The 57460-nt window shown below is 65.3% G+C and carries 54 protein-coding genes (2 of these 54 running past the window's edge); 12 read left to right on the top strand and 42 right to left on the bottom strand.

Annotated features, from left to right (window positions below):
• Nucleotides 1-26, bottom strand: partial view of a GIY-YIG nuclease family protein gene (locus BM430_RS03205; RefSeq protein ID WP_093565216.1) — the beginning only. It extends 724 nt beyond the left edge of the window; only the first 26 of its 750 coding nucleotides appear in the window; the start codon lies at nt 24-26; the stop codon falls past the left edge of the window.
• Between the two features lie 265 nt (nt 27-291).
• Between BM430_RS03205 and BM430_RS33745 the strand changes: the two genes are divergently transcribed.
• Nucleotides 292-1083: a hypothetical protein gene (locus BM430_RS33745; protein ID WP_210188399.1), complete on the top strand. Its 792-nt coding sequence runs from the start codon at nt 292-294 to the stop codon at nt 1081-1083.
• Complete coding sequence (locus BM430_RS33740; RefSeq protein WP_143131943.1) at nt 1080-2330, top strand: hypothetical protein; 1251 nt, start codon at nt 1080-1082, stop codon at nt 2328-2330. Before BM430_RS33745 ends, BM430_RS33740 begins: the two co-directional genes overlap by 4 nt.
• Before the next feature lie 517 nt (nt 2331-2847).
• On the opposite strand, the gene BM430_RS33735 is transcribed toward BM430_RS33740, so the two are convergent.
• Nucleotides 2848-3951: a hypothetical protein gene (locus tag BM430_RS33735; protein WP_143131942.1), complete on the bottom strand. Its 1104-nt coding sequence runs from the start codon at nt 3949-3951 to the stop codon at nt 2848-2850.
• 109 nt (nt 3952-4060) lie between these two features.
• On the opposite strand from BM430_RS33735, the gene BM430_RS03200 reads away from it, so the two are divergent.
• Nucleotides 4061-4408 carry a helix-turn-helix domain-containing protein gene (locus BM430_RS03200; protein WP_177302911.1) on the top strand — a complete coding sequence of 116 codons (348 nt, stop codon included), beginning with the start codon at nt 4061-4063 and terminating at the stop codon, nt 4406-4408.
• A gap of 823 nt (nt 4409-5231) precedes the next feature.
• On the opposite strand, the gene BM430_RS33730 is transcribed toward BM430_RS03200, so the two are convergent.
• On the bottom strand, nt 5232-6437 hold the full coding sequence (locus BM430_RS33730; protein WP_143131941.1) for a hypothetical protein: 1206 nt from the start codon (nt 6435-6437) through the stop codon (nt 5232-5234).
• Between the two features lie 2951 nt (nt 6438-9388).
• Nucleotides 9389-9988, bottom strand: coding sequence for a DUF4142 domain-containing protein (locus tag BM430_RS03195; RefSeq protein WP_093565210.1), 600 nt, complete (start codon nt 9986-9988; stop codon nt 9389-9391).
• A gap of 192 nt (nt 9989-10180) precedes the next feature.
• Between BM430_RS03195 and BM430_RS35160 the strand changes: the two genes are divergently transcribed.
• The gene (locus BM430_RS35160) at nt 10181-10423 is read left to right on the top strand and encodes a hypothetical protein (protein WP_093565208.1); all 243 of its coding nucleotides are present in this window, start codon (nt 10181-10183) and stop codon (nt 10421-10423) included.
• A gap of 1091 nt (nt 10424-11514) precedes the next feature.
• Here the strand turns inward: BM430_RS35160 and BM430_RS33725 are convergent.
• The 12 genes from BM430_RS33725 to BM430_RS03140 form a co-directional block, all read right to left on the bottom strand.
• Complete coding sequence (locus tag BM430_RS33725; protein WP_143131940.1) at nt 11515-11850, bottom strand: hypothetical protein; 336 nt, start codon at nt 11848-11850, stop codon at nt 11515-11517.
• Nucleotides 11851-12171: 321 nt separating this feature from the next.
• Nucleotides 12172-14577, bottom strand: coding sequence for a DEAD/DEAH box helicase family protein (locus BM430_RS03185; RefSeq protein ID WP_093565458.1), 2406 nt, complete (start codon nt 14575-14577; stop codon nt 12172-12174).
• 111 nt (nt 14578-14688) lie between these two features.
• Nucleotides 14689-15030, bottom strand: coding sequence for a hypothetical protein (locus BM430_RS33720; protein ID WP_143131939.1), 342 nt, complete (start codon nt 15028-15030; stop codon nt 14689-14691).
• Between the two features lie 623 nt (nt 15031-15653).
• Nucleotides 15654-17093, bottom strand: a complete 1440-nt coding sequence (lpdA, locus tag BM430_RS03180) for a dihydrolipoyl dehydrogenase (RefSeq protein ID WP_093565205.1) — start codon at nt 17091-17093, stop codon at nt 15654-15656.
• Nucleotides 17094-17139: 46 nt separating this feature from the next.
• Nucleotides 17140-18597, bottom strand: a complete 1458-nt coding sequence (locus BM430_RS03175; RefSeq protein ID WP_093565202.1) for a pyruvate dehydrogenase complex dihydrolipoamide acetyltransferase — start codon at nt 18595-18597, stop codon at nt 17140-17142.
• 4 nt (nt 18598-18601) lie between these two features.
• The gene (locus BM430_RS03170; protein WP_093565200.1) at nt 18602-19195 is read right to left on the bottom strand and encodes a Uma2 family endonuclease; all 594 of its coding nucleotides are present in this window, start codon (nt 19193-19195) and stop codon (nt 18602-18604) included.
• Between the two features lie 8 nt (nt 19196-19203).
• Entirely contained in the window at nt 19204-19488 is a 285-nt protein-coding gene (locus tag BM430_RS03165; RefSeq protein WP_093565196.1) for a DUF5076 domain-containing protein, read from the bottom strand.
• Between the two features lie 5 nt (nt 19489-19493).
• Nucleotides 19494-20948 carry a pyruvate dehydrogenase complex E1 component subunit beta gene (locus BM430_RS03160; protein ID WP_093565194.1) on the bottom strand — a complete coding sequence of 485 codons (1455 nt, stop codon included), beginning with the start codon at nt 20946-20948 and terminating at the stop codon, nt 19494-19496.
• A gap of 84 nt (nt 20949-21032) precedes the next feature.
• Nucleotides 21033-22076: a pyruvate dehydrogenase (acetyl-transferring) E1 component subunit alpha gene (pdhA, locus tag BM430_RS03155; protein ID WP_093565191.1), complete on the bottom strand. Its 1044-nt coding sequence runs from the start codon at nt 22074-22076 to the stop codon at nt 21033-21035.
• 129 nt (nt 22077-22205) lie between these two features.
• Nucleotides 22206-22517: an FtsB family cell division protein gene (locus BM430_RS03150; RefSeq protein ID WP_093565189.1), complete on the bottom strand. Its 312-nt coding sequence runs from the start codon at nt 22515-22517 to the stop codon at nt 22206-22208.
• Between the two features lie 93 nt (nt 22518-22610).
• Nucleotides 22611-23672 (bottom strand): glycosyltransferase, encoded by a 1062-nt coding sequence (locus tag BM430_RS03145; protein WP_177302910.1) that lies wholly within the window; start codon nt 23670-23672, stop codon nt 22611-22613.
• A gap of 258 nt (nt 23673-23930) precedes the next feature.
• A complete protein-coding gene (locus tag BM430_RS03140) occupies nt 23931-24809 on the bottom strand; it encodes a helix-turn-helix transcriptional regulator (RefSeq protein WP_177302909.1) in 879 nt (292 codons plus the stop codon).
• Between the two features lie 235 nt (nt 24810-25044).
• On the opposite strand from BM430_RS03140, the gene BM430_RS03135 reads away from it, so the two are divergent.
• Nucleotides 25045-25962: a DMT family transporter gene (locus BM430_RS03135; protein WP_093565180.1), complete on the top strand. Its 918-nt coding sequence runs from the start codon at nt 25045-25047 to the stop codon at nt 25960-25962.
• Between the two features lie 47 nt (nt 25963-26009).
• Here BM430_RS03135 and eno read toward each other — a convergent pair whose 3' ends face one another.
• Nucleotides 26010-27290 (bottom strand): phosphopyruvate hydratase, encoded by a 1281-nt coding sequence (eno, locus tag BM430_RS03130; RefSeq protein WP_093565178.1) that lies wholly within the window; start codon nt 27288-27290, stop codon nt 26010-26012.
• A gap of 171 nt (nt 27291-27461) precedes the next feature.
• Here eno and queF point away from each other — a divergent pair, with 171 nt between their 5' ends.
• Nucleotides 27462-27956: a preQ(1) synthase gene (queF, locus tag BM430_RS03125; protein ID WP_093565176.1), complete on the top strand. Its 495-nt coding sequence runs from the start codon at nt 27462-27464 to the stop codon at nt 27954-27956.
• Between the two features lie 85 nt (nt 27957-28041).
• Here queF and BM430_RS03120 read toward each other — a convergent pair whose 3' ends face one another.
• The 10 genes from BM430_RS03120 to BM430_RS34500 form a co-directional block, all read right to left on the bottom strand.
• The gene (locus BM430_RS03120; RefSeq protein ID WP_093565173.1) at nt 28042-28374 is read right to left on the bottom strand and encodes a hypothetical protein; all 333 of its coding nucleotides are present in this window, start codon (nt 28372-28374) and stop codon (nt 28042-28044) included.
• A 215-nt stretch (nt 28375-28589) separates the two neighbouring features.
• Nucleotides 28590-29765 carry an MFS transporter gene (locus BM430_RS03115; RefSeq protein WP_093565171.1) on the bottom strand — a complete coding sequence of 392 codons (1176 nt, stop codon included), beginning with the start codon at nt 29763-29765 and terminating at the stop codon, nt 28590-28592.
• A 13-nt stretch (nt 29766-29778) separates the two neighbouring features.
• Nucleotides 29779-30675, bottom strand: coding sequence for a 3-deoxy-8-phosphooctulonate synthase (gene kdsA, locus BM430_RS03110; RefSeq protein ID WP_093565168.1), 897 nt, complete (start codon nt 30673-30675; stop codon nt 29779-29781).
• A 335-nt stretch (nt 30676-31010) separates the two neighbouring features.
• Entirely contained in the window at nt 31011-32657 is a 1647-nt protein-coding gene (locus tag BM430_RS03105) for a lipase family protein (protein WP_093565165.1), read from the bottom strand.
• A gap of 55 nt (nt 32658-32712) precedes the next feature.
• On the bottom strand, nt 32713-33612 hold the full coding sequence (locus BM430_RS03100) for an alpha/beta hydrolase (protein ID WP_093565162.1): 900 nt from the start codon (nt 33610-33612) through the stop codon (nt 32713-32715).
• A gap of 586 nt (nt 33613-34198) precedes the next feature.
• Nucleotides 34199-35323 (bottom strand): metallophosphoesterase, encoded by a 1125-nt coding sequence (locus tag BM430_RS03095; protein ID WP_093565452.1) that lies wholly within the window; start codon nt 35321-35323, stop codon nt 34199-34201.
• Between the two features lie 125 nt (nt 35324-35448).
• A complete protein-coding gene (locus BM430_RS03090; protein ID WP_093565160.1) occupies nt 35449-36510 on the bottom strand; it encodes an LLM class flavin-dependent oxidoreductase in 1062 nt (353 codons plus the stop codon).
• A 363-nt stretch (nt 36511-36873) separates the two neighbouring features.
• Nucleotides 36874-37158, bottom strand: a complete 285-nt coding sequence (locus tag BM430_RS03085) for a hypothetical protein (protein WP_093565157.1) — start codon at nt 37156-37158, stop codon at nt 36874-36876.
• 143 nt (nt 37159-37301) lie between these two features.
• Entirely contained in the window at nt 37302-37799 is a 498-nt protein-coding gene (locus tag BM430_RS03080; protein ID WP_093565154.1) for a peptide deformylase, read from the bottom strand.
• A gap of 9 nt (nt 37800-37808) precedes the next feature.
• Nucleotides 37809-37979: a hypothetical protein gene (locus BM430_RS34500; RefSeq protein ID WP_164712239.1), complete on the bottom strand. Its 171-nt coding sequence runs from the start codon at nt 37977-37979 to the stop codon at nt 37809-37811.
• A gap of 148 nt (nt 37980-38127) precedes the next feature.
• On the opposite strand from BM430_RS34500, the gene BM430_RS03075 reads away from it, so the two are divergent.
• The gene (locus tag BM430_RS03075) at nt 38128-39687 is read left to right on the top strand and encodes a Do family serine endopeptidase (protein ID WP_093565151.1); all 1560 of its coding nucleotides are present in this window, start codon (nt 38128-38130) and stop codon (nt 39685-39687) included.
• Between the two features lie 169 nt (nt 39688-39856).
• Here BM430_RS03075 and BM430_RS03070 read toward each other — a convergent pair whose 3' ends face one another.
• The 3 genes from BM430_RS03070 to BM430_RS03060 all read right to left on the bottom strand — a co-directional run bounded on the left by BM430_RS03070 (nt 39857) and on the right by BM430_RS03060 (nt 41957).
• Nucleotides 39857-40477, bottom strand: a complete 621-nt coding sequence (locus BM430_RS03070) for a TetR/AcrR family transcriptional regulator (RefSeq protein ID WP_093565448.1) — start codon at nt 40475-40477, stop codon at nt 39857-39859.
• Nucleotides 40474-40947 carry a nuclear transport factor 2 family protein gene (locus BM430_RS03065; protein WP_093565148.1) on the bottom strand — a complete coding sequence of 158 codons (474 nt, stop codon included), beginning with the start codon at nt 40945-40947 and terminating at the stop codon, nt 40474-40476. The genes BM430_RS03070 and BM430_RS03065 overlap by 4 nt, the downstream gene beginning before the upstream one ends.
• A gap of 131 nt (nt 40948-41078) precedes the next feature.
• Nucleotides 41079-41957, bottom strand: coding sequence for a hypothetical protein (locus BM430_RS03060; protein ID WP_093565145.1), 879 nt, complete (start codon nt 41955-41957; stop codon nt 41079-41081).
• Between the two features lie 181 nt (nt 41958-42138).
• Between BM430_RS03060 and BM430_RS03055 the strand changes: the two genes are divergently transcribed.
• Nucleotides 42139-42723, top strand: a complete 585-nt coding sequence (locus BM430_RS03055) for a helix-turn-helix domain-containing protein (RefSeq protein WP_093565142.1) — start codon at nt 42139-42141, stop codon at nt 42721-42723.
• A 22-nt stretch (nt 42724-42745) separates the two neighbouring features.
• Here the strand turns inward: BM430_RS03055 and BM430_RS03050 are convergent, their stop codons facing one another.
• On the bottom strand, nt 42746-43042 hold the full coding sequence (locus tag BM430_RS03050) for a hypothetical protein (protein ID WP_093565140.1): 297 nt from the start codon (nt 43040-43042) through the stop codon (nt 42746-42748).
• 359 nt (nt 43043-43401) lie between these two features.
• Here BM430_RS03050 and BM430_RS03045 point away from each other — a divergent pair, with 359 nt between their 5' ends.
• Both BM430_RS03045 and BM430_RS03040 read left to right on the top strand, forming a co-directional pair.
• Nucleotides 43402-43713: a hypothetical protein gene (locus BM430_RS03045; protein ID WP_143131937.1), complete on the top strand. Its 312-nt coding sequence runs from the start codon at nt 43402-43404 to the stop codon at nt 43711-43713.
• A gap of 210 nt (nt 43714-43923) precedes the next feature.
• Entirely contained in the window at nt 43924-44139 is a 216-nt protein-coding gene (locus tag BM430_RS03040) for a hypothetical protein (protein ID WP_244539290.1), read from the top strand.
• A 110-nt stretch (nt 44140-44249) separates the two neighbouring features.
• Here the strand turns inward: BM430_RS03040 and BM430_RS35155 are convergent, their stop codons facing one another.
• From BM430_RS35155 to BM430_RS02995, 9 genes are all read right to left on the bottom strand, one after another.
• Nucleotides 44250-44939: a response regulator transcription factor gene (locus tag BM430_RS35155; RefSeq protein WP_093565132.1), complete on the bottom strand. Its 690-nt coding sequence runs from the start codon at nt 44937-44939 to the stop codon at nt 44250-44252.
• Nucleotides 44936-47629 carry a sensor histidine kinase gene (locus tag BM430_RS03030; protein ID WP_093565129.1) on the bottom strand — a complete coding sequence of 898 codons (2694 nt, stop codon included), beginning with the start codon at nt 47627-47629 and terminating at the stop codon, nt 44936-44938. Before BM430_RS03030 ends, BM430_RS35155 begins: the two co-directional genes overlap by 4 nt.
• Nucleotides 47626-48231: a K(+)-transporting ATPase subunit C gene (locus BM430_RS03025; RefSeq protein ID WP_093565126.1), complete on the bottom strand. Its 606-nt coding sequence runs from the start codon at nt 48229-48231 to the stop codon at nt 47626-47628. The genes BM430_RS03030 and BM430_RS03025 overlap by 4 nt, the downstream gene beginning before the upstream one ends.
• 28 nt (nt 48232-48259) lie before the next feature.
• Nucleotides 48260-50374: a potassium-transporting ATPase subunit KdpB gene (kdpB, locus tag BM430_RS03020; RefSeq protein WP_093565123.1), complete on the bottom strand. Its 2115-nt coding sequence runs from the start codon at nt 50372-50374 to the stop codon at nt 48260-48262.
• Nucleotides 50375-50640: 266 nt separating this feature from the next.
• Nucleotides 50641-50829 carry a hypothetical protein gene (locus tag BM430_RS03015; RefSeq protein ID WP_093565121.1) on the bottom strand — a complete coding sequence of 63 codons (189 nt, stop codon included), beginning with the start codon at nt 50827-50829 and terminating at the stop codon, nt 50641-50643.
• A 2-nt stretch (nt 50830-50831) separates the two neighbouring features.
• Nucleotides 50832-52550: a potassium-transporting ATPase subunit KdpA gene (gene kdpA, locus BM430_RS03010; protein WP_093565117.1), complete on the bottom strand. Its 1719-nt coding sequence runs from the start codon at nt 52548-52550 to the stop codon at nt 50832-50834.
• A 14-nt stretch (nt 52551-52564) separates the two neighbouring features.
• A complete protein-coding gene (locus BM430_RS03005; RefSeq protein WP_099905332.1) occupies nt 52565-52654 on the bottom strand; it encodes a K(+)-transporting ATPase subunit F in 90 nt (29 codons plus the stop codon).
• A gap of 252 nt (nt 52655-52906) precedes the next feature.
• Nucleotides 52907-53182, bottom strand: a complete 276-nt coding sequence (locus tag BM430_RS03000; protein WP_093565115.1) for a hypothetical protein — start codon at nt 53180-53182, stop codon at nt 52907-52909.
• A 135-nt stretch (nt 53183-53317) separates the two neighbouring features.
• Nucleotides 53318-53629, bottom strand: coding sequence for a polyhydroxyalkanoic acid system family protein (locus tag BM430_RS02995; protein ID WP_093565112.1), 312 nt, complete (start codon nt 53627-53629; stop codon nt 53318-53320).
• A 306-nt stretch (nt 53630-53935) separates the two neighbouring features.
• Here BM430_RS02995 and BM430_RS34495 point away from each other — a divergent pair, with 306 nt between their 5' ends.
• Nucleotides 53936-54112 (top strand): hypothetical protein, encoded by a 177-nt coding sequence (locus BM430_RS34495; RefSeq protein ID WP_177302894.1) that lies wholly within the window; start codon nt 53936-53938, stop codon nt 54110-54112.
• Nucleotides 54113-54343: 231 nt separating this feature from the next.
• On the opposite strand, the gene BM430_RS02990 is transcribed toward BM430_RS34495, so the two are convergent.
• On the bottom strand, nt 54344-55663 hold the full coding sequence (locus BM430_RS02990; RefSeq protein WP_093565109.1) for an O-antigen ligase family protein: 1320 nt from the start codon (nt 55661-55663) through the stop codon (nt 54344-54346).
• A gap of 210 nt (nt 55664-55873) precedes the next feature.
• Here BM430_RS02990 and BM430_RS02985 point away from each other — a divergent pair, with 210 nt between their 5' ends.
• Nucleotides 55874-56296, top strand: coding sequence for a hypothetical protein (locus tag BM430_RS02985; protein WP_093565107.1), 423 nt, complete (start codon nt 55874-55876; stop codon nt 56294-56296).
• Nucleotides 56297-56458: 162 nt separating this feature from the next.
• Here the strand turns inward: BM430_RS02985 and BM430_RS02980 are convergent, their stop codons facing one another.
• A protein-coding gene (locus BM430_RS02980) for an ABC transporter permease (RefSeq protein ID WP_093565105.1) crosses the window boundary here: on the bottom strand, nt 56459-57460 show its 3' portion. It continues 198 nt past the right edge of the window; only the last 1002 of its 1200 coding nucleotides appear in the window; the start codon falls outside the window, past its right edge — the gene reads right to left on this strand; its stop codon occupies nt 56459-56461.

Raw genomic sequence — 57460 nt, 5'->3', positions numbered from 1 at the left:
GTGGGTTGGTCAGGATCGTCGCCCACAAGGAAGTAGACACCCGTGCGGCTGACCTTATTAGGGCAGCGACGATGTAGCGAACCATTTCAAGGATAATAGAGCCGCAACGGACTTGACACGGCATCACTCCATGTAATCATCTAAGATATGGCACGGTCTGAGTGGGCGATGGAACACCGGGACCGGATCAAAGGTAGACACCATACCACCACAGCCCATACCATATCTAATTGTTGCGCGAGATGGTAGTCATGCTGACCACATGCGGTTCTTCGAAAGTTGGGGCGTAGCGTGAAAATAAAACCCATCCGACTCAATGAGTTCCTCATCAAATCAAATACTCCTTCTGACAGCAACCTTCCCTTAGTTCATTCCGCTATGGCTGCAAGATTGCTCGATATACTGAATGACGAAAGACTTTTGGCAACTCCATGTAATGTTTTTATGGGTGATAATCTCTGCTACCTGTTTGTTGGACGCCCGTCATACAAAGTTCCGGCTTCAGAAAATCCATCAGAATGGCAGCTGCCAGTGGTCTTTGTACTGAGATTCGCTCATGAGCTTCCAATCAAACGCATCTTCCCCTTTGACAGCGGTGCGTTTGTCGGGAAAAGATTACCTAACTATATAACTTGCTTTGATATCAATAATTACGATGTATCGGTAAACAAAAATAATATCGGTCGGTTAGTTTCTGTATTTTTTGGAGATGACGCGAGATATATAAAAAGAAGATCGTTTGATATATTCGATATCAAAGAACGCTATGAAATCGATGCGCGGCATCAGGAAATCGCTGCCCTTGCTCGGTTATATAGAGAAGATTCAAATGCTAATTTCGACGATAGGGCAGCTGCAATTGAGCTGCAAATCACGGAAGATATATATCTTACTAGTCAAAACGTTCTAGGTATTGTGATGCCGTCCGAGTACGCTCGCATTCCAGGATTTCGGGATTCGATTTTTCATATAACGGACGCTATAGAAACATACGACTTACATCCGCTCAACAGCGCCAGTCATTATGGACTAATATACGAAGCCGTGAATAACATATATAGGCGATACGGATTATATAAATGAATAGGCGATCGACTCTTAATATGATTGGTGCCGTACAACTTATAAAATCCCTTGACACTATTGGAATTGCGGTATTTTCAGCCAGAGATACAAACCAAATGTTTGTCGCTGAGACTGATTTCGACCTCAGAATTACGAGATTTATAACGTTTTATAATACGGAAAACTATTATATAAACTATGCAACCCCCGACAGCCATAATAATAAACGATATAATTTAGGCGACCCTGGGCCTATTCCATTTTGGATAAATGAATTAATGGAGGTTATTGATGGAGATGCAGAATCTTTGACACCTGCCTTATTGTTTGGCGAAGCTGCAGTCAAAGAATCATCAGTACTGGCAGACATGACGCGGATCCTCGGAAACGCCCGGGATGGCTTCTATAAGCGTCGCGACAGAGTTTGGGCTACAGAGTCAATCGGACAGCAGTTTGACGATGTCATAGAAGCTCCTCCGGTACACTCCCGGTATTGGGTTTCGCGATATAGAGTTGCTGTCGCTACGGTGAGGAAGCTAGCTGACCCACCTTGCCCCATCGATAACGAACTACGCCTTTCAGCGACTAAATGGCTGCGTAGGTTCGGCTCTAAAACGGAGTTGATGCAACTCAGTGCGGTGCTCGGGAAGGAAGAAGATGGCGTATTTCGAGCAAATCAGACGCGTGATCATATCTTTGCCTACCTGACAAACAAGATCGCGCTTGGTGATTATAGGGATGTTGAAAAATCCCACAAACTTAATCTAATATTGTCACATTTCCCAGACGGAATTTATAATGCGTGGATCAATCAAGGATGGCCCAAGGTATCTTTTAAATATCTCAAGCCGAAAGATTTTCGTGTCATCATGAAAAGAGAACTTCACGAGGCACACCTTACTGGAAATTTTGGAAAGGCATTTAATTTATCAATATTATTATTTGGTGATACGAATGCCCCTAAAGACGTTATGGAAATTGGAGATCCAATACTCACTGAACGTGTAAAATTGTTTCGCATTCGCAAAGATAACGCTTTCAAAAACATATTTCCAAGACGGGCCCAGGCAGCCAATTGGCCTATGCACGCTAAGCAACTTCAGGAGGAACACAAAAGACTGATAATGCTTGATGCCATGATCCACGGAGGTGGAAGATTTGACCTTCGACATGTCGAAGGTCGGTTTGGCATGTATCAATCAGATGTTACAGATTTAAAGCGATACGCGGGCCAATTTGTATCCCGTTCCTCTCGGCGCAGCTAATTTTATTTCTACATATCCGGTTACTCAACTCTGCAGATCAAAACAACATCGGCAACTTGATAAATTTTACAGGTCCGATTCGAGCCCAATCTGCTGCTTCGCTCGCGATCCTGTCCACTCTCCCGTTCGGCCCGTGCCCCGCGTGCCCCTCTACCCACTCTCGAGTCACACTCCAAAACCCCGCGACGGCCACCTCGATTTACTGCCATAGTCCTCGACCGCGACCGGATTCCCACAGGCTGCCTTCTATAGCTTGGCTCTTCCGGCATGGGTCCCTTAGTAGCGCCCTGGAGCACGCGCCGGGTGTCTTCGAACATGGTTCTGGTTCCCACGGCCAGTTACGATCCGACCATGGCAGCCCGACGAATGACTTCGATTCTGAAAGCTTACGGGTTGACGCAATATCCAACCGGAAGGGCACTGACCGACACGTCCCAAGGAGGAAGCACGTACGGACATCTGAACGCCGGCCAATAAGACATGTCAGTCCAGAAAGTCGTCTATGCTTGTCGAACGATCATACGCGAACCATACCATCGTCACGGCCGGTCCCACTATCGGCTCGGGCTTCCATCACTCTTGGACCATTGACAAACTTCGATGCAAGCCAGATCGCGAACCCAATTAGCAGTAGTTTGGTGATGGTAATTCGACGTGGACCGCGATCATCCTCGACATAGAACGAACCAATCCATACGATTACCAACATCAATGCTGCGGACAGCTTCATACAGGCGATTAATGATCCAGCGATTGGGCCGTTGAAATATATAGAACTTACGATCGTTCCGAAGAAACTCCATAACCACACTAGAAATCCTACCACAAGGACCAGACCCAACATCGGATTGGATTTTGAAATTGCAACTATCTCGGTCACGGGTCTCGTTTCATGGCTCGAAAATGCAATTATAGACAATGAAGCGGCTATGACCACTGCGATGGGAATAAGGAATATTGAGGCTGTCATGCCGGCATCAACTATCGAATTGAACACAACGTATTTCGAACCGCAACCCAACACAAACAGTACGAAGGCACTTCCGGCCATCAATGATAACGCGACTGATATATAATATCTCAGATCATCGTCAGTCATCTCCTTCGATCCGAGATTACTATTGATATATGATCGCGCCTCGTTGTCGGCTTTCGAGCTAATTGTGGGTGATTGAGGCTGCTTTTTGCTGTCGTTATTATTGATAGTAGAAGTAGGAGAGGGGAGGGCGCTGACGGATGCCGGTGGCGTCGTTGCGACCCGATCATTGACCGCCAATCGCGCCTTCACGGCCCTCGGAAGGTCGCTCAGGTAGGGCCCTCTCACGAACTCCGAACCACTACCTCCGCCATACACGCTGTCATATCGAGCCTCGAGGTCGGATATGGCCTCGCTGCATAGGCGCGTTTCGATAACAGTATTGATCGCTGCCCGAAGCTCAGGCTGGGACGGTGAGGCGGATAGGCGGTTCCTTACAGCTGAGGCCACACAGTCAGTTGCCGACCGGACGTATGGCATCACCAAGCGTCGATCCGTGTCGCTCTGCCGTTCCTGTGCTCTCGCTGAACCTGCCACGGCGCCGATTGCGATTACCAGTAATGCTAGCCGCCTGATGATGGTCATCGCCATACCCTTAAGACGGAGAGAACTCCGCTTCTAGGGCACTGTATCGTATCATGATCCGTGGGCAAACGGAGAAGCCGTAGTCACACTCCGTCTCATGAAGCCTGAGTTGAACTACGCCATAGGGACGAGGGTCCGCCGAGCCCGTGAAGCTGCCGGTCTGACTCAAGAGGCACTAGCAGGTGCCATCGATCGCAGCAAAGAAGCGATCAGTAATATAGAACGGGGCGTGAATCTACCTACTATAGATACTCTTCAAAGAATTTGCGATGTGACCGGCATTCCCATTGGGTATATGTTTGATGATGCACCGCAAACTACCGACGCATTGAACCTTAAAACTGAGATTGATATGATAATTATGAAAATGAACGTTAGCGATTTGAAGTTTATATCGGAATTCCTTAGGTTATATATCGATAAACAAAAGCAAGCCGATTGCCGCTCATCGCCGTAATGTATTTACTAGTAATGTACATTCATAGACACCTTCGAGACTTTACCAACACCCTTCCTTCTCGAGGTGGAGGGTGGAAGTAAATACCTATCTTATTAAATATTAAATATCATGTATAAGAAGAAAGATATGTTCTCACCTCCACCATCCACCTCTTAGAAGCAAGTACTACGAGTAGTATATTGCATGTCAGGATGCTCGTCGGTGATCCCCTGGCGGCAGTAGGAGTAGGAAACGCAGCCTATAGTGCGTTGACGCGGTATGAAGGCGGGTTCACCGAAAAACTATCGATGGACGAGCATTTGGCTCTAGACGCGGCTGAAGGGGCCGGGTTCTGTGCTGCCGCGTTACTACTGGACAACGAGTGCAGGGACGTAAGGGGTTTCTCCTTGGATACCGCCTGTTTGCGCTTGCTGCCGCCCTACTAACAGATAAGCAAGTTAGACAGCTGTGATGTTAATCTACGGCCGGCATCATCACGGCTTATAGCTCCACCCAGCTAGGCCGTGGAGCGACCAGAGCTTGTACCGGTCAGTTCATCATGATCTCAGCTGTGAGGATGCGCCCGGGAGAGCTATCCACGAGATACGGACGCATGCTTAGAACTTGTACCACCGCACCCGCTAAGTAATAGTGATGGACCTATCATAGTTCCGAGAGGGGACAAGCGTGTAGCTCTAGGAACTCAATAGAATAATCACATCCAGTTAGCATGAAAGAACAAGTAGAAGATAGAATGACTTGGGCAAAATAATAGCGCGATACGTCAAGGATGTTGCATCGAATCTATTTGTACATATAGCACTAATAAATCAATATTATATTATTTACAGACTAAAACTGGATTTATATCAGCTGATTTTCTAAATATTTTTTTTCCTCGGCCCAGGACGTTATAAACGCGGTGGTCTTTACCTACATCCCCGGACCAAGTTATCGGCGGGTTGACACCTTCTCCAATCGCCCAATAATATATAAATCGTCCGGCCGTAACTACTTCCGCATTGGAGTCGTCTTTTATTTTGACTGATTGTTTGTAATTGATAGTTTCGCCGATCTCACTCGCGATTACAAAGTTGCTAGCTCCATTTTGGTGCAAAACATATACATCAATATCCGTTTTACTGCAATCGTTTTTTACAATGATATTACTGGATTTTTTTTGGATGTCCTCACCCAACGAACATGATGTCATTTTATCGATCGCGGCTTCTGTGAGAATCGCGTTGCTGGTTACATAACCTCCATATGACTCAACGGTCATGCGCATTCTTAATTCTGGGTACAAAGAAGGAGTTATCACTCGAATGGCTATGTTATTCTTGATCATAAGGCGCGCCAAGGTCTTGATGGCTCTTAGTGGAACATCAGGAGTACATGTAATAGCATTAGATTTAGTTGACTCGCTGGACTGTCTAGTGGAAAACGCAATGTTACTTGCTTGCAAGAGCTTCATTATCGCGCCGTCGTCCGCGGATCGGTCGAAATATACCAGATCCACTCCATTCATATCATTAAGGGCATCTAACTTTTCCCGAGTTTCCCTAGTATCGTATTCGCCTTTGCTTCTTGCTTTGGAAGCTATATTTGCTTTGGCCTGATCCTGTTCAGCCTGCAGTTCGGCAGAATCACGTTCGTATTTAAAGAACAGGCCTGTTTTATAACAAGAACCAGATCCACTTTCATACCGCAAACCCCAGCTTGCCCCTCCGGTCTCCAAGAAAGCGATGTCATACACACAGCGGCTTTTGGTGTTTTCGAAGGCAAAGTTGCCACCTCCATCTATTTCACCTGATCTTACTACGCCGAAGACTGGCCCTCCCTGCGAAAACACACGTCCATCAGCTTCGATAATCACTGTAGTAGCCGAATTAATCTCACGCCATTTTCCTACTAGCCGGTTGAATAAGCTGTTCTGAGCTCGAACGGGTGACGACACAATCGAGACCATTAGCAAACATAATAAAACAATTGCCAAGGTGCGAGTGATAGTTTGAATATTTCGCACATCCAATGCAGAAACCGACATCTCGTAGAATCCTACGCTCCGCCGATACTTCATGAGACTCGTGAATAAATCCCATCAGGACAGCCGCGCCAGGAATTTCTGGTGATTCTAAAAAGAACATTTTGTCCGCCACGAATAAAATTAACGAAATATGCGCATCGGTAGTTTTGGTTATCTATAGTGCCTGAAAAGCAGAAATTCGCTCCACCGTCTATGCACCGGCCGGCCGACCCAGATAAGTTGACATCTGAATTTGAGAAAACTGAACCAAATTGGTCGATCATGATCTGTGTTCCATCGTTGGTACTGACCCATGTTCCTACAAGTTCGTTGAACCTGTTCCTTTGTGCAGACGCCTCTGAAACAAACATAACAACAAGCATTGCTGGGATGAGCTTCCATACTTTCATTTCAACCTCCATATTCTGAGGACACGATAGCCAAAACTCAGATAGACCCTTTCAGTGATTAGCCCGACGACCGCAGATTCGCAGCCTCAGTCTACCTAACAAAAGATACAGATATCCAACATGCTCTCCGTAGGCAATGAGATATGATGTCCGTCATTGATACTACTGAAAGCAGGATAGCTTTATCAAGCTGGAGCTCGCCCAGACGTGCGAATGCCCAAGCTTATGCGAATTTAGCCCTGAAAATAATAGTACCTTGTTTCTTATCCGTGTCAACTCGCGCGCGCAGTGGAGTGCTGCCGATGAGGCTTGAACTGGTGGTAGAGCCCAACGGTGACAGCATGCCGTTAGCTGTATCAGTTGATAAAGTGCTTGCCTGGCGGCAGTTGACCACTCGCCACTAGAAGCCGCATCCTCGCAGATGTGTACAGGGGTGGCAGCCCGGGAGCCCGGAGGTGGCACGAAGGAAGTTGGCGGTAGCTCGTCTTCTGCAGACAGCAGAACGACCGCCTGAGAGATATGCGGTCACCCAGGTTCTATTATCGCAGCGTGGAGGAGGTTCGGCGATCGTCAGCGAGGACGTCACTCAAGGCTTGGACCATGCCTTACCACCGCCGGATGAGGCACAAACCCCGGACCGCCTTCAACAGCTTATGGCTCTCCTGATCGAGCGGGATGCACTCGGCAGAGCGGTTGAGCCAGATGGTGCGAGACCCGTCGATCCGACCCGACTCGTTCTCGTGCCGGACGACGATCCGGTCATGCGTGAGTTGGCCGTAGCCCTACTCGAAGAGACCGTTTTGGATGTGGTCGTCTGTGAAACGGGCGACCATGCAGTGCCCCCCCTCCAAGGAACGAGCCGGTGACGTAGCTATGGTGTTCACCGACATCAGCCTTATTGGCACTATGGATTGGGGTCGACCTCACGCGAGCAATTGGAGCCTTGTGGCCTACCGTGAGACAACGCATCCGCTAGCTGGACATGGTGGGAGGAACGGAAGCGAGGGTTGCAAGGATGTCCCATGCCTACCCTCCGAAACTCATTCGAGACGTAACCCGTTCCTCGTACCCGTCGTTTCCTAGTACCCAAGGCCCGGACTGGATGACGATCAAGGTGCTGGGAAGGAAGGGTTGAGAATGGCACTCAGGAATATCCATGGAGAAATCAAACGGGCTTTGAACTCTTCGCCAATACCCGCGTTGTGGTCACGGAAGTAAGCGTAGCAATCGGGAGAGCAGGATGCCTCAGCTTCGGAAGCCCGCGATTGTCCTGGGCATGGCTTGGGCTCTCATGATCGGTGTAACTGCCATTGCCAAGACGACCGCGACAGACTCAGCGGACATGCAAATCCTCTCTAGGATTAATTCAAGCTTCAACAACTTCAGTGAGAAAAGAAGAACTACAACCCAGAGACGAAATCTGTCCGTCCTCAGAGCTGGACTTACTCGGATAGCGTCTGATACGACGAATTAATCTATCAAAAATCTCGATTATTAGACAATGATTGATTAGTTTGTTGCATCCTTGACCTGCAGTGCTTCGGCTTCGAAGGCAAACCTATCACTCGACGGACCTCGTGATGAAGTGACGGCCTGGATCAGTTCCCCAGCCATCACTCAAAGCAACTTATCCACGAATATTGGTTCGGAACAGGAAAGCTAGATCAGTCTTGGCGTGTTCGAGTTGAGCTTTAGCTTGCGGGCCATCGAGCCTGAAAGGAGACCAACAATCTCTAGCAGCGCCGCTTCACACCCCAAGGCCAGTGATACCGCGTCGCGGGCGCCCGCTGGTGTCGGGGTCAAAACTGCAAACACAGATGGCCGCTCACCCGGTCCAAGTGCGCTGACCATGAACGCCTTGCGCGTACCACGTCCCTTCATCGAACCCCCCTCGAATCAGAGGAAGCCTAGCAACATCCTGTAAGGTTGACATCGCTCGTATTGATGATCCGTAAATCCAGACACGCCGTAGATTGCGTCCAGTGCTGCCTTTCCAGTTCCCCGGGCGCATGCCACCTGACGAGGAGTGCCAGCCGGCCAGCGTAGGACAGAGGAGGGAAGATGGTCGTGAGCTGGCCTCCTGCTTGCTCTCGCCACTGACGGCAACGGAGCAATTCCACAGCACCTACGCGCGTTTCGTAGCCTGCTCAGTTTCAGGGGATGCAGGCTCTTGCCGCCCGGCCTAAGCTACGATGCCCCGCAAGTCGGACACCATCATATCCGTCTACGCGTCTAGATCCCCTTCGGACTGGTTGGCGGGACCACGGAGCCGCATGAGTACCAGAGCTGCCACCGCGGCGTAGAGGCTCCCGCCTATTGGAGCACTGAGGAGCGCGACCAGGGGGCCATACGGGACCACCATAGCTGCGGCCATCAGAAAACCTCCGGCGATCGCTACGAACACATACAGCAGCATGGTTACCACCCCCCCGAAAACTGCGTGGCGGCAGAGTGGTTACAGTCGCGTTAAATTCCCGAACAAGCAGGACGATTTTGAGATAGAGCATTAGACACATGATTCGGCCCGCTCAAAGCCTCTCAGCGGGCCGAGAAGGTTTCTACTCAGTCCTTCAAATTCTTATTAATATCAGCAAGCAATACTAAGTGTTCCTTGATCTGACCGCGGGCGAGCTTGGCAACGCTCAGGTTCTCACGATCCTTGCCAGTAGCCAGATACGCCTCCTGGATTTTCAGCAGCTCCTGGTGTCCCTCAATCTGTCCCTTGATATACTCAGGGTCAAACGCAGACCCCGCCTTTGCACTCTCCAGCTTCTCAAGCATCGCCTTGCCCTTGGCATCGAGCTGGCCGGTGACTTCCGCATCTGACGGGGGCTTCACCTGACCGTTGGCTGCGACCGTCTGGTCACGCATCCCCTTCAGGATATCAGCGATGGTCTCCTGCTCTGCGACCTCGAATTGTGCGAACTGCTTGACGTCGTCATCCTGGGCCTTCTTGAGAGCCACTCGACTGGCCGCCAGTGACATCGATCCGGCCGCCAGGGTGTCAGCGGCATGCTTGGCTTCCGCCTCTCCCATCTTGGCGCCGGTGTTTCCAGATGCGGACGAAGCCGAGCTGGTCGGGTTCTGCGCGAAGGCCACGTTGATGAAAGAGGGGATCGCGATGGTCGATGCGAGCGCGGTGATGGCGATACGCCGGTTCATGGGTATTCCTCGTTGGCACTGAAGGACGGTTATGTTCGGGCACCAACTCCGGGGGAGTATCGATGTTTCGCTGCAGTGGAAAAGAATGGCAGCCCTTAAGCGCCTGAGTGATTCCGAGCCCACCTTGACCGAACCAACCAGCCCGTGCCGTGTTCTCTCTTCGTTCTCAACGATTCGGACAGAGGGCACACGATGCAGGCGAGAGACACCGGACCCGCTGAAAGCCCCTCCGCTGCCTCCTCATGCCCCGTCGAAGCCATCGCAGCGGCTTACCTTACGCAAACCTCAGGCGACCTCACACTTGCCCTGCGGTGTGCCATCACAGACGCCTTAGCGGACCTTCTAGAAGCCGAACGCCAGACCCGCGAACGTAGCCGGCTCATTTCCCGAGGCTTCGTCCGTGGGCGCCTAGACGACACTGGTGATGCCCTATGACGGGCCACCTTCGCACAGGCCCAGGAACCTCGCGAGCGACCCCTACGTGGTAGTGAGGGTGGAGTGTCTAATCTGACCAGATCGACTGGCGGAGCTACAGGCTCGCGATCATGTCCACGGGCTCGTTCAACTCTCACCTCCGTGTCCCATCTTCCCACTCCCGCGTCCGCGGCCGCGACCAGGGACAATCTGGCACCGACCCGAGTCGAGGCTGGCCGGAGGTGTGCTGGCAGACTAGCAGCGGGCAGGGCTTCAGGGGTGCGCGAAGGCGCGCGGAAGCTGGCATTTTAGGTAGAGTGGTGGGCCAGGCATGTTCGGGGGAATGCCTGGCCCACCGACCGCGCCAACGGGGGAGTGCAGCGCGGAGTCATCTCTATCGCATCCAATTGCATTGATCTCAATCATATTACTATCTGTGAGTTTTCTAAAAATTGGGTTAGACGGCGCCTGACAGCTCAGCACAAGCTTCGCGACCTAACGTGAATGCGACGATAGCGGGCACCCTCTAGCGTGAGTTTCAAATGGCGCTATGATGCCGTAGAGACACGAGTTGCCAGCACAAGCGTTTTGCAGCCGAGGGACAATGCCACACTACCGCTTCAGCCTGAAACTTGGAAGTCGCCTCGTTGACGGGGGCGCTGGCATCGAACTTAACGACAAGAGCGCCGCCTTTTCGCAAGCGTGGCATATCGGGCGCGTGCTCCTGGCTTTGCCTGAACGCGGTGACGACTGGTCCGATGGCATAATTATCATCGAAGCCGACGATGGAAGAGATTGCTTTGCTCTCTCCCTATCGGACGTTGCAGCTAAGAACCGAGGCGCCTTACTTCAATAAGCGACGCGCTGGGTGGTTTCTATAAAGTGGAGCGCCGGTTTAGGGGATAAGACCTCGGCGTGCGGCTGACGTTCTGTTGTAGATATATCAAGCTATGCACCATCCCATTATGCCGATCAGCCAAGGCATGATTGAAGCAGCACAGAAAGAGGTGGACAGTTCAGCGAGAAGCATGCTGGAAAACGGGAAGCACTCACCCACCACCCGTTTTCATCTAATTATATATATTTAATTATCAAGCCTAGCAATTTCTATGCTATTGTGGCTTGAAATTCTTGAGCTCATTTAGATATGCTTTTACGTCGAATGCGAGTAGGGGATAACATTTTGTCAGCTGTTCGTGATAAGCTTCAGCTGTAGCATAAATGGCATCATAATACTCATGACATATGAATCTGTTATTATAAATATAATTATCAATATTCATCAAACCAATCTTACATTCGATCACGAGCATGCCATATCCATATTCTTGCCCGTCAACTAGATTGTTAAATTCTTCCATATATTCATAGAACTGCGCGGCCTGCTTGAGAATCCGAATAGTCTCTATCTTCAAGTCTATATTAACAATATTAATCTGATTGGTCATTTATATTTTCCTATTTTTTTGTTAAATTTAATCCCTTGATTGGTTATCTAAGAGATAGTGACTCATATTAGTTGATTAGTATACCTAGATCGATACCCGATCTCTAATATCATCGCAGACAAGACTCAGACCGAATGATATGTCGTCGGCGACCTTGTGTATTAAACACTATTGAGGATTATTTGTCAACAATATTTGATCGATTTGTTTATTTAATTTCTCAACATATTACAACGCCGATCCTAGCTTCTTATCACTCGATCTGTCAGAGGCAGAGCGCAACATCTATCCTATTTGCAGGAACAGCCGATATTCAAAGCCTCAAGAGAACATGCCGGTAGCATATTGCCGCATGAAGCGTCGGACATCCTTCATCCGATCCAAGGGAGAGTTGGCGGTCTGCGCAGATTGCCTGAGAATAGTTTCAAGACGCCACGCGCTGATTCCAGTACGACGTAACCGATGACCGAGATTGAAGATGCCGGCATTACCATTACCCGGTTTCGATCCCACAGCGTCCCATTCTCTTAGTGCGTCAGCCACCTTCGATTCCTGATCGGGTGTGAGGTCGTCTGAGTCCGATAGGGAAGGGGGCTCTGACACGTAGGAAGCTTCCTCCTCACTGAAACCGTTAATGATCCAATCCTTGACCTTAAGAGGCTTGCGATCTGCCTTGAAATCCTGGAAATACGCACCTCCGGGGTCCTGCGGTTGACACGGAAGATAGAACAAGTCGGATCCATTAGGCTTATTATCGATACCATGAACCCTTCGGGTCGACTTCGTCGTCGCCTTGCTCTTAGAAACGTATCCTTCCGACTCAACCTTTCTCACTATATTATTAAAAATCATTTTATATGCGTCGTTAGTCATTGCCATATCAGTCGGTATATAGACTCTGTAACGCAAGTCATCTCCTGTGCTACTATAAGTATTGAAACATACCATTCTGATATGCGGGAACATCTCACTGAAATCTCTTGGGCTCATATCTCCACCATCGACGTCGATCCACACTCCTTTCACAAACACAATATTTTCTATACCACGCTCTGTATCTGCCGCTTTATGTGGATCGAAATAGGCTGGACTGATCAACGTGTTGTGTTCTTTTGACTCGTATCTGACCCTGCTTCTATTCCTAAGATCTCTGACGAACTTTTCGTCCGTGTCAATAATGAGGGAGTCGTGCTTCCCATGAAATCTATCAATGAATATAGAACCTCGGAAATGAACGACGAAATGTCTATTAAGCTCTATAGATGAAACGTCGCTTTTTTTGTTTCCTTGGCTTGCGACTTGAAGATCATTATCACGGACGAAAAATGAGTCTTTGTCCAATCCAGCAATCATCATCAGTTTCTTTTCCTTACTTGCTTTCTTTCTCTCATATGAATTCTCGTGTAACCGCGGGCGTCCCGGACGCGCGCATGCCGAAGGCATTAACAATTTGAAACTATTAATTGTAGATCCTGGATAGACGCTGGCAATATATTCGGCCGTCGCTTTATCAGCTATGACCCAATGTTTGATATTATTGTTGTCAGGATCCCGTATGGATGTGCGGCTGAGAGCCTGATAAATCGTATGCCCCGTCATTTCAATCTTCTGATCTAATTCAGAAATGCCAAGAACCTCAATGAAAAACTTCTGAAAGTAACTCTTATTGTTCAGTGCTGGAATTATTATCGCATGATCGATGTGCTGATAATCATTCAAGCCATGAGATTTCCCTGGTAGTTCTGTCCCCTTAGCAATTTGACCAAGAATACTTGTTTTCTTGACGTCGTTGTTCTCATTCCACACGTATGGCTCGCCTTGTATTATCCCTAAAGAGGCAGCTATTATCTTTTCGTGCAACTCTGGATGTTTAGTGTCGCGCACATACTTTGACCAATTATCCTCAAAACCATAATGCAAGTGAACAAGATTACCATTATTATGTTCTGTATATCGCAGGCGGTTCTCTAGACTGAGATCCCTACAGAATGATACACCTAAATCAGACCAATATTTAAACAGTGCAGTTTCCTCCAATCTCGCCCCCAGTATCGTCACTGATCTGAAATCGGTGAAAATCGTGGGCTGCATAACGCTGTATACTACTAAATGACCGTCCTCCTGCTTTCCCTTGATAAGATTATTGTATTGCTGGAGATTGACATACGAAATATAATGATCTGACAATATAAGCTTTGCGAGTTTAGCGAATAACTTGCTTACCGTATCTCTTTTACGGTTCTCGGCTAACGATGTAAGTTCCTTTATGTTCTTTGGCTTCAAGATCCCGTATGAAGGACCTTGTGCTTCGAGTGTTAGGTGATCGGTGATCAAGTGATGATGATCCGGTAGTTTTTCGTCAAACGGATCAACCAACACGTGAGATTCATCTAAAACTAGATCATAATTTCGTTTGTTTGCTATGAAAGGCAGATTGAAGAACGTGGAGTTGGTTGTTATTAGTACATGATTACCTGGATATGGATTCCGAAAATGCTTCACGAGCGCCCCTGCGACCGATTTATCGGTAATAATCTCACTATGAAATCTCTCGACGTGGCTTGATGGGCTTCGATGTTTGATTTCATTATAGGTATTATCAATAAGCTGAACCGTAGGCTGAACAAGCAGGAGATTGCCATCATACCGGCCCTCGACGATACTATTAATAATGGCGTGGGTCTTACCCGAACCGCATGGTGCCGACACATATTTAATCTGTGACATTATAAATATTCGATCCTCGAATGAGTTAAATTATTGGAGACAAAAAAATATTATCTTGGACAGCATTCAAGCCATCCAAGTCTTCTTCTTACAGTATTAACGGTATTGTGTTTACGCCTGACCGCTGTAAGCCGCGAAACCCCTGATCAAATCAATGATCTTATCTCTCTCAAAGTATTCATCAGCATCTAATTGTTTCAGAGCGACCGATAGACCAATCTGAATCATTTCCGTGCTTTGTTCAAACTTTGGATTTCTATCTCTCTTATACTGCGATAGAACACCAAGAGATGCAACCAATTTCCAGAAATCGCATTGATCATCGAAGAATTGATTTTCTCTATATTCTACATCATCGATTTCCAAGATCATCTTGCTAAACAACCGCTCAGCTCGTTGGTTGAGCACGTCATGGGCATCAACTCGTAGATCAATAATATTAATTCTATTCATGGATCGGAATTCTTTCCTTATGTGAAATATCAATAGCTGCCGCCGGGCCTGTATCAGCAGCCGTCAATAATGTTAATTAAGTGAAACGGTTTCGGGGTGGATTGCTCACAACCCCTAGCCCATGCTGATGTAACAAACTTATCGTATGATACTGGACAGCTACCGCATTAGTATGGCCGCAAAGGATGCTAGTTCCTAAGCCGCATAGTCGTTATGCTAAAAAAATAACCCTACGTCAACCGTTAATTTTTATTGACATTATAATGCGCTGCTGCTATAATCGCAGATTACTGCCTGAGAGAGCGTCGCTATGATGGTTACGGATCAGGCCAGCGTCGCGATTGGAAATTTTGTGACTTCGTTATGTGAACAATATGCACAGGTGATTACGTAATATCAAGATCGCTTTTACGCTTCCAAGTGCCCCGGGAGCATAAGGATTACATCGAAGACTAAGGTGTCGTTCGATACTTCCGCACACCGCTTCATGCCACAATTTTGTCACAGCGGGGCCTACGTGACCACTATGAATTCGTCAGCGGAGGGTTGACTGCCGTTGGCGGGCCTCGCTAGAGTCACCGAGCTAAGCCGATGTTCTAGCGAGGTTTTTTCGTCCTTCCGCCCTACGCGTGGATCACCCGCCCATACGCGTCGAGCACGCTCTCGTGCATCATCTCCGAGAGCGTCGGGTGCGGGAAGACCGTGTGCATCAGTTCTTCCTCGGTGGTCTCGAGAGTCATTGCCACGACGTAGCCCTGGATCAGCTCCGTGACCTCGGCCCCGACCATGTGGGCACCGAGCAATTGCCCGGTCTTGCGGTCGAAGATCGTCTTCACCAGGCCGTCGGGCTCGCCGAGCGCGATCGCCTTGCCGTTGCCCGCGAAGGGGAAGCGGCCGACCCGCACGTCGAAGCCCTGCTCCTTGGCCTTGGCCTCGGTGAGGCCGACCGAGGCGATCTGCGGCTGGCAGTAGGTGCAGCCCGGGATCTTGCCCTTGTCCATCGGGTGGGTGTGCAGGCCCTTGATGGTCTCGACGCAGATCACGCCCTCGTGCTCGGCCTTGTGGGCCAGCATCGGCGGGCCGGCGACGTCGCCGATGGCGTAGATTCCCGGCACGGTGGTGCGGCCGAGCCCGTCGGTGGCGACGATGCCGCGCTCGATCGTGACGCCGAGCTTTTCCAGCCCGAGACCCTCGATGTTGCCGACGACGCCGACCGCCGAGATCATCGTCTCCGCCGCGATCTCCTGCGTCTTGCCGCCCTCGGTCTCGACCGTGGCGGTGACCGTGTCGCCGCCCTTCACGACCTTGGTCACCTTGGCGCCGGTGAGGATCCTGATGCCCTGCTTCTCGAAGCGCTTGCGGGCGTGGGCGGCGATCTCGGGATCCTCCACCGGCAGGATCTGCGGCAGCAATTCCACCACCGTCACCTCGGCCCCCATGGTGCGGTAGAACGAGGCGAACTCGATGCCGATCGCACCCGAGCCCATCACCAGGAGGCTCTTGGGCATCTTGTCCGGCACCATGGCCTCGTAATAGGTCCAGATCTGTTTCTTGTCGGGCTCGATGCCGGGAATCGACCGCGGGCGGGCGCCGGTCGCCACGATGATGTGCTTGGCCTGATAGGTGCCCGCCGCCTTGGCGCCCTTCGGCGCCTCGGCGCGCTTCGTCTCCCGCACCTTGACCCGGCCGGCCTCGTTGCCTTTCGGGGCCGCCTCGATCGCGGCTTCGCCCCAGATCACGTCGACCTTGTTCTTCTTGAGCAGCATGCCGACGCCGCCGTTGAGCCGGCTGGATACGCCGCGCGAGCGCTTGACGATGGCGCCCACGTCGAACCGGACGTTGTCCGCCGAGAGGCCGTAATCCTTGGCGTGCTGCATGTAATGGTAGATCTCGGCCGAGCGCAGCAGCGCCTTGGTGGGGATGCAGCCCCAGTTGAGGCAGATGCCGCCTAAGTGCTCGCGGTCCACCACCGCCGTCTTGAAGCCGAGCTGCGCGGCCCGGATCGCCGCCACGTAGCCGCCGGGACCGGCGCCGATGATGAGGACGTCGTAGGTGTCGGACATTCAGGTCTCCGGCAGTCGATCCGAGGGTGGCGCGGGGCGGCGGTCCTCAGACCAGCATGCCCATCGGGCTCTCGATCAGCCCCTTGAAGGCGGCGAGCAGTTCGGCGCCCAGCGCCCCGTCGACCACCCGGTGGTCGCAGGACAGCGTCACCGTCATCGCCTGGACCAGAGCGGGGGCGCCGTTCTTCGCCACCACCCGGGCCTCGCCGGCGCCGACCGCCAGGATGGTGCCGTGGGGCGGGTTGATGACCGCGCCGAACGACTTGATGCCGAACATGCCGAGATTCGACACCGCGGTGGTGCCGCCCTGGTACTCCTCGGGCTTGAGCTTCTTGGTGCGGGCGCGGGCGGCGAGGTCCTTCATCTCGGCCGAGATGGTCGAGAGGGTTTTTTGCTCCGCGCGGCGGATCACCGGCGTGAACAGCCCGCCGTCGATCGCCACGGCGACGCCGACGTCGGAGTGGCGGAAGCGCAGGATCCGGTCCTCGGCCCAGACGGCATTCGCCGCCGGCACCCGCTGCAGGGCGAGCGCCAGCGCCTTGATGACGAAGTCGTTGACAGAGAGCTTGAAGGCCGGCTTGCCGTCCTTGTCCTTCGTCGCCCCGGCATTGACCTGCTCGCGCAGGCTCAAGAGCGCGTCGAGCTCGACGTCGAGGGAGAGATAGAAATGCGGGACGGTCTGCTTCGATTCGACCAGGCGCTTGGCGATGGTCTTGCGCATGCCGTCGAGGGGCACCTCCTCGTAGGAGCCCGGCTCGAACATCCCCATCACCTGCTTAGCCGAGAGGCCGGAGGGCGGGGCGGCGGCAGCGGCGGCCTTCTGGGACGGGGCCTGATCGGGCTTCGCGGCCGGGGCGGCGGCGTCCTTGGCGGGTTGGGGCGCGGGCTTGGCCGTTCCGCCCTCGAGGGCGGCGCGGACATCGCGCTCGATGATCCGCCCGTGCGGGCCCGAGCCCTGCACCGCGGCGAGGTCGACGCCTTCCTGCTTGGCGATGCGGCGGGCCAGCGGCGAGGCGAACAGGCGGCCGCCGGGGGCCGGCGCCGCGCCGTTCGGCTTGGCCCCCGAAGGCTGGCTCCCCGAGGGTCTGGCGCCCTCCGGCGCGGTGTCGACCCGCTCGTAGGACATCGTGCCGCCGCCGGGCGTCTCGTTGCCGGCCGACGCGTGGGGCCTCCCCCCTTCCGCCTTGCCGGCCTCGGGCGTCCCGGCCTTGGCGGGCGCCTCCTTCGGCCCGCCGCCGGCCTGCACGCTGCCCGGGTCCTCCCCCTCCTCGGCGATCAGGGCGATGAGGTCGTTGACCGGCACGTCGGCGGTGCCCTCCGGCACCACGATCTTGGCGAGCACGCCCTCGTCGACCGCCTCGACCTCCATCGTCGCCTTGTCGGTCTCGATCTCGGCGAGCACGTCACCCGACTTGACTGTGTCGCCCTCCTTCTTGAGCCACTTGGCGAGGTTGCCCTTCTCCATGGTCGGCGAGAGGGCGGGCATCAGCACGTTGATCGGCATGGATTCAGGTCTCGGCGGGAGGAGGGGCGGCCGGATCGTCGAAGGGGAAAAGGTCGTCGAGCGGGAAGGAGACGGAATCGAAGGGCGGCAGGGACACCGTCTCGCCGCGCGCGACGGTGCCGAGCAGCAGCCAGCGACCGCCGGTGAGGGCGAAACCTTCGAGCACGCCGCTGGCCGGATCGAGCAGCCAGAGATGGTTCACGCCGGCCTCGGCGTAGATCCGCCGCTTCGACCCGCGGTCGAGCCGGGCGGTGGAGGGAGACAGGATCTCGCAGACCCAGTCCGGCGGGATTTCGATGAAGGCTGTCGCCGGCAAGGCCGGCAATCTCTCGCGGCGCCAACCGGCAAGATCCGGCACGACGACATGCGGCCCGAGATGCAGCTCGGGCTCGGTCATGAAGATCCAGCCGCCAGGGCCGCCGCGACCGCGGCCGAAGGGCGGACCCAGTTCGGTCGAGAGTTCATGCGCCACGGTCGTATGGAGCGGCCGCGGCCTCGGATGCGTCTCCAGCCTGCCGTCGACAATCTCGGCCACGAGGTGGTCCGGCACCGCCTCGAGGTCGGCATAGGTGGCCCAAAGCGGCGCGGCCTCGGCCATGGCGAGCCTCAGTTGAAGCGCTCGGGATCGAGGCTCTCGGCCTCCATCCCGGCGCGGATGCGCGCGAAGGCCTCCTCCTCGGACAGCTCGGTCTCGCGGGCATAGACCAGCGCCGCCTGGCGGGCGAGGTCGACGAGGAGCCGGCCCCAGGTCGCCGGGTCCTCGAAGGAACGGCGCAGCGCGACGCTCACCGCGCCGTCGACCACGGCGGCGCGCAGCACCTCGATGCCGCCCTGCTCCAGGGCGTCGGGGGGTACGTCGAGGGCCTCGAAGCGGGGCTCGTCGTCGGTCATGGGGGTCACCGGTAGCAGACGGCCTTGGCCGCCTCGATCACCTCGGCGACGTTCGGCAGGGCGAGCTTCTCCAGGTTCGCCGCATACGGCATCGGCACGTCCTTGCCGGTGATGCGCAGGACCGGGGCGTCGAGGTAGTCGAAGGCGTCGACCATCAGGCGCGCGGCGATCTCGGCGCCGATGCCGGATTGCGGGAAGCCCTCCTCGACGGTGACGCAGCGGCCGGTCTTCTTCACCGATTCGACCACCGTCTGCGAATCCATCGGCCGGATGGTGCGCAGGTCGATCACCTCGGCGTCGATCCCGGCCTCGGCGAGCTCGTGGGCGGCCTTGAGGGCGTAGGTCATGCCGATGCCGAACGAGACGATCGTCACGTCCTTGCCTTCGCGATGCACCTTCGCCTTGCCGATCGGCACCGTGAAGTCGTCGAGCTTCGGCACCGGGAAGGACTGGCCGTAGAGGATCTCGTTCTCGAGGAACACCACCGGGTTCGGATCGCGGATAGCGCTCTTCAAGAGGCCCTTCGCGTCGGAGGCGGTGTAGGGCATGACCACCTTCAGGCCCGGGACGTTGGAGTACCAGGCGGCGTAATCGTGGCTGTGCTGGGCGCCGACCCGGGCCGCCGCGCCGTTGGGGCCGCGGAACACGATCGGGCAGCCGAGCTGGCCGCCGGACATGTAGAGGGTCTTGGCCGCCGAGTTGATGATCTGGTCGATCGCCTGCATGGCGAAGTTGAAGGTCATGAACTCGACGATGGGCCGCAGGCCCGTGAACGCCGCGCCGACGCCGACGCCGGCAAATCCATGCTCGGTGATCGGGGTGTCGACGACGCGCTTGGCGCCGAATTCCTGAAGCAAGCCCTGCGTGATCTTGTAGGCGCCCTGGTACTCGGCGACCTCCTCGCCCATCACGAAGACCTTGTCGTCGCGGCGCATCTCCTCGGCCATCGCGTCGCGCAGGGCCTCGCGGACGGTCTGGGTGACCATCTCGGTGCCCTCGGGGATCTCGGCCATCGCCGGGTCCTGGCCGCGATTGGTAATCACCGCGGGCGCCGCCGGCTTGCCCACCGGCTTGTCGTCCTCGGTCTTCGCCGCGGGAGCGGGACGCTCGGCCTGGCCCTCGGCGTGCATGTCGGTGGCGGGCGCCTTCTGGCCCGCCTCGTCCTGACCCTTGCCGTTCGCCTGTCCGCCGCCGGCCTGGACGCCCTTCGGGTCCTCGCCCTCCTCGGCGAGCACCGCGATCGGGGTGTTGACCGCGACGTTGTCGGTGCCGTCGGCGACCAGGATCTTGGCGAGCACGCCCTCGTCGACCGCCTCGACCTCCATGGTGGCCTTGTCGGTCTCGATCTCGGCCAGGATGTCGCCGGCCTTGACCGGGTCGCCCTCCTTCTTGAGCCACTTCGCGAGCTTGCCCTGCTCCATCGTCGGCGAGAGGGCGGGCATCAGGATGTCGGTCGCCATGGGGTACTCTGTCGATCCGGGAGAGGGGCGGGCGCGGGATCGCCGTCCGCGACGCGGACGGCCGGGGGCGTCAGGGCCGCGCGGTCAGAGCAGGATGTCGGTCCAGAGCTCGGACGGATCGGGCTCCGGATCGCTGGTGGCGAACTCGGCCGATTCGTTCACGATCTCCCGCACCTTGGCGTCGACCGCCTTGATCTCGTCCTCCGCCACCTTGTGGGGCCCGAGCAGGCGCTTGCGGACCTGCTCGATCGGATCGGATTCCTCGCGCATGCGGGCGACCTCGTCCTTGGTCCGGTACTTGGCCGGGTCGGACATCGAGTGGCCGCGGTAGCGGTAGGTCTGCATCTCGAGGATGTAGGGGCCCTCGCCGTCGCGGGCATGCGCGATGGCGCGCGTCGCCGCCTCGCGCACGGCGCGGACGTCCATGCCGTCGACCTGCTCGCCCGGGATGCCGAAGGAGACGCCGCGCTTGGAAAAATCGGTCTGGGCCGAGGCCCGCGAGACCGAGGTGCCCATGGCGTAGCGGTTGTTCTCGATCACGTAGACCACGGGCAGCTTCCACAGCTGCGCCATGTTGAAGCTCTCGTAGACCTGGCCCTGGTTGGCCGCGCCGTCGCCCATGTAGGTCAGGCTCACCGCACCGTCGCCACGGTACTTGTTGGCGAAGCCGATGCCGGTGCCGAGGGAGACCTGGGCGCCGACGATGCCGTGGCCGCCATAAAAATTCTTTTCGCGGGAGAACATGTGCATCGAGCCGCCCTTGCCGCGGGAATAGCCTCCCTTGCGGCCGGTGAGCTCGGCCATCACGCCCTTCGGCTCCATGCCGCAGGCCAGCATGTGGCCGTGGTCGCGGTAGCCGGTGATGACCTGGTCGCCGTCCTTCGAGGCCATCTGGACCCCGATCACCACGGCCTCCTGGCCGATATAGAGGTGGCAGAAGCCGCCGATCAGGCCCATGCCGTAGAGCTGGCCGGCCTTCTCCTCGAAGCGGCGGATCAGCAGCATCTCGCGATAGGCGTGCAGGTCCTCGTCGCGGCTGAAGGCCGGCACGTTCGAGGCCGCGGGCGGCGGGGCCGCCTTCTCGCGGGTCTTGTCGCTCCCGCGGCGCGCCTCTTTCGCGGCATCCATCGGCACCCTCCCGGCTGCTACCTTTGTGGGAGCGTTTCTAGGGCAGGTGGCCGCGCAAATCGAGCGGTTCGGGACCGAAAGCCGCTGCCGGGATGAATGGCGGGGTGAGAATCGGGGGTAGGGCGAGGATCAGGGAGTGATGATGACGACGTCGTTGGGGTGGACGCGGCCGAGCACGACCCGGGCCCGCTCCTCCAGCAGGTCGCGGTCGATCTGATCGCTGCGCAACAGGGCCACGCGCCGCTCCCACTCGGTCCGGTCGGCCTTGGTGGCGTCGAGCTCCTGCTGCAGGCCGTAGGCCTGGATCTTCAGGGCTCTCTTCGCCTCGAGGCCGCGGCTTCCGCTCTCGGCCTCGTGCAGGAAGTAGCCGACCACGAGGATCGACACGGCGTAGAGGCCGAGCGGCAACAGGACGGCACGGGCGCGACGACGGACTACCATGCGGGGGAGGATGGGCCTGCACGGTTAAGAAAGGCTCAAAGCCGACGGGGGGCGGATCTCAGCCACCGCTTCGGCGTTCGGCCCGCCGAGGGATCATCCGAGCGAGCACGACAGGTGTTCGAGATAGTGTCTCGCGGAGGATTCGAGGGAGAAATTGTCGACGACGTAGGGCCGCGGCTGGTACTCACCGTGACCGCATCGCCGGATGAACGCCCTGGCCTTCGCCTCGAACGACGCGGCCGTGGCGAAACTGTCGCCGCATTCCGGGGAAAAGTACGGGATCGCGCTGGCCGGTATCGGGCAGACAGGGGTGGAGTGCAGCACGCTCTCCTCCAGGACCCGCCCCGGATTCCAGGCGAGGATCGGAAGGTTGCAGCTCATCGCCTCCATGAGCGCCACGCCCTGCGTCTCGTGCTGGCTCAGGAACACCACGGCATGCGCCTCCGCCAGACGGCGGATGTACTCGTCCTCGAGATAGGCCCCGTACCTGATGACCGTGTACGGCACATCGAGGGCGCCGAGCACCGCGCAGACATGCTCCGTCAGCCCGACGACCTCGGGAACCTTGTCGAGATAGAGGTGCACCTTGTCGTAGACGAGCACGGAGAACGGTGTCGTCTTCCGCTCCGGGACGAAGCGGTCGGTCTCGATCCCGAGGGGCCAGATCCCGATGTCGCCGCCGAGATGGGCGCGGCAGAGATCGGCCATCCACGCCGAGGCCGCGAGGTGGCGCCGGATCCGCGTCGTCGCGAACAGCTCCGGACACTCCATCGGCCAGGAGAGCAGGCCGGGACCCGTCACGCTCGGCCGGACCTGCAACGGATTGCGCAGGAGTTCGAGCGGCCCGTTGACGATGCCCCAGCCCCCGTCGCGCGGTGGCCGGCGAACCGCCGTCACCCAATCCACGGACACGCCGATCCTCGACAGGCCCAGCCTCAGGTTCCGGCCGACCTTCTTCAGGCCGGTCGCGCGCGCCGGTCTCACCCGATCCAGCACGGCCCTGATCGGACGCCGCACGATCGGATCGTATCGAAACCACCTCGGGCAATGGCGGAAATCGATATCCCAAATCGTCACATCCATTGCGGGCCTCGATAGTCTATCCGCCTCTCCCACATCGTCCGACGACGCGGAGACCGGTCCGTGGCGGAACATGCGGCAAGATCGAAGACCCGGAGCACCGGCCGATGACGCGGTGATCGGGCAGCGCTCTCGATGTCTGATCGAGAACGGGCACCGAAGCATCCCGGATCATTCCGCTGACGCTACGACGCCGGATGCAGATATCAGACTCGACGACGCAGAGGAAGGATCGTCCGCCCGGTCCTCCGCCGTCGCGGCGGGCAGGGGAAACCTCGGCGCGTCACGACGACGGCCCGGAGGGGCCCGCAGCCGGACGCCGTCAGCGCCGTCTCACGCGGCGCCCCGCCACGCCGCGGGCGTGAGCCCGGTCGCCTGGGCGAAGCGGCGGGTGAAGTGGCTCTGCGAGGCGAAGCCGCAGGCGAGCGCGACCTCGGCGAGGCTCACCCACCGCCCAGACAGATCCCTGGCGAGGAGGTCCTTGGCCCGCGCGATCCGCCGCTCGGTCACGTAGCGGTGCGGCGCCAGGCCGAAACTGGCCTTGAACATCTTGGCGAAGTGGAAGGTGCTGAGGCCCGCCGCCTCGGACAGCACCTCCAGGGTCAGCGCCTCGGCGAGCCGCGCCTCGATCATCTCCGCGACGCGGCGGCGGACCGCCGGCGCGAGGCCGCCCTTCACCGCCCGCTCTCCGCCCGGGCCGGCATGGCGGCGCAGGAGGGCGTGGAGCAGGAGGTGGCAGGCGGCGCCGAGCGCCATCCGGTCGGCGCCCGCCTCCCAGTCGAGGGGCAGCACGGCGCCGCGCACCAGCATCGCGGTGGCGGGATCCTCCGCGAAGGTCAGCTCGCGCAGGGAGATCGTGCGGGGATCGACGTCGAGGGCGCTCACCGCCTGGTAGGCCAGGGTCTCGGGCGCGACGTAGAGGTGGACCATCCGCAACGGACCGCCGATCAGCCACCGGCTCTCGTGGCCGGCGGGCAGCAGGCAGAGCTTGTCGGGCCCGCCGCCCGACACGGCGCCGTCCTCGCGCACCACGCCCTCGCCGCCTTCGAGGTAGAGGCTCAGGGTGTGATGGTCCGGGCCGTCGTAGCGGGCGCGGTTGTCGCGGTTGTGCCACTCGGCCAGCGACAGCCCGCGCCCGATCTCGGCGCTGCGCAGGAGCGCCGCGCCGGTGCGGGAGAGGGCATCGCGGACATCGGGATTCGGCTCGGTCACGGTCTCGCGCCAGACATCTGCGCCAGGAGGAAGGCGCGGCATGACCCTAGGGGCTGCACGTGGCTCCCTGCAACCGATCGAGGCCGTGACCGCACGACCGGACCCGGGACAGGACCCGGGAAAGACCCGAGAAAGCCCCAAGAATGGACAACGCCGCCGCCGGAACCGGGAAGCCGGCCGGTCCGGGTTCGCCTATCCGGGACCCTCGCACCAGCCGGATCGGAACCCGACCACCGTGACCGCCTTCCTCTACGCCCTGACCGTGCTCATCTGGGGCACGACCTGGATCGCCATCAAGCACCAGCTCGGCACCGTCGCCTTCGAGGCGTCGATCGCCTACCGCTTCGCCCTCGCCGGCGCGGTCCTGGCCGTCGGCCTCGCCCTCACCGGGCGGCTGAAGGCCATCCCCTGGCGGCACCAGCCCTTCGTGCTGCTCCAGGCGCTGTGCCTGTTCTCGTGCAACTTCGCCTGCTTCTATCTCGCCACGCGCTCGGTCCCGAGCGGGATCGTCTCGGTGGTCTTTTCCGCCGCGACGATCTTCAACGTCGCCAACGCCACCCTGTTTCACCGCCGCCGGCCGGCGCAGCGGGTGCTCGCCGGGGCGATGATCGGGCTCCTCGGCATCGCCTGCCTGTTCCGGGACACGCTCCTTGGCACCGCCCTCGACCGGGACACGGCGATCGGCCTCGGCCTGGCGCTGCTCGGCACCTGGTTCTTCTCGGCCGGGAACCTCGTCTCGGCCCGCAACCAGCGCCACGGCCTGCCCGTCGCCACGGTGAACGCCTACGGCATGCTCTATGGCGCGGCTCTCGTGGCAGGAGTCGCCTCCTTACGCGGCGTGCCGTTCGGCTTCGACCCGTCGCCGGCTTACGTCGGCGCGCTCCTCTATCTGGCGATCCCCGGCTCGGTGATCGGCTTCACCGCCTACCTGACGGTGGTGCATCGGATCGGGCCCGAGAAGGCGGCCTACATGACCGTGCTGTTCCCGGTCGTGGCGCTGTCGATCTCGGTCTTCGCGGAAGGGTACCGGGTGACACCGCTCGCCGCCCTCGGCTTCGCCCTGGTGCTCGCCGGCAACGTCGTGGTGTTCGCGCCGCTCCAGGCCCTGCGCGCCTACAGAAAAGGCCGCCCGGAGGCGGCCTGCGACGCGTGATCGTTTCGAAGTTCGGGAGGGGCCGGACGGCCCCTCCGCGAAGAGAATCAGCCGACCTTCAGGGCGCCGCGGCCGAGATAGCGGGCCTGCGAGCCGAGGCCCTCCTCGATGCGGATGAGCTGGTTGTACTTGGCCAGTCTGTCCGAGCGGGCGAGCGAGCCGGTCTTGATCTGCCCGCAATTGGTCGCGACCGCGAGGTCGGCGATGGTCGCATCCTCGGTCTCGCCGGAGCGGTGCGACATCACCGCGGTGTAGCCGGCGCGGTGGGCCATGTCGACGGCGGCCAGGGTCTCGGTGAGCGAGCCGATCTGGTTGACCTTCACCAGGATCGAGTTGGCCGTGCCCTTCGAGATGCCCTCTGACAGGCGCGTCACGTTCGTCACGAACAGGTCGTCGCCGACGAGCTGGCAGCGGTCGCCGACCTTGTCGGTCAGCGCCTTCCAGCCGGCCCAGTCGTCCTCCGACATGCCGTCCTCGATCGACAGGATCGGGTAGGCGTCGACCAGCTTGGCGAGGTAGGCGGCCTGGGCCTCGGGGTCGCGGGTCTGGCCCTCGCCCTCGTAGACGTAGGACCCGTTCTTGAAGAACTCGGTGGCGGCGCAGTCGAGGGCGATGACGATGTCGCGGCCCGGCTCGAAGCCGGCGGCACGGATCGAGTCCATCACGAAGTCGAGGGCCGCCTCGGCCGAGGGCAGGTTGGGGGCGAAGCCGCCCTCGTCGCCGACGTTGGTGTTGTGGCCGGCCTTCTTCAGGGCGCCCTTGAGGGTGTGGAACACCTCGGCGCCCCAGCGCACCGCCTCGGCGAGCGAGTCGGCGCCCACCGGCATGATCATGAATTCCTGGAAGTCGATCGGGTTGTCGGCATGGGCCCCGCCGTTGATGATGTTCATCATCGGCACCGGCAGGATCCGGGCCTGGGTGCCGCCGACATAGCGGTAGAGCGGCAGGCCGGAGGCCTCGGCGGCGGCCTTGGCGACGGCGAGCGAGACGCCCAGGATCGCGTTGGCGCCCAGCCGCGCCTTGTTCGGCGTGCCGTCGAGCTCGATCATCGCCTCGTCGATGGCGGCCTGCTCCTCGGCGTCCATGCCGCCGATGGCGTCCAGGATCTCGCCGTTGACCGCCTCGACGGCCTTCAGCACGCCCTTGCCGCCGTAGCGGGACTTGTCGCCGTCGCGCAGCTCCACCGCCTCGTGCGCGCCGGTCGAGGCGCCCGACGGCACCGCGGCGCGGCCGAAGGAGCCGTCCTCCAGGAGGACGTCGACCTCGACGGTGGGATTGCCCCGGCTGTCGAGGATCTGGCGGGCGGCGATGTTGGTGATCGCGGTCATTGAGAGGATCTCTCGGGCAGGCTTGCAGGCGTTCGCGCGGCTTATCGGCCAAGATGCCGCCTGCGGCAAGCCGCCCAAGGGTGCGGTGCTGGGGAAGAGCGTCGAGGCCGGAATCGTCCCGCATCGGGGCGGGCGGTTTCACGCGGGCCCGCGCGGGTCTATAGGGCGGGCATGACCCAAGACATCACGACCCAAGACATCACAGACCAAGACATCGCGCGCCACGCCCGGCAGCTCGGTCAGCCTACCGCCCAGCCGCGCTCGCCCGACGAGGCCCAGCTCGACCGGGTGCCGAACCCGCATCCGGACACCGATTACTGCGCCCGCTTCACCGCGCCGGAATTCACCTCTCTCTGCCCGGTGACCGGACAGCCCGACTTCGCCATCCTGGTGATCGACTACGTGCCGGACCAGTGGCTGGTCGAGTCGAAGTCGCTGAAGCTCTACCTGCACAGCTTCCGCGATCACGGCGCCTTCCACGAGGATTGCACCGTTGGCATCGGCCGCCGGCTGACCGCGCTGCTCGAGCCGCGATACCTGCGCATCGGCGGCTACTGGTACCCGCGCGGCGGCATCCCGATCGACGTGTTCTGGCAGACCGGCACGCCGCCGGCCTCGGTCTGGCTGCCCGACCAGGGCGTGCCGCCCTATCGGGCAAGAGGCTGACGACCAGCGAGGCTGACGCCGAAACAGAGAAGGGCGGCCGGGTCACCCCGGCCGCCCCCCCCCGCACTCAGATGCGGCTCAGATCTCAGTAGCCGTAGCCATACCCGTAGGCCGGGGCCGGGGCGCCGTAATAGCCGTAGCCGTTGCGGCGGGCCGCATCGGCCGCGGCCGCGGCGCCGATCGCGCCGACGGCCGCACCCGCGATGCCGAGGCCGACCGCGGCGCCCGGCGAGATGCCGCGGCGACGCCCGCCATAGGCGTAGGGCCGGCCCGCGTAGCCGCGACCGTAGCCGTGGCCGTATCCGCCATGGCCGTAGCCGTGACCGCGCCAGCCCTGGGCCTGGGCCGGGGAGGGGGCGATGGTGGACATCGCGCCGAGGGCGACGGCGAGGGCCGGGATGATCGCCAGCTTGCGCATCGTTGATCTCCTGCTTTCGTTCAAGCCATATGACCCGGATAACCAGCTCGGCCGGGAAGGGTTCCCGCAATCCTGCGGTCCGGGACCGCCCGCATCCGCCGCGCCGGACCGGGTTTCCGGTCCTCGCGGCGGGGGCGTGACTGAGGCTGATCCTGGCGCCGGCCGCCTGAACTCGGGCTGAACTGGCGGCGGCCGGCGATCGTCAGCCGGAATCGTCAGCCGGCTCGGGCGAGACGGCGGGCGGTGACGAGCCCGAGGACCAGGATCGCGGCGGCGCACAGCGCCAGCGCCGGCAGCTGCCCGAGGGCCGTGAGGCCGAATCCCAGCACCGCGACGCCGAGGGCCTGGCCGCAGAAGAACGAGAAGGCGTGGAGCGCCACCGCCGAGGCCCGGGCCTCCGGCACCACCTCGGTCACCTGCACCTGGAAGGTGTTGTGCAGCATGTAGAAGCCGAGGCCGAGCGCCACGAGCGCCGCCGCGTCGGTCTGCCAGGCGCCGGCGAAGCCGACGACCGTCAGGGCGGCGCCCGAGACCGCGCCGCCGGCCATCAGCATCCGGGTCTGGCCGAGGAAGCGCAGCAGCAGCCCGACGGCGAGCGAGTAGATCAGCCCCCCGGCGGCGAAGCCCGCGAGCACCAGCCCGGCCTCCTTCGGCCCGCCCTCGCCCCGCGCCTCGATCAGGTGGGCGAGGTGGGGGAAGATGCCGAACACCGCGATCGCCTCGACGAAGACGGCGCAGAACAGCACCCGGGCGCGGGGGTTGCGCAGGATGGTGCGGTAGCGCGCGAGCGCCGGGGCCAGCGCGAAGCGCCCACCCGGCGCGCGCAGGCGCCGGGCGAAGCCGAGGGCGACGCCCATGAGCCCCGTAGCCCCGACCCCGGCGGCGAGCCAGAACACCCCGCGCCAGCCGATCGCGCCCTCGATCAGCCCGGCGATGGTGGAGCCCGAGAGCTGGCCGAGGATCACCGCGACGAGGAAGCGGCCGATCGCGACCTGGCGCCGCTCCATCGGGATGCGGTCGCCCATCATGGCGAGCGAGAGCGGGATCACCCCGCCGGCCGCGGCGCCCGCGAGCATGCGCAGGCCGAACAGGGTGCCGATGTCGCCGGTGAACGCGCAGGCCGCGAGCGCCAGGGTCAGCACGCACAGGCAGGCCACCACCACCCGCTCCTTGCCGAGCGCGTCGCCGACCGGCCCGAGGATCGGCTGGATCAGCGCGTAGGGCAGCGCGAAGGCGGTCGAGAGCAGCGCCACGGTGGCGGGCGGGCTCGACAGGTCGCGGGCGAGCACGCCGACCAGCGGCTCGACCACCCGGCCGGCGAAGGTGCTGGCGAAGCCCCCGGCGGCCAGGACCGCGATCAGGCGGGAGGGCGAGTCGGATGCGGCCTGCATCGCCGCCGCCCCGTCAGCCGCCGGCCCCGTCCGCGTGTCGGGCTTTGGCGAGGGACTCCTTGGCGAGCCGGTCGAAGGCCTGGAGCTCGGCCAGCAGCGCCGGCATCTTGCGCAACGGCACCATGTTGGGCCCGTCGGAGGGCGCCGTGTCGGGATCGGGATGGGTCTCGATGAACACGCCCGCGACCCCCACCGCCACCGCGGCGCGGGCCAGCACCGGCACGAATTCGCGCTGCCCGCCGGAGGTGGCGCCCTGGCCGCCGGGCTGCTGCACCGAGTGGGTGGCGTCGAACACCACGGGCAGGCCGCCGCTCACCTGCGCCATGATCGGCAGGGCGCGCATGTCCGAGACGAGCGTGTTGTAGCCGAAGGAGGCGCCGCGCTCGGTGAGCAGCACGTTGGGGTTGCCCGCCCCGGTGATCTTGGCCGCGACGTGGGCCATGTCCCAGGGGGCGAGGAACTGCCCCTTCTTGACGTTGACCACCCGGCCGGTGGCCGCCGCCGCCAGCAGCAGGTCGGTCTGCCGGCACAGGAAGGCCGGGATCTGCAGCACGTCGACGGCCTCGGCGGCGGCCGCGCAATGGGCGGCCTCGTGCACGTCGGTGACGACCGGCAACCCCAGGGCCTCGCGGATCTCGGCGAAGATCGGCAGCGCCTGAGGCAGCCCGATGCCGCGGCTCGACCCGGCCGAGGTGCGGTTGGCCTTGTCGAACGAGGACTTGAAGACGAGGCCGATCCCGAGGGCGGCCGTCATCTCCTTGAGGGCGGCGGCGACCTCAAGGGCGTGGGCGCGGCTCTCCAGGGCGCAGGGGCCGGCGATCAGGCTCAGCGGCAGGTGGTTGCCGAAGCGGACGGAGCCGGCCGCGACGGCGACGGGCGAGGGGGCGGTCGGGGAGGATGGGGTCGACATGATGGTCGAGGCGTAGCGGGTTTCGGCAGGCGCGGGAAGGTGCGGCCTGAGAGCCTGTTTGAGCGGTTGCGCCGATCGATCTGCGTACGGGCTCACATCTCTCTGCGTCATTCCGGGGCTCGGCGCAGCCGGGAAACCGGGATCCATGACCGCTGACGCAGCCTGAAAGGGCGGGCAGCGTTCCGCTTCATCCTGCACCGTCAGCGGTGATGGATCCCGGGTTCCGCTGCGCGGCCCCGGGATGACATCGAGGGTTTCAAGACGGTCGGTCCACTCGAACAAGCTCTGAGGAACCCTCGCGCCGGATCACGCCGTCCGGCGCATCGGACGGGCCCTCAGCTGAACGCCCCGTCCGTCGGGGCCGCGCGGCCCTCGTAGATCCCGTAGGACAGGTAGTGGAGCAGGGGATCGATGCCCGCCCGCGCCACGTCGGGATTCTGCGCCAGGTAGAGCTTGGTGTCGAAGGCCTTCGACGGGTCGCGGCCCTCCCGCCAGCCGTCCTTGGCGTAGTGTGCCAGGGGATCGACCCCCGCGGCCTTCACGTCGGCATAGGCCGCCAGGTAGCCCTCCGTGTCGAAGAGCGCGTTGCCGTCGCGCCCCTCGCGCCAGCCATAGGTGTCGTAGTGGGTCTTCGCGTAGGCGAGGGGATCCCCCGTCGTCAGGGCCGCCGCCGCGACGTCGGCATTGGCGAGCAGGTAGTATTCCGCGTCGAAGCCGCGGGCGGCGGCGAGGTCCGCGACCTCGCCGATCGCCGCATACGTCGCCCGGCCCTCGTAGCGCCCATAGTCGAGGTAATGCGCCAGCGGGTCGATGCCGGCCGCCCGCACGTCGGGATTGCGCTCGAGGTAGAGCCGCGTGTCGAAATTCGCCCCCGGATCGCGGCCCGTCCGCCACCCCTCCGCGTCGTACTGGGCGAGCGGGTCGGTCGTGACGGCCGGATTGGCGGCGCGATAGCCGAGGGTGGAGAAGAACGGGTTGGGGTCGCGGCCCTCCCGCCAGCCGTCGCGGGCGTAATGCGCCTCGGGATCGACCCCCGCCGCCCGCACGTCACTGTTGCGGATCGTGTAGAAGGCGTCGCTGACCAGCCCGCTGCGGTCGAGGAGGTCGCCGTAGAGGCTCAGATACTCCGTGCCGGCGACGATCCGGCTCGCATCGACCTGGACCGGCGGGCCGGCATTGAGGGACGGCGAGAACTGGTCGCCGTAGAAGGTCAGCGGATGGAAGATCGCCGCGAGGCCGCCGACCTCCAGGAAGCCGAGGGAGGGATCGTAGCTGCGGGAGGAGGGGTCGAACCGCTCGGTCGCCGCGATCAGCAGCCGGCGCTCCGCCGGCCCGAGCAGGCCGTCGAAGTAGTCGATGTAGGTCGGGTCGCCGACGCGGCGGATATTCGGGTCGTAGAGGAACGCACCCTCGTAGTTCCGCGGCGTCGCGCTGTAATTGCCGACCGGATCGCCGTAGGTGACGTAGTTGGTCAGGTTGCCGCCCGGGAAGATGAAGGTGTCCTCGTCGAGGCCGGGCGCGGCGAAGGTCGTGCCGCCGAGGCCGAGCCGGGTCGACACGTAGGCGGCCGCCGCGGCGCCGAGCGAGTGGCCGGTGACGACGACGCTGGCCTGGGGGTCCTTCGCCTTCGCGGCCGCGACCACCGTCCCGGCGAACGCGACCGCCTGGTCGAGGGCCTCCGGCACATGGCCGAAGAAGAGCGCGAGATCCGCCTGGACCTGGGCCTCCAGGAAGGCCGGGCGCTGGAGGAGGCCGCTCGAATCGGTACCCTCGAAGCCGATGATGATGGTGGGGTCGTCGCCCCCGGTGACGAAGGCGGCGCCGTGGAACCCGGTCGCGTCGTCCAGGCCGGTGTCGTACGTCCCGGGCGCGTAGTCGAACGGCGTGAGGCCGTTCGGGGTGGGGGGCAGGGCGTTGCTGTCGGGGTAGCCGTACATCCAGCTCGACACGTCGAAGAAGTTGTTCAACGTCGGTGCGGTCATGGCAGGGACTCCGGTCGATGTGCGGCGGGGTTCGGCGGATGGTTGGTCCTCGCGGTCATGGCGGCCCCGCGCCGTCGAGGCGGGACCGGATGAACGCTCCCGCCTCGGCCAGGGCCGCGCGGCCCTCTTCCAGCTCCGGGTGGAACAGGTGCCAGGCGTGGATCATGTGCGGCCAGATCCGCAGGTTCACCGGCACGTCCGCCGCCCCGGCCGCCCCCGCCAGCCGGAGGGCGTCGTCGAGCAGGATTTCGGCGGATCCGACCTGGATCAGCATCGGCGGCAGGCCGGCGAGGTCCCCGGCGAGGGGCGAGACGAGGGCCGCGCGCGGATCGGCGCCGGCGAGGTAGGCGTCCGCGAGTTCCGCCAGGTAGGCCCGGCCGAGGAGCGGGTCGATGGCGGCCTTGCTGTCGAGGGTGGCGCCCGAGAGCGTCAGGTCGACCCAGGGCGAGGAGAGCCAGAGGCAGCGCGGCGGCGGCAGGCCGGCCGCGCGCAGCGACAGCACCGTCGCGAGGGCGAGTCCGCCGCCCGCGCTCTCCCCGGCGAGGGCGATGCGCTCCGGCGCGATCCCCCGGTCGAGGAGGAAGCGGTATCCGGCGAGTGCGTCCTCGAGCGCCGCCGGGAAGGGGTGCTCGGGGGCGAGCCGGTAGGCGAGGGCGAGGGTGCGCGCCCCGGCCTCCCGCCCGGCCTGCGCCACGACGTGGCGGTGGCTGGCGAGGGAGCCGGCCATGTAGCCGCCCCCGTGCAGGAACAGGATCACCCGCGCCGGATCCGCCGCCCGCGTACCGGTCCACTCGGCGGGCACGCCCCCGGCGCTCACGGGCTCCACCGTCACGTCCGGCGGCAGCGCGTAGTCGGCGCCGAGCCCGTCGAGGCGCGCGCGCCGGGCCGCGAGGTCGGCGGGGCGCGGCCGCGCGGCGAGGCGGGCGCGGATGCGGTCGAGTTCGGCGATCGACATCGGGGCTCCTCGGGGGATTTTTTTCGGGCGAGGGCGGGATGCCGTCAGGGGGCCGGCGCGCCCCGGGCTTCGCATCCGCGTCGCGGGCGCTCCCGGGCCACGCGATGGTACGGGCGCGAACCGAGGTCATGGAAAAGACCGCCTCCCGCCCGCAATGCAGAAGACGCGCCGGGCGTGCGAGCATTGCTGCGGATCATCGCGGCCCCTCCCGATGACTGTCTCGCGACTGCTGTGATCGACAACTCGACAGTCGCGCCGGCACTGCGGCCGAGATTGATATTTCCAGAAAATTTCTAAGATACAAGTTGCAAAATTACATCGTCACGATCGAGGACCTGGACTGCATTTGCCGTTATTTTTAGAGGTAGCTCCCGTCATACGGATGGTAGGGTGCCTCGGACGCGGCTACGCCCAAATCGTTATGTCCACATCACCGATCGGTGGAGGAAACTCGGCACGACGGCGCGCGGGTGATGCCGGGCTTGGGTCCGCGTCGGCCGCAGGGCCGTCCGGGGAGCCGTGCCTCACCGCAACGGAAGGGGGATCCGGCGCGCGGATCCCCCCGAGCCTCTCGCGATGGGCGGGCTCAGGCGCCGGGCGCGGCCCGCAGGGTGAAGCGGGTCATCTCGGAGGGCCGGCCGAGCCGGAGCGCGAAGCCCGGCCAGATCCCGGTGCCGTTGCCGACATAGAGGACCATGCCGGCGACGTCGTAGCGGCCTGAGACGAAGCCGTTGTTGCCCCGCGCCACCAGCCGGTCGAGGCCGAGGATCATGCCGCCATGGGTGTGGCCGGAGAGCTGGAGCGCGACGCCCCGGGCCGCCGCCCGCTTCGCGGCGCGGGGCTGGTGGTCGAGGAGCAAAACCGGCGCGCCGGGCGGAGCGCCCGCGAGCGCCGCCGCGAGATCGGGGCCGGCCTCGCCGGCGGCCGGGGCCGAGGCATCGGTGACGCCGGCGAGCACGAGGCGGGCCTCGCCCCGGGCGAGCACCGCGTGGGCGTTCGGCAGCAGGGTCAGGCCGAGGCCGGCGAGGTGGCGCATCCAGGCCGGGTAGTCGAAGAAGTACTCGTGGTTGCCCGGAATGGCGAAGACCCCGTCCGGCGCCCGCAGGTCGCGCAAGGGGGCGACGTCGTCCCGGCGCATCGCCACCGAGCCGTCGATGAAGTCGCCGGTCACCACGATCGCGTCGGCATTCGCCCCGTTGGCGCGCTCCACGACCGCGCGGGCCCAGGGGGCCGGGAAGAGGCGGCTCAGGTGCAGGTCGGTGAGCTGGAGCAGCCGGTAGCCCTCGAAGGCCGGCGGCAGGCCGGGGATCGCCACCGCCACGTCCCGGACCGGCGGCACCCGCACCGCGTTGGCGACGCCGAGAGCCGCGAGGCCGGCCGCGAGCGCGGCCGCCGCGAGCCGCACCCCGTCCGGGACGGCGACCGGGCTCCAGCGCAGGAGGGCGGTCGCCAGGGCGCCGAGATCGACGAGGATCTGCAGCACGGCGAGCAGCAGGATCGCGCCGAACGCCCAGTTGAGCGCGAGCACGATCCCGCGCGGGAATTCGGGCGCGAAGACCGAGCCGGAGGAGAGCCGGTTCCAGAGGTGGAACTGCGAGGCGGCGAGCAGCAGCAGGGCGAGGACGCCCTTGGCGGCGAGCGGCAGCCCGAGGGGCGCGAGCCAGCGCACGACCACGTAGGCGCAGGGCGCCGCGAAGATGAGGTGGAAGATGGCGGGTCTCCTGTCGTCGCCCGATCCCGGTATCCGGCCCTCCCGTACCGGCCCCGGGGCGCGGCGGGGAGGGGTTTCTGCGGACCGAGAGAGGGCGCCGCACCGGCGCCCTGCCCGCGGCGACGCTATCCCGGCATCTTGCCCGGCATCTCGCCCGGCCTCTCGCCGAGCATCTCGCGCACCAGCGGCGCCACCTTCGTGCCGTAGAGCTCGATCGAGCGCATCAGCCGGTCGTGCGGCAGCGGGCCGGCGCTGTACTTGAGCTGGAACCGGCCGAGGCCGAGCCCCTTCACCGTCGCGGCGATCTTCCGCGCCACCGTCTCCGGACCGCCGAGATAGAGCGAGCCGTGATCGGCCTCGCGGTCGAATTCCTGCCGGGTCATCGGCGGCCAGCCGCGCTCGGCGCCGATGCGGTCGCGCATGCGCTTGTAGTCGGCGAAGAACTCGTCGCGGGCGCCCGCGTCGGTCTCGCCGACATAGCCCGGGGAATGGACGCCGATCGGCCGGACCGTGCGGCCGAGCTGGGCGCAGGCCCGGTGGTAGAGGTCGACGTAGGGGCGGAAGCGCTGCGGCTCGCCGCCGATGATGGCGAGCATCAGGGGCAGGTCGTGATGCACCGCCCGCACCACCGAGTTCGGGCTGCCGCCGACGCCGATCCAGGTCTTGGGCGGCGTCTCCGGAATCGGGAAGACCGACTGGTTGTCGAGCGGCGCCCTCGTGGTGCCCTGCCAGGTCACCGGCCCGCCGGCGAGCAAAGCGGCGAACAGCTCCAGCTTCTCCTCGAACAGGGTCTCGTACTGGTCGAGCGGGTAGCCGAAGAGCGGGAACGACTCGGTGAACGAGCCGCGGCCGAGGATGACCTCGGCGCGCCCGTTCGAGAGGCCCTGCAGGGTCGAGAAGCGCTGGTAGACCCGGACCGGATCGTCGGAGCTGAGCACCGTCACGGCCGAGCCGAGGCGGATGCGCTCCGTGCGTCCGGCGATCGCCGCGAGCACCATCTCGGGCGAGGACACCGAAAAGTCCTCGCGGTGGTGCTCGCCGATGCCGAAGAAGTCGAGCCCGACCGCGTCGGCCAAAATCCCTTCCGCGACCACGTCGCGGATGACTTGGCCGTGGGACAGGAGCTCGCCGTCGCGGGCGGTGACATCCCCGAACGTGTCGAGGCCGAATTGCAGGGCGTGTGTCATGACGGGGAAGATGGACGCGGTCGTTCGCGTTTGAAATGCGCAGCGTTGCAAGGACGGGCTTGCAGCGGCGCATGGGAGGACCGGGCTCTGGACCGCGCGGAGAGGCGCGCGCCCGACCTCAGACCCCGTTCGATGATCTCGACGGCCTCGACACCCTCCGGGTCATTCCGGGGCCGCGGAAGCGGAGCCCGGAATCCAGAACCGCGGATGGTTCAGGATGAAGCAGAAATCATTCCGCTTCGTTCTGGATCACCTGTGTTTCTGGATTCCGGGCTCCGCTGCGCGGCCCCGGAATGACGCGGAGCGTGGTCATTCCGTCGAGGTCGATCAGACGGGTTTTCAGAAACCAGCCCGCGACGACCTTCAGCGCGGGAAGATGTGCAGCCCGTCATCCGGCAGCAGGTTGCGCGCCGGGCCGCCGGTCTGCTGGCCGCCGCCCTGCTGGTAGGCGGGCCGCTCGGGGTGGCGGTCGTTGTCGCCGCCGGTATCGTACACCCAGGGGGCGGACCACGGGGCGCGGCCGCCGATGGTGCCGGTGGCGTCGATGTCGCGCGGGCCGTAGCGGTAGGCCGGGCCCGGCTGGGCGGAGGCCGCGAGCGTCGTCGCCAGCAGGGCAACCGGGATCAGGAGGGTGCGGAGGTGGCGCATGGGCGTCCTCGTCGAAGAGTGGAGCGGCCGCCGGAAGCGGCCGGATTGCCGATATAACGGCCACGCCGGGCCTGCCGTTCCGGCATCGACGGACAGCCTGCCCGGCCGGGGCTTCCCGTCCGGTTAAGGCGGCCCGGGGGATGTCACCCCCGCCGCAGCTTGGCGTAGCGCTTGAGCACCCGCTCGCGCTTGAGGCGCGACAATCGCTCGATCCAGAACAGGCCGTCGAGCTGGTCGATCTCGTGCTGGAGGCAGGCGGCGGAGAACCCCTCCTCCTCGGCCTCGTGCGCGGTGCCGTCGAGGTCGTGCCAGCGCACCCGCACCCGGGCCGGCCGCTCGACCTCCTCGTCGACGCCCGGCATCGAGACGCTGCCCTCGCGGTGGCGGGCGGTCTCGGGCGAGGCCCAGACCAGCTCCGGGTTGACGTAAGTGCGCGGCGCGAGGTCGAGCCCGGCCCGGATGATCGTCAGCCGCAAAGGCGCGCCGACATGCGGGCCGGTCAGGCCGAGCGCCGAGACCGCGAGCAGGGTGTCGAGCAGGTCGCCCGCGGCTGTGCGCAGGGCCTCGTCGAAGGCGGTGACCGGGGGTGCGGCCAGGCGCAGGCGCGGATCGGGGTAGAGCACCAGGGGGAGGGCGGGCATCGGATCCTGCTATCGGGTATGGAAGGATTCGGGCCACAGGCCGGCCCGCTCGATTCCGACGACCAGCACCACCACGGCGAGCGCCACCGCGAGCACGACCAGCAGGTTGCGGCCCGGCACGCCCCGGGCGATCAGCACGAGGACGAGCAGCAGGGAGATGACCGAGACGACGACGTCCATGGGGATCCTCGGGGTGCGGGGAATCGGGCCGGAGGCGCCTGACCAAACCGTAATCTTCACGCCACGGGCCCGTCAGGGCCGCCGACCATAATGGCTCCATCGACCGGCCGCGAGCGCGGCCCTCGCCAGACGGAGCCTTGAGACCCCGATGACCCAGACCACCCGGACCACCTCCCACGAGTCCCGCCACGAGTCCCGCCGCTTCCACCGCAAGGCCCTCGCCTCCGTGGCGGCCGTCACCCTGGTGGCCACCGGCGCGCTCGGCACCGCCTTCCTGCCCCCGAGCAGCCCGGCCTACGCCCAGGCCCTGCCGCAGACCCCGATCACCACCGCCGAGCACCCGCCGGGCAGCTTCGCGCCGATCGTCAACCGGGTGAAGCCGGGCGTCGTCTCGGTGAAGGTGAAGCTGAAGGACGACGCCTCGGACGACGAGGAGGGCGGCGGCCAGCCGAACCTGCAGAACGTGCCGCCGCAGCTGCGCGAGTTCTTCCGCCGCTTCGGCGAGGGCGGACCCGGCGGTAACATGGGGCGCCCGCAGCAGCGCCACGGCGGCGGCGCGGCGCAAGGGTCGGGCTTCTTCATCTCGGCCGACGGCTACGTGGTGACCAACAACCACGTGGTGAACAACGCCAAGTCGGTCGAGGTCACGCTCGACGACGGTCGCACCCTGCCGGCCAAGGTCATCGGCACCGACCCGAAGACCGACCTCGCCCTGCTCAAGGTCACCGACGGCGCGCCGTTCCCCTACGTGAAGCTCGCCCACGGCGCGCCGCAGGTCGGCGACTGGGTGGTGGCGATCGGCAACCCGTTCGGTCTCGGCGGCACGGTCACCGCCGGCATCGTCTCGGCCCGCGGCCGCGACATCGGCGCCGGCCCCTACGACGACTTCCTGCAGATCGACGCGCCGATCAACAAGGGCAATTCGGGCGGGCCGACCTTCAACGTCTCCGGCGAGGTGGTGGGCGTCAACACCGCGATCGCCTCGCCCTCGGGCGGCAATGTGGGCCTCGCCTTCGCGATTCCCTCGGAGACCGTGCAGGCGGTGGTCGACCAGCTGCGCACCGACGGCAAGGTCGCCCGCGGCTATCTCGGCCTCCAGATCCAGCCGGTGACGAAGGACATCGCCGACAGCCTCGGCCTCGACAAGGCCAAGGGCGCGCTGGTGACCAGCGCCCAGGACGGCACGCCCGCCGCCAAGGCGGGGCTGAAGTCCGGCGACGTGGTCCAGGCGGTGAACGGCGATCCGGTGACCGATGCCCGCGAGCTGTCGCGCAAGATCGCCTCGCTGAAGCCCGGCACCAAGGTCGACCTCGCCTATCTGCGCGGGGGCAAGGCCGAGACCGCCCAGGTGACCCTCGGCTCGCTGCCGAACGACACCAAGGTGGCGAGCGCCAACGACAATGGCGGGCGCCGCGGCGACAGCCAGCCGCGGCTGGGCCTCGGCCTCGCTCCGGCCGACCAGGTCGGCGCCGGCCGCGAGGGCGTCGCGGTGGTGAGCGTCGATCCGGACGGCCCGGCGGCGGCCAAGGGCATCCAGGAGGGCGACATCATCCTCGACGTCGGCGGCCAGCCGGTCTCGACCCTCTCCGACGTCGCCGCCCGCATCCGCGCCGCGGAGACCGACGGCCGCAAGGCGGTGCTGATGCGGGTCAAGAACGACAAGGGCACCCGCTTCGTGGCGATCGGCCTGCAATCCAAGAACGGCTGATCCCAAGAACGGCTGACCGAGAACGGCTGATCCTCCGAACGGACAGTCCGGCGCCGGCCCCGCGAGGGGCCGGCGCTCTTTATGTCATACCAACGGCCTAAGATGCTGACGCATCAGGCCGTTGACCCATCTCGAATTTTCGACGCCAGGCCAGAGGCTTGGCGAAAATTCAAGACCGGAACCAAAGGTCGTTTTCAACGACCGTTGGTATCGGGCGGCCCGCGCCCTCGCCGAGCGCCGCCGCGAGCCGGAGCGCGAGCCGCGCGATTGTCCGCCCGAACAGGCCGGGATCCTGCAGCGCGCTCGCCGTCACCAGCGCGCCCTGGATCGCCGTGACGGTCTCCTCGGCGAGGTCGAGCGCGCGGGCCTCGGCCACCCCGCCCCGGGCGAGGGCGGCGGCGACCGCGTCGCGCCAGGCGGCGAAATAGGCGTCGATGCGCCGGGCGAAGGCGTCGCGGGTCGTCGAGAGCGCGAAGGCGCCGACGAGGCAGATGCGCCGCCCCGACCGGAAATACCCGTCCGTCTCCGCCAGCATGGCGCGCAACGCCGCGGCGGGGTCCGGATCCTCGCGCAGGGGGCGGAACATCCGCGCCTCGAACCACGCCTCGATCTCGGTCAGCACGCAGGCGGCCATCTCCTCCTTCCCACCGGGGAAGAAGTGATAGAGGCTGCCCTTGCCGAGCCCGGTGCGCCGGGAGATCGCCGACAGGCTCGCCCCCTCGTAGCCGTGCTCGCGGAAGGTCTCCGCCAGCAGCGGCAGGATCGCCTCGCGGGTCTGGGGCGCCCTCAGAGCCCCAGCTCCGTCAGGCCGGGATGGTCGGCCGGGCGGGGCCCCGAGCGATCCCAATGGAAGAGGCGCTCGCCCTCGGTGATCGGCCGGTCGTTGATGCTGGCGTGCCGCGCCGCCATCAGGCCGTTCTGCGCGAACTCCCAGTTCTCGTTGCCGTAGGCGCGGAACCACGCCCCGGACCCGTCGTGGAACTCGTAGGCGAAGCGGACGGCGATGCGCGCGTCCGACCAGGCCCAGATCTCCTTGATCAGGCGGTACTCGTGCTCGCGGGCCCATTTGCGGGTCAGGAACGCCACGATGGCCGGGCGGCCCTGGAAGATCTCGGCGCGGTTCCGCCACCGGCTGTCCGGCGTGTAGGCGAGGGCGACCTTCTCGGGGTTGCGGCCGTTCCACCCGTCCTCGGCGGCGCGGACCTTCAGGAGGGCGGTCTCGCGGGTGAAGGGCGGCAGCGGCGGGCGGCTCTCGGACATGGCGGGGCTCCTCTTCTGTACCGATCGGTAAACTGATGTCGGGACAGCGTCAAGCGCGCCGGATCCCGTCGGGGATCGGCCTCGCGACCGGCGGGCTCAGGTTCGGGGAGCCGGGCGAGAGACCGGCGGAATCAAGTTCGACAGAGCCGGGCGAGCCGCCGGCCGGCGACCCGGCCGCGGGGCGTGCCGTCGGTGTGCACGGCCTCGCCCGCGAGCGCGATCCGGGTCGGGTTCTCGATCAGCGTGTAGCGGGTGCGCGCGGCCGGCAGGCCGAACTGCACCGCCCAGAGCCGCAGGGAGGCGCAGAAGGCGCGCAAGGTGGCGGGCCCGAAGCGCAGGGGATCGAGCACCGGCGCGACCTCGGGGGCGCCGTAGGGCAGGGCGCGGAAGCCCGCGAGCCGGTCCGGGCGGCCCTCCGCGAGGGCGAAGGCGGCGCTCGATTCCAGCCCCAGGGCCCCGGCGCGGTCCGGCGGGGCGGTGGTGAGCGCGACGGAGAGCGGCTGCTCGGCCACCAGCACCACGGCGCGGTCGGGCGCGCCGGCGAGGTCGACCGCCAGGGGACGGTAGCCGGCGCCCGGCTCGCGCGGCACGGTGAAGACGAGGCCGACGAGGTCGAGGGCGGCGGCCGAGCCCGAGACCCGGTCGGGATGGGCGGTCCAGCCGATCAGCCGCTCGCGCTGGGCCCTGCGCTCGGCCGCCACGTCGGGGATCTGGATGTCGGGATCCTGAAGCGTGCCGCGGATCGGGGGGCCCACGGGAGCCCCCGCGCAGACCGGGCAGGGCCGGTCGGGAGCCGGCCCCTCGTCCGACGCGGGCCGGTCCGGCAGGCGCGCCGGCACCGGGATCGAGCCCGGAACCGTCTCCCGGACCGCTCCATTGGACGCGTCCTGGGCCGGCCGCGGCCGCAGCAGGCCGATGCGCGGATCGAGGGCCGCGATCACCGCGAACGGGATCGCGACGGCACCGAGCGCCGCCAAGCCGAGCCGCAGATGCCCGCTTCCGTCCCGCACGCTTCACCGCCCCGCTTGCGCGCACCCGTGGCGCGATCGCGCCACTATGCACCCGTTCTCACGGAAAGTGCGTCCGTGACAAAGACTTAGACGAAAAACCTGGGGATGACGCCGCCCGCCCCTTGCCCTCTGCCCCAACGTCACGGGTGAGGCGCGCGCGAATGCCGTATAGGCTGGCGGCATGACGATGCCCGCGCCCGATCCCACCGACGGCCTCGCGCGCCGGCTGCGGCTGGAGCGCGAGGCGCGGGGCTGGTCGCTCGGCGAGCTCGCGGCCCGCTCCGGCGTCTCGAAGGCGATGATCAGCAAGGTCGAACGGGCCGAGGCGAGCCCGACCGCGGTGCTGCTCGGCCGGCTCTCGGGGGCGTTCGGGCTCACCCTCTCGACCCTGCTGGCCCGGGCGGAGGGGGAGACGGGCCAGCTCGCGCGCGCCGCGGCGCAGCCGGTCTGGATCGATCCGGCGACCGGCTACCGCCGCCGTCAGGTCTCGCCGCAAGCCTCGCCCCTGGTGGCGGAGCATCCCCTCGACCTGACTGAGGTGGAGCTGCCGGCCGGCGCCGAGGTCGCGTATCCGGCGGCGTCCTACGCCTTCCTGCGCCAGATGATCTGGATGCTCGACGGCACCCTGACCTTCCGGGAGGGAGATACCCTCCACGTGCTCGAGCCCGGCGACTGCCTGGCGCTCGGCGCGCCGGCCGACTGCACCTTCGCCAACCGGAGCGCGCGGCCCTGCCGCTACCTCGTCGCCGTGGTGCGGCAGCGCTGAAAGCTGCGGGGGTGCCGAAGGCTCAGGCCGCGCGACGGGCGAGGATGTTGCGGGCCTCGGCGCTGCCGCGCAGGAAGCCGTAGACCAGCACCGGCCAGCAGAACAGCAGCACCGCCAGCGGCACCGGCATCTGCCAGCCGACGATCGCCCCGACGATGCCCGCCGCCGAGCCGACGAAGCGGAAGTAGAACACCGGCACCGCGACCACGAGGGCGACGAGGACCGGCACGCCGAGCACCGCGGTCAGCCCGGCCTGCACCGCCAGGAGGTTGGTCACGCCCATGGCCAGGAACACCAGGAAGGCGGCAATCTGCGTCATTGGATCCTGCTCTCGCGCTCTGCGAACCGTCGATGTCACACAACAGGCGAGCATGGCTTTTTGTGGGGCGGGACGGACTTGGCTGCCGGACTTGGCTGCCGGACTTGGCGACCGGGAGTGACCCGCCCGCCACAGCCGTAGCGGCCGCGCCTTCATCTAACAGTCATACCCCTCCCCAGCCGCATCGACCTGGCTCAGGTTATCCACAGCGCGGACGGCCACAGATCCGCGGGGGCGACAGTGCAGGGGGCACGATGGACGCGCGGGCGTTGCTCACCCAAGTCCAATGCAACATCGGGACGACGTGCGATCGCGCGGTTCGGCAGGCATCATTGATCGAGACCCGCGAGCGGAAGGGCTTGCCGACCGACCACGAGCGGAATGTCCTGCGCGGCATTCGCCTGTCGCTCGGCCTGGAATACCATCACGAGGACCTGCTGCTGGCCGCGATGGCGGACGAGGTCGAGCCCGGCCTGCCGGCCCGCCGCGCCTGCCACCGCGGCACCGGGGAGGATTGCCCGCTGCCGGTCCGCTGCTGCGCGACCCTGGCGGCGACCGTCAGGCTGCCGTCGCAGGGGGCTTGGACACAGGCGGCCTGGTCGCCGGGGGTCCTGTCGCAGAGAGCCATGTCTCAAAGAACCTTGTCGCACTCGGCCGTCGCGCCGCGCTGATTCGCGGAAGACGAGCCCGCATCCGCCGCCCGCGGGCGCCCGGAAGCGAGGCACCGCCGCCACAGCCGCCACCGACCCGCCGTCCGGGCCGGGGCCGCTCCCCTCGGGCGGCGGCCACGTCCCAGGCCTATCCCGGGGCGCTGTGGCGCCGGAGCACTGGCGGCCGGCCCGGGGCGGTCGTCTCGTACGGCAAACCAGGGAGCCGCCACCTTGCCCACCCCGTTGCCCGTCCCGTCGGATGCGCCGCTCTTCCTCCACCTCGCCGGGTCGCTGGCCTTCGTGGCCGTCGCCGGCCGCGGCATCGGCTGGGCCCTCGACGCCTGGGTGCGGCGCGCGCCCGGGGCCGCGCCGCCGGCCGAGCCGGAGCCGGCGGACCGGTCCGGGGAGGCCCCGGCCGAGGCGCCGCCTCATACAAAATCCGACTGATTGCTTCAGGCGATCCTGCCGGATCGCTTTCGCAATGCGGATTTCGGCTTCGCTCAGGCGCCGCGTGGGCTTGTGATACCGAATCCGGAAGTGATCTCCCGGATTTGGTATCACTCCGGCGCCCGCATCCGGTAACCCACCCCGGTCTCGGTCAGGATGTAGCGCGGGCGCTCGGGCTCGGGTTCGAGCTTCTGCCGCAGCTGGCGCACGTAGACCCGGAGATATTGCGGGTCGGCCGCCGTGCCCCAGACCTCGCGCAGCAGGTGGGCGTGGGTGAGCACCTTGCCGGCATGGTGCACGAGCAGGCGCAGCACGTCGTACTCCTTCGGCGACAGCTTGACCTCGCGCTCGCCCACCCGGACGATCCGGCGCACCAGGTCGACCGAGAGCTCGCCGACCCGGAAGACCGGGCGCTCGCCGGCCACCGCGAGCTGGTGGCGGAGCGCGTTGCGCATCCGGGCGAGCAGCTCGTTCATGCCGAAGGGCTTGGTGACGTAGTCGTCCGCCCCGAGATCGAGCGCCTCGACCTTGCCGGCCTCGTCGTCGCGGCTCGACAGCACGATCACCGGCAGGTCGGGCTTCGCCGCGCGGATCCGGGCCAGGAGCTCGTGGCCCTTGATGTCGGGCAGGCCGAGATCGAGGATCGCGAGGGCGAAGGCCTCCCGCTCGACGAGCTCCAGGGCGGCGCGGCCGTTTTGCGCCTCCGCCACGGCATAGCCCTGGCTGCCGAGGCCCACGCGCAGGAGCCGGCGGATCGGCGGCTCGTCGTCGATCACCAGGATGCGGATGTCGTTGCTCACGCGGCGTCCTCCAGGGCGGCGCGGGGCACCGGGACGATCAGGGTGAAGGCGGCCCCGGGACCGTCGCCCCGGTTGCGGGCGGTGATCCGCCCGCCCATCGCCTCGACGAAGCCGCGGGAGATGGCAAGCCCCAACCCCGTTCCGGCCCGGACCCGGTCGGTCTTCCTCACCCGGTAGAAGGTGTCGAAGATCCGCTCCTCGTCGCCCGCCGGGATGCCCTCGCCCTCGTCGAGGATCCGCAAGACCACCGCGTCGCCCTCGCGCCAGCCCTCGACCCGCACCAGGCTGCCCTCGGGGGCGTATTTGGCGGCGTTGTCGAGGAGGTTGAACAGCACCTGCTCCATCAGCACCGCGTCGAGGCTTAAGCTCGGCAGGCCGGGCCGCAGCACCAGAGCGACGCGGTGGTGCGCGAGGATCTTGGCCGCCCGCTCGAGCGCCGTGCCGACGATCTCCCCGAGATCGTGGGGGGCGAGGTTCGGGGCCAGCGCCCCGGATTCGAGCTTCGTCATGTCGAGCAGGTTGGCGATGAAGCGGTTCAGCCGCTCGGCCTCGTCGATCATCGTCGCGAGCAAGTCTCCTGTCGCCTCCGGGTCGAGGGCGTCGCGCAAGTCGCGCAGGGTCGTGGCCGCGCCGAGCACCGCGGCGAGCGGGGTCTTGAGGTCGTGCGAGAGCGACGACAGCAGGGCCTGGCGCAGGCGGTCGGTCTCGGCCGAGCGCCGGGCGCGGTCGAGATCCTCGACGAGGTGGACCCGCTCGATGGCGAGCGCGCCCTGGTCGGCGAGCGCGTCGAGGAGGCGGCGCTGGTCGGGGGTGAGGAGCGGCCCCGGCTTGTCGCCGTCGAGCCCCACCACCCCGACCATGCCGCGGCCGGTGCGCAGGGGCAGGAACAGGCGTTTCGCCCCCGGCAGGGTGTCGGCGCCGCGGCCGGCCGGGCGGCCGTGGTCGAAGGTCCACTTGGCGGCCGCCAGGTCGGCCTCGTCGAGGAAGTCCTCCGGCGGATAGCCCGCCATCACGGTGACGCTGCCGTTGTCCGGCAGCAGCAGCACCACCCGCAGGCGCAGCATCAGGGCGATCTGGTAGGCGGTGGCCCACAGCACGTCGTCGAGGGTGCCGCAGCCCGCGAGCTTGCGCGAGAATCCGTAGAGCGCCTCCGTGGCCTTGCTGCGCGTGCGCGAGATCGTCGCCTCGGCCCGCACCCGGGCGGCGAGGTTCGAGACCACCACCGCCACCAGGGTGAAGAAGAACAAGGCGACGACGTTGGTCGGATCGGCGATGGTGAAGGTGTAGAGCGGCGGCAGGAAGAAGAAGTTGTAGGCGAGCGACGAGGCCACGACCGCGGCGAGCGACGGATACAGCCCGAAGCGCACCGCCACCGCCACGACGGCGGTGAGGAAGACGAGATCGGTGCTCTCGTGGCCGAGGGAGGATTGCAGCGCGAGACCGAGGCCCAGGGCGGCGGCGACCGCCGCGAGCGCCGCCGCGTAGGGCAGGAGGCTCGGCCGGGGCGGGGCGGCGGTGGGCACGCCCTTGTGGGCGGCGGGTTCGCCTGCGACCTCCTCGCCCGCCACGACGTGGACGCTGATCGGGCCGGAGCGGCGCAGGAGGTCGTGCACCACCGAGCCGTTCAGAAGCTCGAACCAGCGCGAGCGGGTCGACTTGCCGATCACCACGTGGGTGGCGTTGTGCTCGCGGGCGAAGCCCACCACGTCGTCGGCGATGCGGCCCTGGCTCGGCAGGGTCGCGGTCTCTCCCCCCAAGCGCTCGGCGAGCCGCAGGGTGTCGGCGATGCGGTCGCGCTCGGCCTCGCTCAACTGGGCGCTGCGCCGGCTCTCGATGGTGAGCGCCGTGAACGGCGCCCGCAGCCGGTCGGCGAGGCGCTTGGCGTAGCGCACGAGGCCGGCGGAGCGCGGATCCTCGCTGACGCAGACCAGCACCCGCTCGCCCGCCGCCCAGGGGCCGGGGATGGCGTGGGCGCGCATGTGGGTGACGAGCTGGTCGTCGACCTGCTGGGCGGTGCGGCGGAGCGCCAGTTCGCGGAGCGCCGTGAGGTTGCCGGGGGAGAAATAGTGCTTGAGCGCCCGCTCGGCCTGGTGCGGCAGGTAGACCTTGCCCTCCTGCAGGCGCTGGATCAGGTCGCCGGGGGAGAGGTCGATCACCTCGATGTCGTCGGCCCGGTCGAGGATCGAATCCGGCACCGTCTCGCGCACCCGGATCCGGGTGATCTGCGCCACCACGTCGTTCAGGCTCTCGACGTGCTGGATGTTGAGGGTGGTGTGGACGTCGATGCCGGCCTGGAGCAGCTCCTCGACGTCGAGGTAGCGCTTGGGGTGGCGCGAGCCCGGGGCGTTGGTGTGGGCGAGCTCGTCGACGAGGGCGAGCTTCGGCTTGCGGGCGATGAGCCCGTCGAGATCCATCTCGGCGAGCGCGGCGCCGCCATACGGCGCGGCGCGGCGCGGCAGCACCTCGAGCCCGGCGACCAGGGCCTCGGTCTCGGGCCGGCCGTGGGTCTCGACCACGCCCACCACCACGTCGACGCCTTCGCGCAGGCGCGCATGCGCCGTGGTCAGCATCTCGTAGGTCTTGCCGACCCCCGGCGCCGCCCCGAGGAAGATTTTCAGGCGCCCGCGCCCGGGCGCCTCCCGGCGCGCCTGCGCCAGGAGGGCGTCGGGCGAGGGCCGCCCCTCCCTCATCGACCCTGCGCGTCGAGGGCGCGGTTGAGGGCGAGGACGTTGACCCGGCGCTCGCCGAGGATGCCGAGGCTCGGCTCCCGGATCTGCCCGGCGACGAGGGCGCGCAACACATCCTCGGAGACGCCGCGGGCCTTCGCCACCCGGGGCACCTGGAACAGGGCGGCCTCGGGCGAGACGTCGGGGTCGAGGCCCGACCCCGAGGTGGTGACGAGGTCCTGCGGCACCGGGTCGGCGGGGTTCTCGGCCTTGAGCGTCGCGATGTCGGCCTTCACCCGGTCGATCAGCGCGGGGTTGGTGGGGCCGAGGTTGGCGCCGCCGGAATTGGCGGCGTTGTAGGGCGAAGCCACCGTCTTCGCGGAATCCGCCGGGTCGGGCGCCACGGTCGCCGAGGGGCGGCCGTGGAAGTAGCGCGCGCTGGTGAAGCTCTGCCCGATGAGGGCGGAGCCGATCAGCGTGCCGTCGGGAGCGCGGAGGAGGCTGCCCTCGGCTTGCGCCGGAAACAGTCGTCCGGCGATCCCGGTCATGGCGAGCGGGTAGGCGAGGCCGGTGACCAGGGTCAGGCCGGTGAGGAGCACGAGGGCAGGGCGGAGGTGCCGGAGCATGGCGGTGTCCAATCAGGCCAGAGTCTTGTCAAGCAAGGTGGAGGGCGCTCACGGCGAGGTCGATCACCTTGATGCCGGCGAACGGCACCACGATCCCGCCGAGACCATAGATCAGGAGGTTGCGCCGCAGCAACGCGGCGGCGCCGACGGCGCGGTAGCTCACCCCGCGCAAGGCGAGCGGGATCAGCGCCACGATGATCAGCGCGTTGAAGATGATCGCCGACAGGATCGCGCTCTGCGGCGAGGCCAGCCCCATCACGTTGAGGGCCTGGAGCTGCGGATAGAGCCCGACGAACATCGCCGGGATGATGGCGAAGTACTTCGCCACGTCGTTGGCGATCGAGAAGGTGGTGAGCGCGCCGCGGGTCATCAGCAGCTGCTTGCCGATCTCGACGATCTCGATGAGCTTGGTCGGGTCGGAATCGAGGTCGACCATGTTGCCGGCCTCGCGGGCCGCCACCGTGCCGGTGTTCATCGCCACGCCGACATCGGCCTGGGCCAAAGCCGGGGCGTCGTTGGTGCCGTCGCCGCACATCGCCACGAGCTTGCCCTGCGCCTGCTCGCGCCTGATCAGCGCCAGCTTGTCCTCGGGGGTGGCTTGCGCGAGGAAGTCGTCGACGCCGGCCTCCGCCGCGATGGCGGCGGCGGTCATCGGGTTGTCGCCGGTGATCATCACCGTGCGGATGCCCATCCGGCGGAGTTCCGCGAAGCGCTCGCGGATGCCGCCCTTGACGATGTCCTTGAGGTGCACGACCCCGAGGAGCTTGCCGTCGCGGGCCACCGCCAGCGGCGTGCCGCCGGCCTTGGCGATCTCCTCGGCGATGGCCCGCACCTCCTGGGCCGCCGCCGGATCGAGGCGGGGTTGCAGTACCCGGGCCGCGCTGCCGGCGCCGACCGGCACCGGGGCGGAATCCAGGCTCGCGATCACCGCCTCGACCGCGCCCTTGCGGATCGACGACCCGTCGATGTCGATGCCCGACATCCGCGACTGGGCGGTGAAGGGCACGAAGGTGGCGGCGAGGCTTCCCATGTCGCGGGCGCGGATGCCGTGGGCCTCCTTGGCGAGCACCACGATCGAGCGGCCCTCCGGCGTCTCGTCGGCCAGCGAGGCGAGCTGCGCCGCATCCGCCAGCGTGCCGGCGGTGACGCCGCGGACCGGGCGGAACTCCGTCGCCTGGCGGTTGCCGAGCGTGATCGTGCCGGTCTTGTCGAGGAGCAGCGTGTCGACGTCGCCCGCCGCCTCGACGGCGCGGCCCGACATGGCGAGCACGTTGAACCGCACCAGCCGGTCCATGCCGGCGATGCCGATCGCCGAGAGCAGCGCGCCGATCGTGGTCGGGATCAGGGTGACGAAGAGCGCCACCAGGACGGCGAGCGGGATCGCGCCGCCGGCGTAAGCGGAAAAGCTCGGGATCGAGCCGACCGCGAAGACGAACACGATGGTGAGGCCGGCGAGCAGGATGTTGAGGGCGATCTCGTTGGGGGTCTTCTGCCGGGAGGCGCCCTCGACCAGCGCGATCATCCGGTCGATGAAGGTCGAGCCGGCGGCGGCCGTGATCCGCACCCGGATCCAGTCGGACAGCACCTGCGTGCCGCCGGTCACCGCCGAGCGGTCGCCGCCGGATTCGCGGATGACGGGAGCGGATTCGCCGGTGATCGCCGCCTCGTTGACCGAGGCGATGCCCTCGATCACCTCGCCGTCCGACGGGATCACGTCGCCGGCCTCGACCAGCACCACGTCGCCGACCTTGAGGCCGGCGCCGGGCACGGTCTCGTAGCCCTCGCGCGGACCGCCGGGCGCGGCGGCGGGGCCGGCGAGCAGCTTCGCGGTGGTCTCGGTGCGGGTGCGGCGCAGGGAATCGGCCTGCGCCTTGCCGCGCCCTTCCGCCACCGCCTCGGCGAAGTTGGCGAACAGCACGGTGAACCACAGCCAGAGGATGATCTGGCCGGTGAAGAACAGGTCCTGGCCGCCGGTGACGAGGTCGCGGAGGAACAGGATCGTGGTGAAGGCCGCCACGACCTCGACCACGAACATGACAGGGTTCTTCACCATCTGGCGCGGGTCGAGCTTGGTGACCGCGCCGAGGCAGGCCGGCCCGATCAGGGCGGCGCTGAGGAGAGAGGATTTTTGGGACTGGGCCATGATCCTTGCGATCCGGATGAGGCGGGAATGGGAAGTACTTCGAGGTTCGCTCACATGACCCTGACACCCTCCGGGTCATTCCGGGGCCGCGCAGCGGAGCCCGGAATCCAGAACCGCAGGTCTGTCAGGACAGAGCGGAAGGCGTTCCGCTTGACCTTTCACCACCTGTGCTTCTGGATCCCGGGCTCTCGCCTTGCGGCGAGCCCCGGGATGACGCGGAGGGTTTCAGGAGTGGGCGTGGGTACTCTTTGCCGATGCTGCTGATCTCACGGCGCCAGCGCCGCGCCACCGAGCATGATCGCCGCCCAGAGCGCGCCGGAGCCGAGGAGAGCCAGGCCGGTGAGCGCCAGGACGATGTCGCAGGGTCGCAAGAGCGACCGGTCGGGGCGCGGGCCGGAGCGCGGCCGGTGCCGGGAGAGCCCGCGGCGGAGGCGGGCGGCGTGAGCGGAGGTCATGGTCAGCCCCCCGCCGCCGCGAAGGTCTGGCCGGCCGCGCCCGCCAGGTGCTCGACGATCGGCCCGAGCGCCAGCGACGGGAAGAAGGTCAGGCCGCCGACGATCAGGATCACCCCGACGAGGAGCCCGACGAACAGCCCGCCATGGGTCGGGAGGGTCCCGGCGGAGGCCGGCACCGTCTTCTTCGCCGCGAGCGAGCCGGCGATGGCGAGCGCCGGGATGATGACGAAGAACCGCCCGACCAGCATCCCGGCCCCGAGGGTCAGGTTGTAGAACGGGGTGTTGCCGGACAGTCCCGCGAAGGCCGAGCCGTTGTTCGCCGCCGCCGAGGTGAAGGCGTAGAGGATCTCCGAGAAGCCGTGCGGGCCGGCATTGGCGGGTCCAGCGAGGCCCGCCGGCAGCACGGTGGCGAGCGCGGTGAAGCCGAGCATCATCAGCGGCAGGCAGAGGATGGCGAGCATCGCCATCTTGACCTCGCGCGCCTCGATCTTCTTGCCGAGATATTCCGGCGTGCGCCCGACCATCAGCCCGGCGACGAAGATCGCCACCACCACGAAGACCAGCATGCCGTAGAGCCCGGCGCCGACGCCGCCGACGATGATCTCGCCGAGCTGCATGTTGACGAGCGGGATCAGGCCGCCGAGCGCCGTGAAGGCGTCGTGCATGGCGTTGACCGCGCCGCAGGAGGCGGCCGTCGTCACCACCGCGAACAGGGCCGAGCCGGGAATGCCGAAGCGCAGCTCCTTGCCCTCGAGGTTGCCGCCCTGGAGCCCCAGCGCGTTCAGGAGCGGGTTGCCCGCGCCCTCCGCCCCGTAGGTGACCGCGGTGCCGGCGAGGAACAGCACACCCATCGCGGCGAGGATCGCCCAGCCCTGGCGCTCGTCGCCGACCATGCGGCCGAACACGTTGGTGAGCGCCGCGCCCAAGCCGAAGATCGACACCATCTGGATCAGGTTCGAGAGCGCAGTCGGGTTCTCGAACGGGTGGGCGGCGTTGGCGTTGAAGAAGCCGCCGCCATTGGTGCCGAGCATCTTGATCGCGACCTGGCTCGCCACGGGGCCGAGGGCGATCGTCTGCTTTCCGCCCTCGAGCGTCGTGGCCTCGGCGTAGGGCGCGAGGGTCTGCGGCACGCCCTGCCAGACCAGGAACAGGGTGTAGAGGATGCAGAGCGGCAGCAGCACGTAGAGGGTGCAGCGGGTGAGATCGACCCAGAACGAGCCCACCGTGCGGACCGACGCCCGGGCAAAGCCCCGGATCAGCGCCACGGCCAGCGCGATGCCGGTCGCCGCCGAGAGGAAGTTCTGGTGCGTCAGCCCCAGCATCTGCGACAGGTAGGAGAGCGTGCTCTCGCCGCCGTAATTCTGCCAGTTGGTGTTGGTGACGAAGCTGACCGCCGTGTTGAAGGCGAGGTCGGGGGCCACCGCGCCCTGGTCGGCGGGGTTGAACGGCAGGAGGCCCTGGAGCCGCAGGATCCCGTACAGCAGCACGAAGCCGGCGGCGTGGAAGACCAGCATCGCGCCGGCATAGGCCAGCCAGTGCTGCTCGTGGGCCTCGTCGATGCCGGCGAGGCGATAGAGGCCGCGCTCGACCGGGCGCAGGACGGGCGAGAGGGGGGTGCGCGCACCGGTGAAGACCCGGGTCATGTAGAGACCGAGCGGCTTCACCAGGGCGAGGACGATCGCGCAGAACAGCGCGATCTGGAGCCAGCCCGAGAGAGTCATGGAATGTGCCTCCTCTAGAACCGCTCGGGCCGCACGAGGGCGTAGGCGAGGTAGGCGAGCAGCCCGAGGGTCATCAGGCCGCCGAGCCCGTAATCGAGGGTCATCGCAGGCCTCCTCACAGGCGTTCGCACAAGGCGGCGTAGCCGAGGGAGAGGGCGAAGAAGCCCAAGCCACCGGCCAGCATCAGGAAATCGAACATGGGTGTCCCCGTCGGGCGGCGCGGGGAGTGACGGGCGCCGCCGCCATCGAACCGGACCGTGAGCCACGGTCCCGGTCCTGGAGATCCACCCGAACGCATAGGGATTCGAGAGGGGCGCGGGGCGCGCGGTATCAAGGCCGCATAAAGACGGGCGGAATCAGGGGCGGCGCGCGGCCCGGACCGCCTCGCGCAGGCCGGCGCAGGCGTGAGCCTCGCTGCCGGCGGCCTCGCAGGCGGCCTGGAGCGTCCGCCCGTCGATTTGCAGCACGCAGGTGGTGCCGTTCAGGAAACCGTGGACGGAGAAGCCGCAGCGCCGGCAGGCGGCGTGTACGGGGGCCAGGGCCGGCCGCCACGCCCCGTCGCCCGGAGGCCGGACGCGGCGCAGCACCCCGGTCGGCGCGGCCAGCGCGCACCGGTCGTCAATCCCATCCATCGCGTTTCCCCGGCGACGCCTCTCGACCGGGGGTCTCTGCGACCGGGGACGGGGGAAAGCGAGGCGGCCCGCCGGGCCGCGATATCAGGATTCCATCAAGGCCGGACGGCCCGTTCGGGCCGCGGGACGCAGCGTTCAGGCCGCCAGGAGTTCCCCGCCCTTCTCGGCGATGACCTCGCGCACCTTGGCCGAGAAGACCCCGAGCAAGAGCGGCAGGCGGACCTCGACCCGGGCGGCCCGATCCTCGACCGCGATGGTGCCGCTGACCGTCTGGCCCATGGCGCCGACCACGAAGGCGAGAGTGTCGCCGTCCCAGACCGGATCCTGCATCGTGAGGCCGGCCTTCTGGACGAGCTCCCGGCCCTGGCCCAGGCGGGCCTCGATCCGCCGGCGCGCCTCGGCGCGGCCGATCTGGTGGGGAATCTCGACGACCAGGGGCTTCGCCATCACCGTCTCCGCGGCCCGCCGCGCCCCCTCCGGGCCGGCTTCCAGGGCACGATGCTCCGGCAGGGCCGAATCATCTGCGGTTGAACTTCATCATGCCGTGGGGGAATTCAATCCGGAGCGGACGCCGAGGAACCGGGGCGGAGGTGAGGAGCCGGTATCGGGGACGCGACCGTTGCAGCCGGGCGTCAGGCCCCGCGCCATCCGGCCGGGACCGCCGGGAGGCGCTGTCCAAGCCGCCCGGCTTGGCGTAGGGGACCCGGGCGGGACGAGGGGCGCTTGACCGCGCCCGAAGAGCGGAGACGGGTCTTGAGCGCGATCGAGCGGGGAATCCTCGGCGCCATCGCCGTGTGCGTCGCGGCCACGGCCGCCCTGTGGTGGCTGGCGATGCCGGACGAGCCCGTGCGGGCCCTGCAGGACGGCCTGGGCTCCGCCGCGCTCGCCACCATCATCGCGGGCGCGGCCGCCCTGCGCTCGTCCGAGTGAGGGACCGGTGACGCCGGCCGGGAAGCGCCTCGTCGCGCAGCTGGTGCGCTGGCTCGTCGCCGGATTCGTCGCCGTCGCGGTGCTCTGGATCGCCTTCCACCTGCGCTGAGGCGGGATGGGCTGAAGCATCTTCCGACGAAGTGGATGCCGGTTCGTCGCAGAAAATGCTGCAAAATCAAAAACTTGGAGCATCACCCGATCGCAACGCGATCGGGTGATGCTCCAGGGTTCTCAGGCCGGCAGCGCCACCGGCCGCCGCCGATGCACCGCCCGGCGCTGCCCCAGCACCGCGCAGGCGCCGCCGAGGACGAACCACATGTACCAGGTCGGCACCAGATAGTAGAGCATGTTGTCCGAATACGCCATCGACAGGTAGCCGACCGTCATCGCCAGGATCATCCAGGCCCAGCGCTCGCCGCGGAGGATCAGCCTGCCCGTCAGGGTGATCACCCGGACGTAGAGCCAGAGATAGGCCAGGAAGCCGATCACCCCGGTCTCGAACAGGAACTGCACGTAGACGCTGTGCGAATCGATGGTGTCGTTCTCGAGCGGCAGCGGGAAGAACTGCGCGACGTAGTGCCCGAAGCTCGACAGGCCCCAGCCGAAGAGCGGCCGCTCCCAGAACCAGGTCATGGCGCCCTGCCACAGCAGCATCCGGAAGGCGTACGAGTTCAGCTTCTCGTAGGCGTCCATGGTGTTGCCCTGCTGCAGGTCGGCGAGGCGCTCGGCGAGTTCCGGCACCGCCAGCAGCGCCACCGGCAGGCTCAGGAAGTAGAGCAGGGTGCGCCGGTCGAAGAGGAGCCCGTGGGTGAGCAGGATCAGGCCGGCGCCGGCCCAGGCGCTGCGGGTCTTGGTGAGCAGGATCAGCCCGAGCAGGACCGGGACGTAGAGCACCAGCGCCCGGCGCAGCCGCGGCGACAGGACGAAACCCTTGCCCGAGTCCTTGCCCGAACCCTTGCCCGAGCCCTGGCCGGATCCTTTGCCCGTCAGCAGCGTCAGGACGACCGCCAGGATCGTCATCAGGTAGAAGGCGTAGATGTTGGGGTGCGGGAAGCTGCTGTAGACCCGGGTGCCGTCCTCGCCGAACTCCGCCCAGCCCAGGGCGAGCTGCAACCCCGCATAGAGCGTCGGGGCGATCGAGCCGGCGACGATGATCAGCAGGAAGCGGCGCAGGTCGGCGAGGTCGCGCACGAAGTAGAAGGCCAGGAGGCAGAAGGCGGCGTGGGTCGCCAGCAGCATCACGAGCCGGATCGCGGCGCCCGGATCCGGCGCGACGCGCGAGGAGACCAGGCAGACCAGGAGCAGCGGCAGCCACAGGATTGCGGTGGGGCCCGGTCTCACCCGGGGCCGGGTCGCCACGCAGGCGACGGCCACCACCAGCACCGCGAGGTTCACCGCCGCGCCGACGCCCATGTCCTCGAGGCCGCCGACCTTGGTCAGATTGAAGATCGGATCGAGGGCCGAGCGCGTCAGCAGCACCGCCTCGACGAAGCGCCGCGGCCCGGCGAACCAGGCGAAGAGGATCAGGAGGGCGCTGGCGGCGATCAGCATCGGTCGTCCCACTCCCGGATCGGGGCCGGCGCCCTGCTTAACTGCCCCAGCGCTCCGGCGGAGCGCCGCAAAAGGGAGAGGCCTCCCCCGCAAGGCGTAAGCGTCACGGGTTCCCGCTGCGGCAAGGTTCCCGCAGAGGCAGGTGTCGCCCCGGGGCCGCGGTGCTGCTAAGCTGGGGCCATCCGAATCCGGACACCCGATCGATCGACGATGCGCCTCTCCCTCGCCTCCCTGCTCCTTCTCGGCGCGCTCGCCGCCCCGGCCCACGCCCAGACGACGGCGCCGGCCCCGAACCCGTTCGGCCCCGGCGCGGCGCGGCCGAACCAGGCGCCGCCGCCGAACCCGCCCGCCATCCCGGCCAAGCCCGCGGCCCAGGCTCCCGCGGCTTCTGCGGCCCAGGCTCCCGCCACCGCGGCGCCGGCCGGCCAGCACGCCCCGGCCGCCGGCGCGGTCTTCCCCACCGCCGTCTCGCCGAAATACGCCAAGGAGCCGGCCGGCAGCGCCCGTCAGCACACCTGCCTCGACCAGTACAACGCCAACAAGGCGGCCGGCGGCGCCGGCAACGGCGGCCTGAACTGGATCGAGAAGGGCGGCGGCTATTATTCCGAGTGCAACAAGCGGCTGAAGGGCTGATACGCTTTCCGGAAGATTTCTTCCGGAAAGCGTATCACGAGCCCGCGCGGCGACTGAGCGAAGCCGATTTCCGCATCGCGAAAGCGATTGCGCAGCAATCGCCGAGCGATCAATCGGAAGTCGTCTGACAGGCGCCGGGCGATCGCGTCCACGATCGCCCCCTCACGCCCGCGGCGGGCCGGGGGCCGGCCGCGCCGTCAGCGCCAGCGCCGTGCCGAGCCCCGCGACGGCGAGCAGAGCCAGCACCGTCCAGGCCGGCCAGGCGGCGCCGGCGCCCTCGGCCAGCGCCGCCTGGTAGGCCTCGATCGCCCAGGCGTTGGGGGTGAGCCAGCCGAGGCTCTGGAGCCAGGGCGGCATCAGGAAGCGCGGCACCATGCTGCCGCCGACCGCCGAGAGCAGCAGCACCCCGAAGGTCGAGACGAGGTGGGCCTGCTGGCGGGTGCGCGCCGCCGCGCAGGCGGCGAGGCCCAGGCCCGCCGCCATGGCGGCGACCAGCACCCCGGTGATGAACCACGAGACGGTGTGCGGCCCGACCGAGACGCCGTAGAGGAGCGCCGCCGCCCCGAAGATCAGCGCCCCCTGCACGACACCCTGGAGCACCAGGAACAGGAACTTCCCGAGCACCACCACCGGCAGGCCGCCGGGGGCGGCGGCGAGGCGGTCGGCGAGGCCGGACTGGCGCTCCTCGACGAGCGACAGGGCGCCCTGCATGGCGGCAAACAGCAGGAACACCGCCGCGATCGCCCCGGCATAGTAGGCGACCCGGGCGTTTCCGCCGTGCCCCTCCGCCGTCGAGACGCGCGCCACCAGGGCGCCGAAGGAGAAGGCCTCGCGCTTCTCGCGGCTCTCGGCGAAGGCCTTGTCGAGGAAGGCGCGCTCGTCCGGGCCGATCTTGCCGGTGCGCTCGACGTCGGCGACGACCCGCGACAGGACCACGTCGGGCAGCGCCTCGTTGAGCACCCGTTGCACCTGGCCGAGCGCGATCGGGGTGGCCAGCGCCCGGGCCGGGCTCTCGACGACGAGGATCGGCGCGTCGCTGGTGCCGCTTCCCGCCGCGAGGTCGCCGCGCAGCACCAACGCCACGTCGACCTCGCCCCGGCGCACCGCCGCCACGGGATCGCCGTCGAGGAGCGCGATGCGCAGGGCCGGATCGGCCTGGAGCGC

The organism is Methylobacterium sp. 174MFSha1.1, assembly GCF_900116815.1.
Taxonomy (GTDB): Bacteria; Pseudomonadota; Alphaproteobacteria; order Rhizobiales; family Beijerinckiaceae; genus Methylobacterium.
This window is presented reverse-complemented; position numbering and strand designations above follow the sequence as displayed.

Coding starts and splice junctions, on each gene's coding strand:
- BM430_RS33740 (WP_143131943.1), top strand. CDS start 1,080: ATGAATAGGCGATCGACTCTTAATATGATTGGTGCCGTACAACTTATA.
- BM430_RS33735 (WP_143131942.1), bottom strand. CDS start 3,951: ATGACCATCATCAGGCGGCTAGCATTACTGGTAATCGCAATCGGCGCC.
- BM430_RS33730 (WP_143131941.1), bottom strand. CDS start 6,437: ATGTCGGTTTCTGCATTGGATGTGCGAAATATTCAAACTATCACTCGC.
- BM430_RS03195 (WP_093565210.1), bottom strand. CDS start 9,988: ATGAACCGGCGTATCGCCATCACCGCGCTCGCATCGACCATCGCGATC.
- BM430_RS35160 (WP_093565208.1), top strand. CDS start 10,181: ATGCAGGCGAGAGACACCGGACCCGCTGAAAGCCCCTCCGCTGCCTCC.
- BM430_RS33725 (WP_143131940.1), bottom strand. CDS start 11,850: ATGACCAATCAGATTAATATTGTTAATATAGACTTGAAGATAGAGACT.
- BM430_RS03185 (WP_093565458.1), bottom strand. CDS start 14,577: ATGTCACAGATTAAATATGTGTCGGCACCATGCGGTTCGGGTAAGACC.
- BM430_RS33720 (WP_143131939.1), bottom strand. CDS start 15,030: ATGAATAGAATTAATATTATTGATCTACGAGTTGATGCCCATGACGTG.
- lpdA (WP_093565205.1), bottom strand. CDS start 17,093: ATGTCCGACACCTACGACGTCCTCATCATCGGCGCCGGTCCCGGCGGC.
- BM430_RS03175 (WP_093565202.1), bottom strand. CDS start 18,597: ATGCCGATCAACGTGCTGATGCCCGCCCTCTCGCCGACCATGGAGAAG.
- BM430_RS03170 (WP_093565200.1), bottom strand. CDS start 19,195: ATGGCCGAGGCCGCGCCGCTTTGGGCCACCTATGCCGACCTCGAGGCG.
- BM430_RS03165 (WP_093565196.1), bottom strand. CDS start 19,488: ATGACCGACGACGAGCCCCGCTTCGAGGCCCTCGACGTACCCCCCGAC.
- BM430_RS03160 (WP_093565194.1), bottom strand. CDS start 20,948: ATGGCGACCGACATCCTGATGCCCGCCCTCTCGCCGACGATGGAGCAG.
- pdhA (WP_093565191.1), bottom strand. CDS start 22,076: ATGGATGCCGCGAAAGAGGCGCGCCGCGGGAGCGACAAGACCCGCGAG.
- BM430_RS03150 (WP_093565189.1), bottom strand. CDS start 22,517: ATGGTAGTCCGTCGTCGCGCCCGTGCCGTCCTGTTGCCGCTCGGCCTC.
- BM430_RS03145 (WP_177302910.1), bottom strand. CDS start 23,672: ATGTTCCGCCACGGACCGGTCTCCGCGTCGTCGGACGATGTGGGAGAG.
- eno (WP_093565178.1), bottom strand. CDS start 27,290: ATGACCGCGATCACCAACATCGCCGCCCGCCAGATCCTCGACAGCCGG.
- queF (WP_093565176.1), top strand. CDS start 27,462: ATGACCCAAGACATCACGACCCAAGACATCACAGACCAAGACATCGCG.
- BM430_RS03120 (WP_093565173.1), bottom strand. CDS start 28,374: ATGCGCAAGCTGGCGATCATCCCGGCCCTCGCCGTCGCCCTCGGCGCG.
- BM430_RS03115 (WP_093565171.1), bottom strand. CDS start 29,765: ATGCAGGCCGCATCCGACTCGCCCTCCCGCCTGATCGCGGTCCTGGCC.
- kdsA (WP_093565168.1), bottom strand. CDS start 30,675: ATGTCGACCCCATCCTCCCCGACCGCCCCCTCGCCCGTCGCCGTCGCG.
- BM430_RS03105 (WP_093565165.1), bottom strand. CDS start 32,657: ATGACCGCACCGACGTTGAACAACTTCTTCGACGTGTCGAGCTGGATG.
- BM430_RS03100 (WP_093565162.1), bottom strand. CDS start 33,612: ATGTCGATCGCCGAACTCGACCGCATCCGCGCCCGCCTCGCCGCGCGG.
- BM430_RS03090 (WP_093565160.1), bottom strand. CDS start 36,510: ATGACACACGCCCTGCAATTCGGCCTCGACACGTTCGGGGATGTCACC.
- BM430_RS03085 (WP_093565157.1), bottom strand. CDS start 37,158: ATGCGCCACCTCCGCACCCTCCTGATCCCGGTTGCCCTGCTGGCGACG.
- BM430_RS03080 (WP_093565154.1), bottom strand. CDS start 37,799: ATGCCCGCCCTCCCCCTGGTGCTCTACCCCGATCCGCGCCTGCGCCTG.
- BM430_RS34500 (WP_164712239.1), bottom strand. CDS start 37,979: ATGGACGTCGTCGTCTCGGTCATCTCCCTGCTGCTCGTCCTCGTGCTG.
- BM430_RS03075 (WP_093565151.1), top strand. CDS start 38,128: ATGACCCAGACCACCCGGACCACCTCCCACGAGTCCCGCCACGAGTCC.
- BM430_RS03065 (WP_093565148.1), bottom strand. CDS start 40,947: ATGTCCGAGAGCCGCCCGCCGCTGCCGCCCTTCACCCGCGAGACCGCC.
- BM430_RS03055 (WP_093565142.1), top strand. CDS start 42,139: ATGACGATGCCCGCGCCCGATCCCACCGACGGCCTCGCGCGCCGGCTG.
- BM430_RS03050 (WP_093565140.1), bottom strand. CDS start 43,042: ATGACGCAGATTGCCGCCTTCCTGGTGTTCCTGGCCATGGGCGTGACC.
- BM430_RS03030 (WP_093565129.1), bottom strand. CDS start 47,629: ATGAGGGAGGGGCGGCCCTCGCCCGACGCCCTCCTGGCGCAGGCGCGC.
- BM430_RS03025 (WP_093565126.1), bottom strand. CDS start 48,231: ATGCTCCGGCACCTCCGCCCTGCCCTCGTGCTCCTCACCGGCCTGACC.
- kdpB (WP_093565123.1), bottom strand. CDS start 50,374: ATGGCCCAGTCCCAAAAATCCTCTCTCCTCAGCGCCGCCCTGATCGGG.
- BM430_RS03015 (WP_093565121.1), bottom strand. CDS start 50,829: ATGACCTCCGCTCACGCCGCCCGCCTCCGCCGCGGGCTCTCCCGGCAC.
- kdpA (WP_093565117.1), bottom strand. CDS start 52,550: ATGACTCTCTCGGGCTGGCTCCAGATCGCGCTGTTCTGCGCGATCGTC.
- BM430_RS03005 (WP_099905332.1), bottom strand. CDS start 52,654: ATGACCCTCGATTACGGGCTCGGCGGCCTGATGACCCTCGGGCTGCTC.
- BM430_RS03000 (WP_093565115.1), bottom strand. CDS start 53,182: ATGGATGGGATTGACGACCGGTGCGCGCTGGCCGCGCCGACCGGGGTG.
- BM430_RS02995 (WP_093565112.1), bottom strand. CDS start 53,629: ATGGCGAAGCCCCTGGTCGTCGAGATTCCCCACCAGATCGGCCGCGCC.
- BM430_RS02990 (WP_093565109.1), bottom strand. CDS start 55,663: ATGCTGATCGCCGCCAGCGCCCTCCTGATCCTCTTCGCCTGGTTCGCC.
- BM430_RS02985 (WP_093565107.1), top strand. CDS start 55,874: ATGCGCCTCTCCCTCGCCTCCCTGCTCCTTCTCGGCGCGCTCGCCGCC.